A 56,118-nucleotide genomic window follows, 5' to 3' on the forward strand; every position below is an offset into this window, starting at 1 on the left:
GGAGCACAGGAGGCCCGGCATGGCGGATAGGATCGTGCTCACGGGCCTGCGCTGCTACGGCTACCACGGGGTGTTCCCCGAGGAAAGACGCGAGGGCCAGGAGTTCCTCGTGGACGTCACCTGCTGGGCGGACCTGCGCCCCGCGGCGCGCGGGGACGACCTCGCGCTCACCCTCAACTACGCGGAGCTGGCCGAGCTGGCGCACGAGGTGGTCACGGGGGAGCCGCGCGACCTCATCGAGACGGTGGCGGCGGAGATCGCGGAGCGCGCGATGGAGCGCTTCTGCCTGCTGCACGCGGTGGAGGTCACCGTGCACAAGCCGCAGGCCCCCATCCCCCTGGCCTTCGGGGACGTGGCGGTGGTGGCGCGCAGGTCGCGCGCGCACGCCCCGCGCGGGGGCGGGCGTGGCTAGCGCCGGCGCGGGGACCCGGGCCGTGCTCTCGCTCGGCTCCAACATGGACGACCGCTGGGCGCTGCTGCGCATGGCCGCCCGCGAGTTTAGCGGGGAGATCGCGGCGGCCTCCCGGGTGTATTCGACACCGCCGTGGGGGGTCACGGACCAGGAGGAGTTCCTCAACGCCGTCCTGGTGGTGGAGGTTCCAGAGGAACCCCTCGCGCTGCTGCGCCGCTGCCAGGACCTGGAGCGCGCCGCGCATCGGGTGCGGCGGCGGCGCTGGGGGCCGCGTACCCTCGACGTGGACGTGGTGCAGGCGCACCGGGGCGGGGCGGAGGTGCTCTCCGAGGACCCCGTGCTCACCCTCCCGCACCCGTGGGCGCACCGGCGGGCCTTCGTGCTGGTGCCCTGGGCGGAGGCAGAGCCGGGGGCGCTGCTGCGGGGGCGCGCCGTGGAGCGGTGGATCGCGGAGCTGCCGCGCAACGAGGTGGCGCAGGTCGTCCCGGTGGGCGCCCTGGCGGAAAGCGAGGAACGGTGAAGCAGACCTCCCTGAAAGCACTGATACTCACGGGGGCGTTCGTGGCCGCCCTGGCGGCCATCGCCACCTGGCGCTTCTACGGGGTGCTGGCCCCGATCCCGGTGACGGTCTCCGCCACGCTGTGGGTGCTGGCGGTGGTGTGCCTCTACCTGGCGGCCAAGGTCCGCGCCCGCCGCAAGGAGGGCAGGATCGGCCTGGACCGCAGCCAGCTCAACCCGGTGCTGGTGGCCCAGTTCATGGTGCTGGGCAAGGCCTCCGCGTGGACGGGGGCGCTGCTGGGCGGGGCCTACGCGGGCATGGCGCTGTACGTGGCGCCCAGGATAGGGCGCCTGGTCGCCGCCGGGGACGACCTCCCCGGCGTGGCGGCCTCCGCCTTGGGCGGGCTGGCCCTCGCGGCGGCCGGGGTGTTCCTGGAACGCAGTTGCCAGGTGTCGCCTCCCACCGGCCCGGAGGGCGTTAGGTAAGTTAGACGGCATGAGTACGCCGCAGTCGGACCGGAACCCGGAATCCACCCCGCGCCGTGCCGCCTCACATGGGGCGGGGCAGCGCCGCCACCACGGCAGGGGCGGGGACGCCGGGACCGACGGCGGCCAGATCCTCCTCGCGGCGCTCGTGGCCCTGGCGCTGGTGGCCAGCGTGGTCATGCAGCTCACGGACTCCAACGCGGCGCTGAAGTTTGCGCTCCTGGCGGCGCTGTGGGCCGCCATCATCGGCTTCTTCCTGGTCAACCGCTACCGCAGGCAGGCCCAGCGCTCCACGGAGCAGCTCGCCTACGAGCAGCGTCTGCACCGCTCCGAGCTGCGCGAGGCCCGGGCCCAGGCTGAGGCCCGGGAGGCGCGCGAGGCCCGGGAGCCGCACGCCGCCGCGGGGGGCCTGAGCGAGGAGGACGTGGCGATCCTCACGGAGATCCGCGCGGGCCTGGACGAGGTGCGCAGCAAGCTGGAGGACCTCCAGGGCCACGCCTTCGAGTACGAGCCCGCGGCCCTGCGCGCCCAGGCCTGGCGCGTGCAGGAGCTGGAGGAGCGCGCGGACGCCGTGAGCGAGCGCGCCCCGGAAAAGACGGGGCGCATCGCCGGGGCTCCCTCGGTGGACGCGGTGGCCGGGCGGCTGGGCCAGGCCGATCGCGGCGGGGACTACCCGCGCTCCATCTCCCCGGAGCTGGCCGACCTCCTGGACGGGGAGGGCGCCCACCGGGGCAGCCACCGCTCGGACGAGCAGCCGCAGGCCCCGGCCACCCCGATGGCGCGCCGCGCGACCCCGAGCGTGGAGGACACCTCGGAGATCGCCGCCGTGGTGCCCGAGCCGGAGCGGGAGCCCGAGGGCCGGAGGGGCCGCCGCCGCGCGGACGAGCACTCCGGCGGGCTCTCTGTGGCCGAGCTGATGGCCAACATGAAGAAGGACGCGCGGTGAGGCCACCCCGCATGCGGGTAGGGGTGCTGCGCGGGGAGGAATCTGCGCACTGCGCCGCCCGGACCGTGGCGCACGGCCTGGCGGAGGCGGGGCACGAGGTGCGGGACCTGGGCGCGGCGGGGGAGGTCGCCTCGGTGCAGATGGTGCTGCTGGAGGCGGCCGAGGAGGAGCTGGCGCGGCTCGCGCTGCGGGTGGCCCCGCACGCCCGGCCCGAGCACATCGTCCTCCACGCGGTGCCGGGCGCGGACCTGGAGCCCCTGGAGCCGCTGCGCCGGGCGGGCGCCGTGGTGGGCAGCCTGGTGCCCCTGTTTCCGTGGCTCTGGGCGGTGGAGTACCGCGACGAGGTGGCCCAGACGGTGCTCGAGCTGCTGGCGGAGGAGCTCGGCGGCGAGGCGGAGCTGGTCTCCGGTTCCCGGAGGAGGGCCCTGGCCACGGCCTTGAGCTGGATGCGCTTTGCCGACGACGTCGGCAGGGAGGCACACAGGGAGCTGAGCGTGGCCCTGGAGGGGTCCGCCCACGCCACCTTGTTTAGCCTGGAGGGGGAGCACCGAGACCCCCTCGCGGAGGTTCCCGCCCTGGCGCGGCAGCGCGCCGGGATGCGGGACCCCGGACGGGCCAGGTTTTTTACGCAGCTCGCCCGCCGGGCGGCGGAGCAGGACGGAAGAGAAGACGTGGAGTTGTGGGCCATGCAGGAGGAGAAGCCATGACGTTCCAAAGAGGAGAGGCCACCGAGGTGGATTCGGTGGAGCAGGTTGCCACCATCGCCCGGGCCTTCCGCAAGACGGGCAAGCCCGTGGTGCTGGTGCCCCTGGGCTCCGCGATCCACGCCGGGCACATCTCGCTGGTGCGCACCGCGCGCCGGGTGCCGGGCGCGGTGGTGATCGTGGCGGTCTCGGGCGAGGTGGACCGCTCGCGCCTGGCGGTCCTGGACACGGACGTGCTGTTCCGCTACAGCGAGAAGGACCTCTACCCCCAGGGCGTGCGCACCGTGGTCTTTCCCCGGGACTGGGGCCTGGAGTTCGTGGACGACCTCGCCATCGAGCTGACCCGGATCGTCATCCTCACCCAGATCACCCAGGCCACGGACGTGATGGTGGGGGAGAAGGACTACGAGCTGGCGGTGTGCGTGCAGACCGCCATGACGGACTTTCACACCGGGGTGCGGGTGCACGGCGTGCCCACCGTGCGCATGCCGGACGGCCTCGCGGTGTCCCTGCGCAACGCCCGCGTGCCGGAGAAGGATCGCGCCAAGGCGCTCGCGCTCTCGGCGGCCCTCACGGCCGGGGCGCACGCCGCCGAGGACGGCGCGGAGGCGGTGCTCGCCGCCGCGCGCGCCGTGCTGGACGCCGCCGGGGTGACCCCGGAGTACCTGGCGCTGCGCTCCCTGGGCATGGGCACGCCCCCGGAGAAGGGCGACGCCAGGCTGCTGGTGGCGGCCAAGTTTGGCCCCGTGCGGCTCATCGACAACGTGGGCGTGCCGGTGGGCATCGGCTTCCGCAACCTGGAGGCCCACGCCGCCGAGGAGCGGCCGGGGGAGTCGGAGGAGCCGGAGGAGGAGCAGCCCAGCGGGCGGCACGCGCGCCCTCGGGGCGTGCGCGGGTGGCTATCGGCTACCCTTGACAGGCGTGACCAACGCTAAGGACAACAAGGATCAGGCAGACCTTCCCGAGCAGCTACGCATCCGCCGCGAGAAGCGCGAGCGTCTGCTCTCCCAGGGGGTAGACCCCTACCCGGTGGAGGTGGATCGCACCACCTCCATCCGGGACCTCCGATCCCGGTACCTCGTGGCGCAGGACGCCGCGCAGGAGGCGCCCGAGGGCGTGACGGTGCTGACCCCCGGCCAGGAGACGGAGGCCGAGGTGGCCGTGGCGGGCCGCCTGATGTTCATGCGCAACACGGGCAAGCTCTGCTTTGCCACGCTCCAGGAGGGCGACGGCACCCAGATTCAGGCCATGCTCTCCCTCGCGGAGGTGGGGCAGGACTCCCTCGACGCCTGGAAGTCCGACGCGGACCTCGGGGACTTCGTCTCCGTGCGGGGCCGCGTGGTGGCCTCGCGGCGCGGCGAGCTGTCCGTCATGGCGACCTCCTGGGCGATGGCCGCCAAGGCGCTGCGCCCGCTGCCGGTCTCGTTCGCGGAGATGGCGGAGGATACCCGCGTGCGCCACCGCTACACGGATCTCATCATGCGGGAGCAGGCGCGCACGAACGCCCTGACCCGGATCAAGGTGATGCGCGCGCTGCGCCGCTTCCTGGAGGGGCAGGGCTTCCTCGAGGTGGAAACGCCCATGCTGCAGACCCTCCACGGGGGCGCGGCGGCGCGTCCCTTTATCACCCATTCCAACGCCCTGGACATCGACCTCTACCTGCGCATCGCCCCGGAGCTGTACCTCAAGCGCTGCGTGGTGGGCGGCATGGAGCGGGTGTTCGAGGTCAACCGCAACTTCCGCAACGAGGGAGTGGACTCCTCCCACAGCCCGGAGTTCGGGATGTTGGAGACCTACCAGGCCTACGGCACCTACGAGGACGGCGCCCGGCTGACCCGCGAGCTGATCCAGGCCGTGGCGATGGAGGTCTTTGGCTCCACCACCGTCACGCTGGCGGACGGCACCGAGTACGACCTCGGCGGGCAGTGGCGCGAGATGGAGATGTACCCCTCGCTCAACGAGGCCCTGGCGCGCAAGCACCCGGGGCAGCCCGAGGTGACCGTGGATTCCACGGTGGAGGAGCTGCGCGCGCTGGCCGACGCCATCGGCCTGGAGTGGCCGGAGAAGGGCGGCTGGGGCCACGGCAAGTTCGTGGAGGAGATCTGGGAGCACCTGTGCTCCGATCAGCTCCACGGCCCGGTGTTCGTGAAGAACTTCCCCGTGGAGACCTCCCCGCTGACCCGCGATCACCGCTCCCAGCCCCGGGTCACGGAGAAGTGGGACCTCTACGTGCGTGGCTTCGAGCTGGCCACCGGCTACTCCGAGCTGGTGGACCCGGTGATCCAGCGCGCCCGCTTCGAGGACCAGGCGCGCCTGGCCGCCGGGGGCGACGACGAGGCGATGGTGCTGGACGAGGACTTCCTCCGCGCGATGGAGCAGGGCATGCCGCCCACCTCCGGCACGGGCATGGGCATCGACCGCCTACTCATGGCGCTCACCGGGCTGGGCATCAGGGAGACGGTGCTCTTCCCGATGGTCAAGCCGGAGGCGTAGCAACCCCGGGCGGATCGACGCCCTCCCTCCCGCACGGCATCTGCGCACGTGCGGGAGGGAGGGCGTCGATCGTGCTCAGGGGCTAGCGCTGGCGCCTGCCCACGGCGAGGCACAGCAGGCCGAGGGCCGTCCAGGCGGTCAGTGTCCACCAGGCGTGGGCTGTGCCGGCCTCGGGGAAGTAGCTGAGGGTGCGCAGGAGTTCCTGGGTGGCGCCGGGGACGAGGCAGCGTCCGATCGCGTCGAAGTGCCAGGGCAGGAACTCCAGGGGCAGCGTGGCCCCGGAGAGGGGGTTGCCGAGGAACATGGTGATGACGGCGCCGAGGCCTATGCCGGGGAAGCCCAGGAGGCCGTGCAGGCCCGTGACCAGGGCGGCCGTGGCGCCGATGCCGAGCGCGAGGGCGCCCCAGAGCGGCGCGCTCGCCGTGGGGAGGAAGCCGAACCAGGCGTGCAGGATCGGCAGGAGGGCGCTGGCGGCCAGCGCCGAGTAGGCCAGGATCGCGGCGAGGCGGGGGCCGCGCCCGCGCACCTTGAGGGAGATGAGCACGCCGCCGATGATGCCGCCGAGCGTGAGGGGCAAGGCCGCCACGGCCAGCCCGCTGCCCTGGGGGTCGTCCTCGGGGAGCGGGGCGACCTCGGTCACGGTGGGGCCCTCGAGGCTCTGCTGAAGGAGGCGGCTCAGGGCCTGGGGCTCGGTCACGCTGCCGGAGGCGAGGGCGGCGCCGATGCGCTGCTTGTGCAGGGCGGTGCCCGCCGTGTCCATCATGGTGGCCACGGAGTTGTTCGCGGCGGGGGCGGTGAGCACTTCCACGGGGGCGGCGGGGTCCTGTGGGATGAGGAACGCGCCGTAGGCCTCGCGGCGGGCGATGAGGCCTTCTGCCTCCTCCCGCGAATCCGCGCGGGCGAGGTCAAAGGGTGCGTCCTGCTGCCGCATGGATTGGGCGAGGGCGTCGTAGGCGGGCTCGCTGGCGACCACGCTGACGCGGAGGTTCTTGGGGGTGGAGGTGAAGGAGGGCCAGGCGAAGGCCAGCAGGGCCAGGGTGATGGCGAGGGCGGCGGCCAGGGCGACGAGCAGCGCCCTGCTCCAGGCGGGCTTGTCCTCGGGGTGAGGGTTCTGGTGGGGCATGGTGCGCACCTTTCTAAAAAGAATGTTCATTCTTTTTGTGATGGTGCTCCGGCCTTGGGCGCTTGTCAAGCGGAACGTTCGCTTTTTATGGTTGAGGCATGCCGAAAATCAGCGAGGAGCGCCGCCAACTGCGCCGCCAGTGCGTGATCGACGCCGCCGTGAAGGTGCTGCAGGAGCGGGGCTTCGCGGGGGCCTCGATGGCGGAGATCATCGCGGCCTCCGGCATGTCCGCCGGGGCGATCTACGGCTACTTCCCCGGCAAGAAGGAGCTCTTCCAGGCCGCCGCGCACCAGGTGCTGGGGCAGCGGCTGAGCGTGCTCGAGCGCACCCCCACGGGCGAGGTGCCTCCCCCCGAGGAGGCGCTGGACGCTTTCTTCGCGGTGCTGCGGGAGGGGGAGGAGGGATCGAGGATGATCGTGCAGATGTGGGGGCAGGCCGTCCACGACGCGGACATGCGGGCGGTGGCGAGCGAGGTGATCGGCGGGGCCCGCGAGGCGGTGCAGGGCTACCTGGAGGCCTGGTACGCCCAGGAGGGTGCGCCCGACCCGGCGGATCGCGCGCGGGAGGGCACGGGCCTGGTGCTGGCCCTGGCCCAGGGATCATTGGTTCAGTCCGCCCTGCTGGGTGAACCCCTGTTCCATTTGGAGAACGGGCTGAGCAGAATGCTAAGGTAACGACTCTCTTTTGTGTTAAAAGTGGAAAGGCCTCTTTTTTTATGTCTGACAATGAGCCTTCCGCTCCTCTAGATTCCCCTTCTGAGGACGTGAAGATCCCAGGTTCCGTGATCGTCGTTCTGGTGGTGCTCGTCTTTGCCGCCATGATGATGTTCCTCAATGAAACGATCCTCTCCGTGGCGCTGCCCGCCATCATGGCGGACTTCGGCATCGAGACGGACAAGGCCCAGTGGCTCACCACGGGCTTCATGCTCACGATGGCGATCGTGATCCCCACCACCGGCTACCTGCTGCAGCGCCTGAGCACCCGCACCATATTCGTGCTGGCGTTGAGCTCCTTCCTCGCGGGCACGGTGGTGGCGGCCCTGGCGCCCGCCTTCGGCGTGCTGCTGGTGGGCCGCGTGCTGCAGGCCGTGGGCACCGCGCTCATTATGCCGCTGCTGATGACCGTGGCCATGACGGTGGTGCCGCCTCAGCGGCGCGGCACGGTGATGGGCACCATCTCCATCGTGATGGCGGTGGCCCCGGCGCTCGGCCCCACGGTGTCCGGGCTGATCCTCGATAAGCTCTCCTGGCACTGGCTCTTCTGGGTCATGGTGCCCCTGGTGGCGGTGGTCCTGGCCTGCGGCATGGCGTTCCTGCGCAACATCGGGGAGACCGCCCGCACCCCGCTGGACGCCCTCTCCGTGGGCCTGTCCGCCCTGGCCTTCGGCGCGCTGATCTACGCGCTTAGCGCCGTGGGCGAGCTGCTCGACCCGCAGAGTAACGAGCGCGCCCGCGTGCTCGTCATCGGCGCGGTGGGCCTGGCGGCCCTGGCGGTATTCGTGTGGCGCCAGCGCGCGCTGATCCCCTCCGGGCGCGCCCTGCTCGACATCCGGGTGTTCGCCCTGCGGGACTTCACCGTCCCGGTGCTCGTGTTGCTCATGGTCTTTGGCGCGCTGCTGGGCGCGGTGACCGTCCTGCCGATCTACCTGCAGACCTCCCTGGACTTCACGGAAAAGGTCACCGGCTTCATCCTGCTGCCGGGCGGCCTGCTCAACGGCCTGCTCGCGCCGTTCGTGGGCCGGGCTTTCGACCGGGTGGGGCCGCGCCCGCTGCTGATCCCCGGCGCAATGCTGCTGGTCGGGTCGCTGGCCGCGCTGTCCACGGTGGACGAGTCCACCACGCTGCTCACGGTGATGCTCATGCACATCTGCTTCTCGCTGTCGCTGGGCCTGTCCATCACCCCGCTGATGACCACCGCCCTGGGGGCGGTGCCCGCGCGGCTGTACGGGCACGGCTCGGCGGCGCTGAACACCCTCCAGCAGCTCGCCGGGGCCATGGGCACGGCGCTGCTCATGGCCATCCTGGGCCGGGGAACGCAGGTGGCGATCTCCCAGGGGAACGCCCTGGAGGCCGCCACGGCGCACGGTACCCACCGCGCCTTCCTGCTGGCCACGGGCTTTGCGGTGGCGGCGCTGGTGGTGTCCTTCTTCGTGCGCCGGGTGAGCACGGAGGGCGCGCCGCACTAGCGGGTGCCGGGCGATTCGCCGGGGGGCGTGGCGTTTTTTGGGGGTGCCAGGGGAGAGGGGCCGCGCGGGGTGCGCGGCCCCTTTTTCGTGCCCGCGCTTGTCGCGCGTGCTCTTTTCCCGCCCGCCTTGCGGCCCCGCGCGGTGCGGCTTTCCCTCCGCCGGGCCGGTGCCCCGGTTCCTGGTCCCCGTCGGGCCCGGCCGTGCCCTCGCCGCGCTGTGTCCTCGCCGTGGCGCGCCGGGTCTGGGCCGTATCACGGGGCTCCCAAGCGCGGGGATACGCGGCGATACATGCGCGGAAAAGCCCCTGTTCGCTACCGGCGTACAGGTCCCTGAGCTGGGAGGATGGCGCGTTTTGCGGGGCGGGCAGGAGGCGCGGGCGCACGGGCGCATTTTTTCCTCCCAGCCGGGCGTTAGAGTGGGTGCAACAAAAGCAACGATGAAGCAAGGGGTTTAGCAGGCAATGTTCGAGAGGTTTACCGATCGCGCGCGGCGCGTCATCGTCCTGGCTCAGGAAGAGGCGCGGATGCTCAATCACAATTACATCGGCACCGAGCACATTCTCCTCGGTCTTATCCACGAGGGCGAGGGCGTGGCCGCCAAGGCCCTGGAGTCCATGGGCATTTCCCTGGACGACGTCCGCCGCGAGGTGGAGGAGATTATCGGCCACGGGACGCAGCCGCACACCGGGCACATTCCCTTTACCCCCCGCGCCAAGAAGGTGCTCGAGCTTTCCCTGCGCGAGGGCCTGCAGATGGGTCACAAGTACATCGGCACGGAGTTCCTGCTCCTCGGCCTCATCCGCGAGGGCGAGGGCGTGGCCGCCCAGGTGCTGGTCAAGCTGGGGGCGGACCTGCCGCGCGTGCGCCAGCAGGTGATCCAGTTGCTCTCGGGCTACGAGGGCGGCCAGGGGACCAACCCGGAGAACAACCAGCCCAGCGGCGGCCCGGTGGGCGCGGGCGCGGCCGCGGGCCCCGGCGGGGGCAGTGGCGGGCGCGGCTCCTCCGGGGACCGCTCCAACTCCCTGGTGCTAGACCAGTTTGGCCGCAACCTCACCCAGGCCGCCAAGGACGGCAAGCTCGACCCGGTGGTGGGGCGCGAGAAGGAAATCGAGCGCGTGATGCAGGTGCTGTCCCGCCGCACCAAGAACAACCCGGTGCTCATCGGCGAGCCCGGCGTGGGCAAGACCGCCGTGGTGGAGGGCCTGGCCCTGGACATCGTCAACGGCAAGGTGCCGGAGACGCTCAAGGATAAGCAGCTCTACTCCCTGGACCTGGGTTCCCTGGTGGCGGGCTCGCGCTACCGAGGAGACTTCGAGGAGCGCCTGAAGAAGGTGCTCAAGGAGATCAACCAGCGCGGGGACATCATCCTGTTCATCGACGAGATCCACACCCTGGTGGGCGCGGGCGCGGCGGAGGGCGCCATCGACGCCGCCAGCCTGCTCAAGCCCAAGCTGGCCCGGGGCGAGCTGCAGACCATCGGCGCGACCACCCTGGACGAGTACCGCAAGCACATCGAGAAGGACGCCGCCCTGGAGCGCCGCTTCCAGCCCGTGCAGGTGCCGGAGCCCTCCGTGGAGCTGTCCGTGGAGATCCTCAAGGGCCTGCGGGACCGCTACGAGGCCCACCACCGCGTGTCCATCACGGACTCCGCCCTGGAGGCGGCGGTGCGCCTCTCCGACCGCTACATCAACGACCGCTACCTGCCGGACAAGGCCGTGGACCTCATCGACGAGGCCGGCGCCCGCATGCGCATCAAGCGCATGACCGCCCCGGAGGGCCTGCGCGAGGTGGACGAGCGGATCGCCGCCGTGCGCAAGGAGAAGGAGGCGGCCATCGACGCGCAGGACTTTGAGAAGGCCGCCGGGCTGCGCGATCAGGAGCGCAAGCTGGGCGAGGAGCGCGCGGAGAAGGAAAAGCAGTGGCGCGACGGCGACCTGGAGGACATCGCCGAGGTGGGCGAGGAGCAGATCGCGGAGGTGCTGGGCAACTGGACCGGCATCCCGGTGTTCAAGCTCACCGAGGAGGAGTCCACGCGCCTGCTCAACATGGAGGCGGAGCTGCACAAGCGGATCATCGGCCAGGACGACGCCGTGAAGTCCGTGGCGCGCGCCATCCGCCGCACGCGCGCGGGCCTGAAGGACCCCAAGCGCCCCTCCGGCTCCTTCATCTTCGCGGGGCCGTCGGGCGTGGGCAAGACGGAGCTGTCCAAGGCGCTCGCGGAGTTCCTCTTCGGCGAGGAGGACGCCCTGATCCAGATCGACATGGGCGAGTTCCACGACCGCTTCACCGCCTCGCGCCTCTTCGGCGCGCCCCCCGGATACGTGGGCTACGAGGAGGGCGGCCAGCTCACCGAGAAGGTGCGCCGCAAGCCGTTCTCCGTGGTGCTCTTCGACGAGATCGAGAAGGCCCACAAGGAGATCTACAACACCCTGCTCCAGGTGCTGGAGGAGGGCCGCCTGACCGACGGCCAGGGGCGCGTGGTGGACTTCAAGAACACCGTGCTCATCTTCACCTCCAACCTGGGCACCCAGGACATCTCCAAGGCCGTGGGCATGGGCTTCACGGGCTCCTCGGAGAACGACGAGGCCGCGCAGTACCAGCGGATGAAGAACAAGGTGCACGACGAGCTGAAGAAGCACTTCAAGCCCGAGTTCCTCAACCGCATCGATGACACGGTGGTGTTCCACCAGCTCACCCAGGACCAGATCGTGGAGATGGTGGAGCTGCTCATCGGGCGCGTGGAGAAGATGCTGCAGGCCAAGGACATGGGCATCGAGCTCACGGAGAAGGCCAAGGCCCTGCTGGCCAAGCGCGGCTTCGACCCGGTGCTCGGCGCCCGCCCGCTGCGCCGCACCATCCAGCGCGAGATCGAGGACGCCATGAGCGAGAAGATCCTCTTCGGCGAGCTGGGCGCCGGCGAGATCGTCACCGTGGACGTGGAGGGCTGGGACGGCGAGTCCAAGGAGACGCAGGACGCCGCGTTTACCTTCACCCCGCGCCCCAAGCCGTTGCCGGAGGAGGCCTTCGAGGAGCGCGAGGACGAGGTCCGCGAGGTCCCCTCGGAGTCCTAGCAGCCGCCCATCCCCTCCTGGTAAACAGGGAGGGGATGAAGAATCTGAGCGCCCTGCACCGTGACCTCACCGCCTTGGACGGCAAGCCCTACGGGGCCTACCGCGACCTGGCGGGCACGCCCTACGACCTCGGCGAGGGGGTCGTGTTCACCCTCGACCGCGCGCAGGTCGATCCCTACGCCCCGCCCTCGCTGGCGCACCTGAGCGTGCCGCTGGCCCTCCCGGAGTACCGGGAGCGCGGCCAGAAGGTGGCGGCGGCGGACTTTTTCACCCGGGCCTTCGACGCCGCCGTATCCGGCGACCGCGACCTCAGCATCGGGCGTATCGGCCAGCAGGTTCTCGAACGCACCACCGCCGAGGTGCGCGAGGATCACCTCCTGGTGCGCTTCACCGTGGCGCTGCCCGCCGCGGGCAGGCGCATCAAGGGGCGCCTGGCCTCCACCATCCTCACGCAGCGCCTGCCCGAGGCCGCGCGGCGGCTGCGGGGGGTAGACCGCGCCGCGCTGGACCGCCACGTCGCCCTCCACCAGGACCAGGAATGGCTGCGCGCCCGCCTGCCGGAGCTGGGGCTGGTGGCCTTCGTGGGCGAGGGGGCCATCCTGCCGCGCCGGGCGGGCGACAGCGACGAGCCGCTGCGCGGCGCGGTGCCCTTCGCCTCCCCCGAGAGCCTGCGCCGCGAGGTGACGCTGCCCAGTGGGCGCACGCTCGCCGGTATGGGCGTGCCCGAGGGCGTGACCGTGATCGTGGGCGGCGGCTACCACGGCAAGTCCACCCTGCTGCGCGCCCTGGAACGCGGCGTGTACCCGCACGTGGAGGGCGACGGCCGGGAATGGGTGATCACCCGACCCGACGCCGTCTCCGTGCGCGCCGAGGACGGGCGCGCCGTGAGCGGCGCGGACATCTCGGCCTTCATCAACAACCTGCCCTCCGGGGAGGACACCACCGCCTTTTCCACCACCAACGCCTCCGGCTCCACCTCGCAGGCGGCCAACCTCGTGGAGGCCATCGAGGCCGGGGCGGACGCGCTGCTCATCGACGAGGACACCTCCGCCACCAACTTCATGATCCGCGACGAGCGCATGCGGGCGCTGATCAGCGCCGACCGCGAGCCCATCACCCCCTTCGTGGACACGGTGCGCTCCCTCTACCGGGACGCCGGGGTCTCCACCATCCTCGTGGCGGGCGGCTCCGGGGCCTTCTTCTCCGTGGCGGACCACGTGATCGCCCTCGACGCCTACCGGGTATCCGACGTCACCGAACGGGCCCACGGCCTCGGCGGCGAGGCCCCCTCCACCTCAGCGGAGTTTCGCCCCGGAGCCCCGCGCGTGCCCGTGGAACTGAGCGCCCCCGGCAAGCGGAAGCCCGCCGCCGCCAAGGGCAGGACGCTCATCCGCTACGGCAAGGCGACCATCGACCTCGGGCCCGCCGAGCAACTGGTGGACCAGGCGCAGACCACCGGCATCGCCCACGCGATCGACCTGCTGGAACGGCGGCTGGGATCGGGGGAGTCCCTGCGCGCTGCGGTGGAGCAGGTCACCGAGCTTATCGACGCCCAGGGGCTTAGCGCCCTCTCCCCGCACCGGGGGCACCCCGGGCTCTACGCGCGACCCCGCGCCCACGAGATCATGGCGGCGGTGAATAGGTACCGGGGGTTGGAGGTCTCCTGAGCTGGGGATCAGTCCTTAGAGGAGCGTGCGGAGCTCGGGGTGGGGTTGGTTGTTTCTGGTGGTCGCTGGGTCCGTTCGCGCCGTTCCATGCCGCGCTGTGTCTGCTGGTAACCTCCGGGGCCACGCCGTGGGATGAAAGCGGTTGGGGTGGCCTCTTGTAGGATTGGTGGGGACGTAGGAGACTAAGAAAGTGGACGAACTTTTCTTATTTCGAGAGTTCGGGGAAGCGTAGTTCTAAAGCGGCGCTAAGTGCAGGATCGCTGACCAATTTTGCCAATTTTTCGGTGAGTGCAACTATTTCTTCTTCCGTTGCAAATTGGTCGATCAGTGTTGACATAAAATGCGAGTTAAAATCGTTTTGGCAGCGGCGAGCCTGTTCGAGTTTTTCTTTTCCTTCTTCTGTTAAGGCGTGGAGTGTAGCGCGTCGGTCTGTATCTGATTGCGATCGCGTGGATAACCCTTTTTCCGATAGTGCTGAAAGTATCCTGCTTGGGCTTCCTGATTCGCAGAGGAGGTATTCTCCTACGGCCCGAGTCGTCATGGGCCCATGTTCGGATAGAACTTCGAGGGCCTCTGCTTGCGAGGGGGTCAGGTTGATCCGTCGGAGGAGGTCTCCGAGACGGCGGTTTCCCTGTCTCTGTACCGCTAGAACTGTGTAGCGCAGGGCTTCGGCGGTCTTAGGATTGTCAGTATTCATCAACTGCATGTCGTATCATATCTTTGCTCCGGGCGAAAATCTGCGGACTTCTGGGGGAGTTGTGTGGGGTGGGTAGGGTACGATGGTGCCCCAAGTGAGAGTCGTTCTCTGCCGGGTGGACAATTTTGTATCTTTATATCTTGTTAGCGCTAGTGAATTATTTCGGCGAGACGATCTAGTCTTTTCAGGGGAACCTTTTCTGCTTCGTGCGCACCAATAAGAGAGGCTAGGGGGCCTTGTTGGCGAACCCTGTGTTCAATCAGTACAGGTGATGTCTTGTTTTCCCTTGATTGAATGAACCAATGGGAAAGTTCCCGGAGTCCCGGGATGGTGATGAGCATTGTTATACCAATGGGATTGTCTACATAGCGCAAGCGGCCATGAAGGACGCGGAGGGCGACGATCGAGTGGCTTCCGTCCATGCGGGGCGGAGAGACTGATGAGAGGGCGGGGTTCCAGAGGGGGAGTCGTGAAGCGTCGAGTAGAACCTCTGTGATTGCGGTGGCGGAAGCGGCAATGGTTCTACTTGCTGTGTAGTCGGTTGTCCATGGTCTGCTGTGCATATTGTGTCCATCGTTGGGTGGGGTTTGGGTGGTGCCGGTCCATGACTGGTGCTAGGCTGGCCAATACACATATACATGATACAACATGCATGTGACGACATACATGTTCTGGGGTATCAACCTGGGATGTAGTGATGAGAACGATTGGACTTGATATGCGGGAGAAACAGGGCGATAGCGCAATCCCCCATGATCGAAATCGGAGAAAAGGTCGATTGGCACCCATAGAAGATGTTGTGCGTGCAATACGTGATGGGGCCATGGTGGTGCTTGTTGATGATGAGGATCGGGAAAACGAGGGCGATCTTATTATCGCTGCAGAAAAGATAACCTCGGAATCTGTTAACTTCATGATCACGCATGGTAAGGGGCTTCTGTGCATGCCCATGAGTGCAGAGCGGGCAGCTGAGCTGCACTTACCACCAATGGTTGCTCGTAATGAGGATGATTTTGGCACAGCCTTTACCGTTTCGTGCGATGCGACTGCTTCTCATGGCGTTACTACGGGAATTTCTGCTAGTGATCGGGCTGTCACGATTAGTTTGGGAGCTAAGGGGGGTAATGCTGATGACTTCCATCGGCCTGGCCATGTGTTCCCTCTTATTGCCCGAGATGGTGGAACCTTGACTCGCGTTGGGCATACTGAAGCGGGAGTAGATCTTGCTCGCATGGCTGGTCTGGCACCTGTAGCAGCAATTATTGAGATTGTTGGTGAGGATGGCGAGATGCTCCGATTCCCGGATCTTATTGGGTGGTGCGCGGAACATGGACTCCTCATGACCACGATTGAATGTTTGAGAGAGTACCGCCGGAAACAGATCGACGCTGGCGTGAGTATTGATCGGAATTTGGATGGAGGATTTTTCTGATGAAAATACCTCACACGGCGGGTGAGCTGGTCCGGGATGTTTCGACGCCCATGATCCATAGATTTATGAGGCAGCGTCTTGGTACTGTGGTTGGTTTAAATAATATCCCACGCAGTGGACCTTTAGTGGTGGTGGCTAATCATTCTAGTTACCTTGATCACTTTGCTACTTTGACGTTCTTGCACGCAGTGCGACCGGGGGAGGTCTGGTACCCAACTAAGGCCGAGTCGTTCGAAAAATTCGCTTCGCGCACCTGGCATGAATCGATGAACTGCTATCCGGTTGATAGAACGGCTCCCGGTCAACAGGTGTTCGAGATAGCGCAGCGGATACTTGATGAGGGGAACATCCTTGTCCTTTATCCTGAAGGAACTCGTGGTCCTGGGAAAGAGCTGCTTCCATTCAAATCTGGCGCTTTCCGTATGGCCCTGAGTGCTGGAGCTACGGTAGTTCCAATCGGTATGGTGGGGCTGGAGGGTATTCTTCCTAAGGGAGTGCATATTCCTCGGGTGGGGACGTATTCCGCTTCTATTGGGGCTCCTCTGCCCGTTCCCCATGGAGATGATTTTCGGGAATGTGCGCGACGTATGCGGGATGAAGCTTTTCGAAGGGTGCAGAAACTAGGGCAACAGGCGTCTCTGAATAACGGGTGCGCCACTACGGCGCAGATTGATGCAATTGTTGATCTTGCGCAGGTAATTATTGCAGAGAATATGTCTGATTCTGGTTTACTTCCTGAAGAAGTAATCGGGCGGCTGGAACTTTTGCTGGGCCTCGCCAGTGAAATGTCTAAGCGCCATCCGGGTCTCGAATTGCAGAGAAATCGTGTTCGAGGATTTTCCGCCTTGAGTTCAGTTCCTCCTATTAGGATTTTAAAAGTTTTGCGGATCGGGCTTGAAGCCCGGCAGGCGAGCGCTAATTATAGGTCGAATGACTTTGCGGCGTATCTGGCGGGTAGAACAAGTTTGCTTCTCCCTAAGCACGTAGGGGGTGGGGCCCAGGAGGCTTCTCGATTTTTCCTAGAATCTGCCAAGCGTGGTGGTTTGATGACATCACAAGCCTATGTGGGCTTGGCGGAAAGTCGACTCGCTATGGGGGATCGCCAAGGAGCGATTGAGGCGTATCAGTGTGCAAGGGAGTCGATCAGGCCTGAGGATCAGCGTGGTCCCAGGAGGCGCGATCGAATTAATAAATGCCTCGCAGAGCTGGGAGTGGAGGGATGAAAATTTTAACGATTGTCCAACGCAACCCTAGGAAATTTCTTGCGGCATGGGTTTTGTTTTTTGTGGTAACTGGGGCATTGGCGACCCAATTGACTGGGGCGGTCAAAGCGGGGGGATTCACTGATTCGCGTGCGGATTCCGTAACCGCACAGGATATAGCCCAGGAAGTATTTGGTGATCCGGAAAACCAGCTCATCGTCGTTCTTTCTGGCGAGGATGCTGTGCCGCTTGACATCCTTGACCAAGCTGTTGCGGCCGCAGAGTCTATTGATCATGTTGGGGCTGTTATAGACAGCCGGTCGGCCCCTTCCCTTGCCTCTGAATCTGGGAACACGCAGGTGCTTCAGATTGGCTTTGATGCCGATAACACTACTACTCAAAATAGTGTCCCGGAATTGCGTGGCGCAATTGAAAAAGCGCTGGCAGGGACAGGGATTCGAAGTCATGTCACTGGTGCGGCAGCGCTTGACTATGATCTGAACATGCAGTCGCAAAGGGATGCTCTCCATGCCGAATTTATTGCATTTCCTTTGTTGATTTTCATTCTTCTTCTGGTGTTTCGAGCCGTTGGTCCTGTCCTTATTACTATGGCGACTGCCGCAGTTTGCCTGGCGGGTGCCCAGGGGATAGGAACGTTAGTTTCGTGGAATATAGATACATCTAACTTCTATATTACTGCCGGTTCATTGATAGGTCTGGCGGTTTCGGTGGATTACTGCCTATTCTTACTTTCCCGATATAAGGAAAGTCTTGCTCAAGGGAAGTCTGCTGATGAGGCGTTGCGGACGGCTAGTAGTACCGTTGGGCATGCGATCCGGTTTGGCGGGTTGTGTGTTGTTGCGGCGTTGTGTGCGCTTTTCTGGGCGCGAAACATGGTGTTTAGTTCAATCGCGGCCGCCGGTGTTGTTGTTACGATAGTAGCTATTGCTGCTGTTTCCACTTTTGTTCCCGCGCTTATTGCGGTGCTTGGGGATAAGGTATTTTTTGGGAAACTTCCCGGGTTTATCCCGGCGGTGCGCCCATCTGGTGATGGTGATGTTAAAGATTCCAGTACCTACTTAAATGATCGCACTCCTGTACCTTTGCGCCGTGGTGGTTTTGTGTCTATCGCTGTGATGATACCGCTGTTGATGGCTGCGGCTCCGCTGGCCTCATTGGCGCTACGGGTGCCCGTGGCCTCCGCTTCGATCCTTCCAGAGGGGACTGATTCGAGGGTCGGTATTGAGGTGGTTAATGGTGAGCTTGATGCGCGTGAGTTATTTCCGACCAGTGTTATTGTTAGGGATTCTGAGAACGTACATGGTTTTATTGATCGGTTGGCGGAGATCCCTGAGGTTCTTGATGTCATTGGTCCTGACGATCCGGCTGCCCAATTTGTGGGTATGGCGTTGACTGGAGCAAGGGAAGATCATTCTTATTCACGAATCCTGTTGACCGCGACTGGTGCGCCGGATAGCGAAGTAGCTCACGATATGGTGTCCGCAGTCAAGGAAACCGCCCAGCGGTGGGAGGGGGATACGGGGGAAAGCGTCTTTGTAATGGGGGCTACTGTCGGAGGGGTAGAGTTTGATATTCTTGTGGAGAACTCTATACCATGGGTAGTTTCTATCGTCGCCATTTTGAGCTTAGTGCTTTTGGGGTGGGCGTTCCGGTCCTGGTTTTTGCCGTTCCTTGCGGTTTTGTTGAATGTATTGGTCGTTGCAGCGGCGATTGGTTTACTCTCATTTTTGTGGAGAATTTTTACGGGGTCTCCTATTAACAGTGTTACGCCGCTGGTGATATTTGCGATCGTGTTTGGGCTGAGTATGGATTATATGGTTCTTATGGCGGCCCGCATGAAGGAAGAATGGGTGCACGGGCGGGATCATGCCATGGCTATAGCTATTGGTGTGCAAAAAACATCGCGATTAGTTATATCGGCCGCCATTATTATGATCGGTGTGTTTTTGTCCTTTATGGTGGCGAAAATTAGCATCATCCAAGAGCTTGGGCTTGGTCTCGCGATGGCGGTCGCTTTGGATGCGCTGGTAGTGCGGCCTCTTCTTTTTCCTGCAATCCTTGGAATTGTGGGGGAAAGGGTCTGGGGTAGGCGTGTGGTGTAGTTGATTTCCTGTGTGATACTTAGCTTAGATGTGTGAAATTTTATTCTGTAAGGTCAATCCTCTCGGTTTCATGGGATCGGCCTTGCAGTGGTTTCTGGGCTGGTTTTCCCGGTGTGAGGTGAGGCTGAAGTGCGGGCTGTGTAGGGGCATAAGGTTGGGCGAGTCTTTGCGAGTTGGAGCACCAGTCTCGTTCGCCCCGTTCCATGCCGCGCTGTGTCTGCCGGGAATCTCCGGGGCCGCGCCGTGGGATGAAGGCCGCTGGGGTGGCCTCTCGTAGGATTGGTGGGAGCGTAAGAAACTGAGGAAGGGTACACATCATGGGCTTGCAGTATCGGCAGAAGAAAAAGACCGGCAAGAATAGCTGGATCAACATCTCCGGCTCGGGGGCCTCGGCCTCCACCAAGATCGGTCCGGTGACGGTGAATAGCCGCGGTGGGCTGTGGGTGAACCTCCCCGGCGGGTTGAACTTCCGGGGTCGCTGGAAGTAGCGGGGCGGGTGAGGCTACTTGAAAATTTTTCAAGTAGTTTCAAGTAGCCGGAACACGCCCTGCTCAGCGCCCTTTTCTACTGGAAAGCCCGCTTTCAAGTAGCTTTCCAGTAGGCCCGTCAGCGCGGCAGTCGGAAGGTGCCGTCGGCCAGTTGCTCCGCGAGGCCGTCGTCGATCAACCCGAACAGCGCGCGGGAGCGCTGCGCGGCGTCAGGCCAGGCGACGTCGATCTGCGCCTGGGTGATGGGGGCGTCGGAGCCGCGCAGCAGCGCCATGATGGTGCCCCGGGCGTGGCGGTCGGTACCGGTGTACTTTTGCACGCGGCGTCGCTTCTTTTCCTCCTCGGTGGGCTGTGGGCTGCCCGCCGCCACCCACGCGCAGCGGGTGCGCAGGGGGCAGGCGGGGCAGTCGGGGGAGGCTGCGGTGCACACGAGCGCGCCCAGCTCCATGAGCCCCACGGAGAAGGTGGGGCCGTCGTGTTCCGGCAGGAGGGCGCCCACCTGGGCGAGTTCTCTCTTGGAGGCGGTCCCGGGCAGGTACGTGCCCTCGACGGCGCGGCGGTACACCCGCCGCACGTTGGTGTCCACCACCGGCACGTTGCGGCCGAAGTGGAAGCAGGCCACCGCCCGGGCGGTGTACTCCCCGATGCCGGGCAGGCTCAGCAGGTCCTCCACCTCGGCGGGCACCTCGCCGTCGAAGCGGCGCACGATCTCGGCGGCGCACTCGTGCAGGCGCAGCGCGCGGCGGGGGTAGCCCAGGCGGCCCCAGGCGCGCAGCACCTCGTCGCGCCCGGCCTGGGCGAAGTGCGCGGGGGTGGGCCAGCGCTCGCGCCACTGTTCCCAGATGGGGGCCACGCGGGCCACGGGTGTTTGCTGGCTCATCACCTCGGAGAGCAACACCTCCCACGCGGTGGTGCCGGGGGAGCGCCAGGGCAGCGCGCGGGCGTGGGCGCGGTACCAGGTGATCACGGCGTGCTGAAGGGAGGTCATTTACCGCAGTATAGAGGCTATAATTCTGTATGATTCTTATTCACTATGACTTTGTATCCCGATGCCTCGCCCCAGGACGTGTGGGAAGCCCTGCGGGCGGGGAATAAGCGCTTTTGCGCGGCTCAGGAAAAGAATCCCAACCGCGACGATCACCGCCGCGAGACCCTGCGCGGGGGGCAGAATCCCGCGGCCGTGGTGCTGGCCTGCTCGGACTCCCGCGTCCCGGTGGAGCTGATCTTCGACGTCGGCTTCGGCGATCTCTTTGTGATCCGCACGGCCGGGGAGATCACGGACCCGGCGGTGCTGGCCTCCCTGGAGTACGCGGTGGACGGCCTGGGCGTGCCGCTGATCGTGGTGATGGGCCACGAGAGCTGCGGCGCGGTGGCGGCGGCGGCCAAGGCGCTCGACGAGGGCGCGATCCCCGAGGGGTGGCAGCGCATCCTGGTGGAGCGGGTGACGCCCTCGGTGCTGGCCGCGCGCCGGGAGGGGAGAAACGAGCGGGGCGACTACGAGCGGATTCACGTCACCGAGACCATCGGCCAGCTCATGCACCGGCTCCCGCACCTCCCGGAGGAGATCGCCGCGGGCCGCATCGGTGTGGTGGGGCTGCGCTACGTGCTGGGCGACGGCCACGTGGAGACCGTGGCCACGCACGGGGTGAGGTGATGCGATGAATCGACGAGAAGCCTGGCGAGAGGTCATGGACCGCCCCTATGACTATCTGGCCCCGTACTACAGCTTCCGCGAGTTCTTCCTGGGCGTGATGCTCGCCAGCCTGGCGGGCGCCACGGGCGCGGCGGCCTGGCTGTACTCCTCGGGCTGGTACGTCACCTTCATGACGGGCAACACCGAGCGCATGGTGCTCGAGCCCATCAAGGGCAGCGTGGGCGCGGGGCTGGCGGCCTTGAGTGCCGTGGTGGTCTTTGTGATCGGCGCCTTCACCGCCACCCTGGCCCGGATCTACGTGTGGTTGCACGCCCGGCACGGCGCCATGGTGGTCACCACCGTGGCCATCATCCTGTCCTTCGCCTCCGACCTCTGGCTGGGTGCCCAGGACGACGCCCTGACCCCCATCCCGATCCTGTTCCTGGCCTTCGGCCTGGGCGCGCTGAACACCTCCATCAGCAGGCGCGGCCAGGTGGTCATGCCGCTGTCCTACGTCACGGGCACGCTGGTGAAGATCGGCCAGGGCGCGGCCCTGCATGTGGCGGGCAAGCAGCGGTGGATGTGGATGCCCCAGCTCGCCACCTACGCGGGCTTCGTGGCCGGGGCGGCGTGCGGAGGCGCGGTCTTTTACTCGCAGGGCGTGGACGACGCCCTCTTCCTGCTCAGCCTGGCGGCCATGGCCATGACCGGCGTGACCTGGTGGGTGGACGACCGCTCGTTTTTACGAAAAGACGAGCATTAATTGCGGCGTGGTACACATTGCCCGCGCGGGAAACGCATAGAGTGGTAAGGCGTGAGCCCGCAACAACATGATCGTCTCCCAGAAGAGATCTACGTGCGACGTCGCGTAGCCGCCGCCGTGGTGGTTATTGTGGCGGTGGCTGCCCTTATTTGGGCCGCCGTGGCCCTGGGCGGCGGCAGCGAGGAAGAACAGCAACCCGCTTCTACCTCTGCCGCAGTGCAGGAGTCCACGGCGCACACCCCCTCCAGCGCGGAGGCGTCCACCTCCGCCTCGGAGGAGGACGAAAGCTCGGAGAGCACGGAGGGGCCGGAAAGCTCGGAGAGCGAAGAACCCAGCGAGGAGCCGAGCGAGGCCGCCACGAGCACCGTGGCCGCCGCGGCCAAGCGCACCTGCGAGCTGGGCGACCTGGAGATCACCGCCAAGACCTCGCAGGCCACCTACCGCGAGGGCGATAAGCCCACCTTCTACATGACGGTCAAGAACCCCACGGCGGCGGACTGTCAGATCAACCTGGACGAGGAGACGCTGCGCTTCGAGGTGTACGCCATGGCGGACAACTCCCGGGTGTGGTCCGACGTGGACTGCAACCCCTCCGAGGGCTCCGGCAAGAGGACCTTCCCCAAGGGCGAGGAGCGGCACTTCGAGTCCGTGTGGTCGCGCACCACCTCCGCTCCCCGGCAGTGCGAGGCGCGCAAGCCCGTGGAGCCCGGCGCCTACTACCTGCACGCCGTGATCGGCACGCACGCCTCCCCGGCGCAGCCCTTCAACCTGGCCTAATTCTTTTTCTCCCCCAGCCCCGCCGCGGCTATGGCTTCCGCCAGCGTCGCGGCGGGGCTCACGCGCATCCCGGGGACGGAGGGCGCCTCCCCGGCGGGCACCACGGCCCGGCGGTACCCCAGGCGCGCGGCCTCCCGGAGTCGGCGCTCCAGCGAGGGCACGCGGCGCAGCTCCCCGGCCAGCCCCACCTCGCCGATGAACACGGTGCGCTCCGGGAGGGGTTTTTCGAGGATCGTGGACACCGTGGCCATCGCCACCGCCAGGTCCGTGGCCGGTTCCCCGATCTTCATGCCGCCCACGGTGGCCACGTACACGTCCTTGGTGTGGGTGCTCATGTGGGCGCGCGCGGTGAGCACCGCGAGCACCATCGGCACGCGGGCGGAGTCCAGCCCGGTGACCACGCGGCGGGGGTTCTTGGCGGGGGAGTCCACGGCGAGGGACTGCACCTCCGCGAGGATGGGGCGCACGCCGTCCATTGCCACGGTCACGGCGGAGCCGTCGGGGGTGCGGTCCCGGTGGGAGAGGAACAGCCCGGAGGGGTCCGCGACCTCGCGGATGCCCTCGGCGGTCTGCTCGAAGCAGCCGACCTCGTCGGTGGCGCCGAAGCGGTTCTTGATGCCGCGCAGCATGCGGAGGCTGGAGTGGCGGTCGCCCTCGAAGTTGAGCACCACGTCCACCAGGTGCTCCAGCACGCGGGGCCCGGCCACGTTGCCGTCCTTGGTCACGTGGCCCACCAGCAGGATCGGGATGCCGGTGGTCTTGGCTAGGGTGGTCAGGGCGGCGGTGACCGCCCGGGACTGGGCCACGCCCCCGGCCACGCCCTCCACGCCCTCGGCCTGCATGGTCTGCACCGAGTCCACGATGAGCAGGGAGGGCTTGACCTGGTGCACGTGCCCAAAGACCACGTCCAGGTTGGGCTCGGCGGCCAGGTAGAGGGTGTCGCGCACCGCCCCGGTGCGCTCGGCGCGCAGGCGCACCTGCCCCACGGACTCCTCGGCGGTGACGTAGAGGGCCGTGCGGGTGGCGGGGGAGGAGCCCTCGGCGGGCTCAGTGGGCTGCGCCGCCCAGCGGGCCGCCGCCTCGAGCAGCAGGGTGGACTTGCCCACCCCCGGCTCCCCGGCCATGAGCACCACGGAGCCGGGGACGATGCCGCTGCCCAGGACGCGGTCCAGTTCCCCGATGCCGGTGGGGATGGTGCGCGTGGAGTTCGCGCGGATGGTGGTCATGGGGGCCGCCGGGGAGGTGGGCGTGAGCCCTATGGGGGCGGCGCCCCCGACGCCCGCCGATCGCCCCCCGGAGGTCGCGCCACCCTGCGTCGCGGCGGAGACCTGCATGGAGCCCCAGGCCCCGCACTCGGGGCAGCGGCCCAGCCACTTGGGGGAGGAGTATCCGCACTCGGAGCAGGTGTGGATGCTGCGCGCTTTCTTTGCCATGCCCTAGAACTCTAGAGTATGGGCGAGGCGGCGCGGCGGCCGCCTCGAAAATGCTTTCTAGTGCTCCGCGTGTTCCGCGTGCTCCGCCGGGGCGTGCTTGCCGTAGCGGTCAAAGTCGCGGGTCACCGTGCCGGAGTCCAGGTTGGGGGCGGAGATCGTGGCCGTCACGGGGATGGTGCCCGCGTCGAAGAGGAACTCCACCTCGGCGTTGCCGCCGGGGGCGAAGTTGCTGTTCTCCACGGAGGTGACGGTGTAGTCGATGCAGCCGGCGTCCTTGTCGGTGTTCAGGTCGGCGATGCCCGCCGCGGAGTCCGCCACCAGGCTGCACCCGGGCTTGATCTCCGTGGTCTGCTCCACGCGCACCGGCTTGCCGTTCACGCTCACGGACTGTAAGCGGTGCGGGGTGGGGGTGGTGTCCTGGTTGATGGCCGTGAACTTCAGCGCGGCCTCGCCGGAGTCCTCCACGATGACGGTGACGTCGCGCAGCGCCACGGTGTCGTCCTCGCTGTGGGCGGAGGCGCCATCAACGGCGGCCACCTGGCTGGAGGTCTGGGTGACCTGGCCTGCGGAGCAGGAGGCCAGCGCCAGCGCGGAGAGGGCCACGGCGGAGATAACGCCGCCGCGCCGAGCGGCGGACTTCAGGGACTTCACGGGATTGTCCTCCATGCGATCTTGCGGAAAAACACACTTAATACTGACCACCCTAGCCGTTTTCACAGGGGCGTCCTAGTTGGGTGATGTAGCCAGGGGTATCCATAATGCGGAGGATGGCGGCGGCGAATGCGTGATACCATGGTGACTCTGCTATGCCCCGCTGGCGCCGCTCGTGCGCGGGCGCCCGCGCGGGGCCGTTAGCCGCTCGCGTTTACCTGAAGATACCTCAAGGAGTGGGGAATGGATTTCAAGGTCGGGGACGTCGTTGTCTACCCGCACCACGGTGCCGCCGTCATCGAGAACATGGAGCAGCGCGAGATCGGTGGGGAGACGCTGGAATACCTCGTCTTGAAGATCAACCAGTCCGACCTCGTGGTGCGCGTTCCGGTGAAGAACGCGGAGCTGGTGGGCGTGCGCGACGTCGTGGGGGACGAGGGGCTGCGCACCGTTTTTGGGATGCTGCGCGAGACGGACGTGGAGGAGGCCGGAAACTGGTCCCGCCGTTACAAGGCCAACCAGGAGCGCCTGGCCTCGGGCGACGTCAATAAGGTGGCCGAGGTGGTGCGCGACCTGTGGCGCCGCGATCAGGATCGCGGCCTGTCCGCGGGCGAGAAGCGGATGCTGGCCAAGGCCCGGCAGATCCTGGTGGGGGAGATCGCCCTGGCGGACACCGAGGATAAGGAGAAGGCGGACGCCTTCCTCACGGAGGTGGACGAGGCCATCAAGCGCCACAAGGAGGCCGCGGGCATCTCCACCACCGACGCCGAGGTGAAGTCCGAGGACATCGACGTCAACCTGGACGACCTCAACTTTGACGATGAGGACGAGGACTAGCTCGCCCCGGGGGGAGCGCCGGGTCACCGCCCTGATCGCGGCGGCTGGGAAGGGGTCGAGGCTGGGCGCCTCGGTGCCCAAGGCCTTTGTGACGCTGCGGGAGCGCTCCCTGGTGGAGCGCTCCGTCGTGACGATGATGACCTCGGGGGTGGTGGACGAGATCGTCGTGCTGATAAGCCCGGACATGGAGGACTACACCGCGCGGCTGCTGCGGCGGCGCGGCCTGCTGGACGGCGAGGTGCCCGTGCGGCTGGTGCACGGCGGCGGGGAGCGCGCCGATTCCGTGTGGCAGGGCCTGCGCGCCATCGAGGCGGAGGAGGGCGTGGTGCTCATCCACGATTCCGCCCGGGCGCTCACCCCTCCCGGCCTGGTGGCGCGCGTGGCGCGGGCCGTGCTGGCGGGGCACCCCGGGGTGATTCCCGTGCTGCCGGTGGCGGACACGATCAAGCGGATCGACGCCCCCGGGGGCACGGCGGTGGTGGACACCCCCGCGCGGGACCTGCTGCGCGCGGTGCAAACGCCGCAGGGTTTTGACCTCGCGGCGCTGCGGGAGGCCAATCGCGCCTACTTTGCGCAGGAGGAGCGCTCCTTCGTGGCCACGGATGACGCCTCCCTCATGGAGTGGCACGGGCAGCCGGTGGTGTGCGTGCCGGGCGACCCGATGGCGCTGAAGATCACCACGCCCATCGACATGATGCTGGCCCGCACCATCGTGGACGAGGCCGAACCCACGGTCTTTGAGGTGCCCGGGTGCGGGGCGAGGGAAGGAGAAGAGCGATGATACCCAGGGTTGGGATCGGTACGGATGCCCACCAGATCGAGCCGGGCAAGCCCTGCTACATCGCCGGGCTGCTGTTCCCCGAGGCCGATGGCTGCGAGGGGCACTCCGACGGCGACGTGGTGAGCCACGCCCTGGTGGACGCCCTGCTCTCCGCCGCTGGGCTGGGGGACATCGGCACCCTGGTGGGGGTGGGCCGGCCGGAGTACGCGGGGGCCTCCGGTGAGTGCCTGCTGCGGGAGGCCGCGGCCGCGCTCGCGGACGCGGGTTATGCGGTGGGCAACGCGGCGGTGCAGATGATCGGGCAGAGCCCGAAGATGGGGCCGCGCCGCGAGGAGGCGCAGCGGGTGCTCTCCGAGGCGGTGGGCGCCCCGGTGTCCGTCTCGGCTACCACCACCGATCACATGGGCTTTACCGGGCGGGGCGAGGGGCGCGCGGCGGTGGCCACGGCGGTGGTGTGGCTGCGCGAGGCCTAGCTGCGGCGCGGGCGCCGGACCCCGGGGTGAGGGGAGGGTGTGCGGCGCGGGCGGGTAAGGCGTTTAGCTGCCTAAATAGTTAATGTTTTGTCTAGCAGAAAAACATAATTGGGAGACATTGCGCCGGGCCGCAAAAGTGTGCTTTTGGGGCCTGTGGGTCGCCGCGCGACCCCGTTTTTTGGAGGCATGACTTTGCCGGGTGGGTGCGGTGTGCAGGGATTTTGCTCCCGAGCCGGGGAGGGGAACCCGCCCGCGCGGCGGTCCGGGGCGGGCCCGTGCGGCGCGTGATAACGTCTCTGACGTGCGGTTATGCACTGCTGTATCTTGTGGAGAGATTTACCTGTATGCAGTAATTCCCCTCGGGCATTGCTCCGAAATCAGGGGGGGGGGGGGGATTCTTGGCAAAGGTGGTGCTAATTAGTTTCTTGCGTTATGCTTAACGTATAGCGTCAGACATCTGATTAGGTGGATGCTGCGGCTCGCCACCCATGAGCCCGGCACCGTAAGTAAGTGAAAGAGTGTTGAGCATATGCCCCTGACCCTGCATGCCAGGACCCCTTCCGCCGCGCTGACGGCGATGGAGGGGATCAAGGAATATATTCGTTCCAATCAGCTCGCGCCCGGTGACATGCTGCCCTCCGAGGCAACGTTGTGTGAGCAGCTCGGCTACTCTCGCTCTTCCGTCCGTGAGGCCATGCGCATCCTCTCCACGCTGGACATCGTGGAGGTGCGCCACGGATACGGCACCTACGTCTCCCAAATGTCGCTGGAGCCGCTGGTGAATGGGCTGATCTTCCGCACCGTGCTGGAGGCCGAGCGCTCGTTCGACGGGCTGATCGCGCTGGTGGACGCCCGGGAGGCGCTGGACATCTCCCTGGGCCACCAGCTCATCGACGCCCTGGATGAGGACACCGAGGAAAAGCTGCGCGACCTCGCGGAGAAGATGCGTGCCCAGCGCGAGCAGGGCGAGCCCTTTTCCGAGCAGGACCAGGAGTTCCACAACGAGCTGATGTCCAAGGTCTCCAACCCGCTGATCCAAGAGCTGACCGAGGCGTTCCGCCGCGTGCACACGGCGGTGGCCCCCGACCTGGGGCTCAACGCCACCGAGCACGTCCACCACACCGTCGAGTCCCACCTGCAGATCCTCGACGCCCTGCACGCCGGGGACGTGATGGCCTACGAGGAGGCGGTGCGCCGCCACTATCAGCCGCTGCGCCTGACGATCCTCGAGCAGGCCAAGGCGCGCGGCTTTTCTGCATGACGATCCCGCGCAGGGGGAAGAACGCGCGGTATCCCACACCCGGTCGGGTGCGCTAAGGTGCCACCATGACCCCCCGAAACGAGCGAGTCGGCCGCGTTGTCACCCCCCGGCGGGAATACCCGCACGCCCGGCTGCGATGGGAGGGCGGGCGGATCGCGGGCGTCGAGGAGCTGCCAGGCCCGGCCCCGGAGGGCTCGCCCACGCTGGTCCCCGGCTTCGTGGACCTGCACAACCACGGCGGCGCGTGCGGGGCCTTTCCCACCGGTGGTGCGCAGGAGTGCCTGCGGGCGGTGCGCTTTCACCGCTCCCGGGGCACCACCACCCTGCTCGCCAGCCTGGTCTCCGGCACGGAGGAGGAGCTGCGCCGCCAGGTGCGCCTGCTCCGTGGGCTGGCGGAGGCCGGGGAGATCCACGGCATCCACTTAGAGGGGCCCTTTATCAACTCCGCGCGGTGCGGGGCGCAGGCCCCCACTCGGATTCAGCCCGGTGACCCGGCGATGCTGCGCCGCCTCATCGCGGAGTCGGGGGGCACCATCCGCCAGGTCACCTTCGCTCCCGAGACGCCGCGCGCCCGCGAGCTGGTGGAGGCGTGCGCGGAGCACGGGGTGATCGCCTCGCTGGGGCACACGGACGCGGACTACCGCACCACCAGGGAGATCCTGGACTACGCCATAGGCCTGGGCGTGACGGTGACCGCCACGCACCTGTTCAACGCCATGCCGCCGCTGCACCACCGCGACCCGGGGGCCGCCGCCGCGCTGCTGGAGGCCGCCGCGCGCGGGGCCGCCTGGGTGGAGCTGATCGCGGACGGGGTGCACCTGGCGGACGCCACGGTGGACACGGTCGCGGCCGCGGCACCCGAGCGCGCCGTGGCGGTCACCGACGCGATGGAGGCCGCCGGAATGCCGGACGGGGCCTACCGCCTGGGGCCGCTGCGAGTGAGGGTGCGCGAGGGGGTGGCCCGCCTGGGCGCCGAGGGGCCAGAGGAGGGGGCCATCGCCGGGGGCACGAGCACGCTGCTGGATCAGTGGCGGCGGTACCGGGAGCGTCACGGCGCGGTGGCCGCCGTGCGGCTGACCTCCACCCACGCCGCCCGGGCGCTGGGCCTGGAGGGGGAGGCGGGCGACCTGCTTCCTGGTATGCCCGCCACCTTCGTGGCCATCGACGCCGCCGGGCGGGCCGCCGAGGTGTGGCGCGCGGGCGCGCGCGCCGAGGGCTAAACAGCGGTAAGAATAAAGGCAGACCACGCACCGAGGAAAGGGAGATCATGGAAATCCTCATCCGGGACACCCCGCAGGACGTGGCCCAGCAGGCGGCCACCATCATCAGCGGCTACGTGCGCGAGGGCGCCACCCTGGGGCTGTCCACGGGCTCCACGCCGCTGGCCACGTACCGGGAGCTGATCCGGCGCCACCGGGAGGAGGGGCTGAGCTTTGCCCAGACCCGGATGTTCCTCCTCGACGAGTACATCGGGCTGCCCTACGACCACCCGCAGAGCTACCACGCCACCATCCGCAGGGAGTTCACCGAGCACATCGACGTCCACGGGGACCACGTGCACGCCCCCGCGGGCATGGCGGAGGACCTCATCCAGGCCACGGCCGACTACGAGCGGGACATCGAGGCCGCCGGGGGCGTGGACCTCCAGCTCCTCGGCGTGGGCAGCAACGGGCACATCGGCTTCAACGAGCCCGGCAGCTCGCTGAACTCCCTGACGCGGATCAAGACGCTCCACCCGCAGACGGTGGCGGATAACTCCCGCTTCTTCGACTCCCCCGAGCAGGTGCCCCACCAGGTCATCACGCAGGGGCTCGGCACCATCCAGCGGGCGCGGCACCTGCTGCTCCTGGCCACCGGGCCGCGCAAGGCCGAGGCTGTGCACCGGCTGGTGGAGGGCGCGCTCACGGCCTCCTGCCCGGCGTCGATACTGCAGTGGCACCGGCACGCCACGGTGCTGGTGGATGCCGAGGCCGCCGCGCTGCTGGGCGACGCCGAGTACTACCGCTACGTGGAGGAGCACAAGCCCTCCTGGCAGCGCTATTAGCCCCGGCGACGGGCTACACTAAGGGGCGTGACTCTACGCCTCTATGACACCGGGACCCGCACGCTCCGAGACTTCACCCCGCTGAGGGAGGGCAAGGCCAGCGTGTACCTGTGTGGGGCCACCCCCCAGGCGCAGCCGCACATCGGGCACGTGCGCTCCGGGGTGGCCTTTGACGTCCTGCGGCGCTGGCTGGTGGCCCAGGGGTACGACGTGGCCTTTGTCCGCAACGTCACGGACATCGACGACAAGATCCTGGCCAAGGCCGAGGAGCACGGCCGCCCCTGGTGGGAGTGGGTGAGCACCCACGAGCGCGAGTTCACCTGGGCCTATAACACCCTGGGCGTGCTGCCGCCGTCCGTGGAGCCGCGCGCCACCGGGCACGTGACCCAGATGGTGGGCTACATGCAGAGGCTCATCGACGCCGGCTACGCCTACGCCGCCGAGGGCTCCGTGTACTTTGACGTGGCGGCCTGGTCCGCCGCCGAGGGGGCGGACTACGGGGCGCTCTCCGGCAACCGCGTGGAGGACATGGAGCAGGGGGAGACGGAAGGACGCGGCAAGCGCGGCCCCCGGGACTTTGCCCTGTGGAAGGCCGCCAAGCCCGGCGAGCCCTCCTGGCCCACCCCCTGGGGGGCGGGCCGCCCCGGTTGGCACCTGGAGTGCTCCGCGATGGCCACCTACTACCTGGGCGGGGAGTTTGACATCCACTGCGGCGGGCTGGACCTGCAGTTCCCCCACCACGAGAACGAGGCCGCGCAGTCCCACGCGGCGGGCGATCCCTTTGCCCGCTACTGGCTGCACAACCACTGGGTGACCATGTCCGGGGAGAAGATGTCCAAGTCCCTGGGCAACGTGCTCTCCGTGCCGCACATCCTCACCCAGGTGCGGCCGGTGGAGCTGCGCTACTACCTGGGCAGCGCCCACTACCGCAGCGTGCTGGAGTACTCCGAGGGGGCGCTCCAGGAGGCCGCCGCCGGGTACCGGCGCATTGAGGACTTCCTGCGCCGCCTGGGGGAGGTGGAGGTGGGCGAGCGCCCCGAGGCCTTCGACGCCGCCATGAACGACGACCTCTCCGTGCCGCGCGCTCTGGCCGAGATCCACACCGCCGTGCGCGCCGGGAACTCCGCGCTGGCGGCGGGCGAGGAGGAGCGCGCCCGGAGGATCGGCGCCCAGGTGCGCGCCATGACCGCCGTGCTGGGCATCGACCCGTGCGAGTGGGCGGAGGAATCGGACGCGGGTGCGTCCGCGCGCTCGGCGTTGGATATTCTTGTGCAGGCAGAACTGGCGCGGCGGGCCCAGGCCCGCGCGGAGAAGAACTGGGCCGTGGCCGACGAGGTGCGCGATCGCCTCGCCGCCGCCGGCATCGAGGTCACCGACACCCCGGAGGGGGCCCGGTGGGCGCTGCGCGAGTGATCGCGCCGCGCAACCACCCGGAGAGACCGCGCCCACAACAACACGGAGGAACACATGGCTGGAAACGATAAGCGGCGCGGCGCCCTGCGCAAGAGCAACAAGAAGGGGGCCACCAAGGGTTCCGGCGGGCAGCGCCGCCGCGGCCTGCGCGGCAAGGGGCCCACCCCGAAGGCCGAGGACCGCGTCTACCACGCCGCGCACCAGCGCAAGATCGAGCGCGAGCGCCGCAACTCCGGGCGGCACAATCGGGAGAAGAACACCGCCGAGCTGGTGGTGGGCCGCAACCCCGTGGTGGAGTGCCTGCGCGCCAAGGTGCCCGCCACGCAGCTCGTGGTGGCACTGGGCACCGGGCACGACGACCGCCTCTCCGAGGCCGTGACCATCGCCAACGCGCGCGGCATCTCCGTGGTGGAGGTGCCCCGCCAGGAGCTGGACACGCTCACCGGCAACACCCTGCACCAGGGCATCGGGCTGCACATCCCGCCGTATGACTACGCGGAGGTCCACGACCTCATCGCCGGGATCAAGGAGTCCGGCGAGCCCGGCATGGTGGTGATCCTGGATAACATCACCGACCCCCGCAACCTCGGCGCGGTGATCCGCTCCACGGCGGCCTTCGGCGGCCACGGGGTGATCATCCCGGAGCGCCGCTCCGCCTCGGTGACGGCGGTGACCTGGCGGACCTCCGCGGGCACGGCGGCCCGCCTGCCGGTGGCCCGCGCCACCAACCTCAACCGCACGATCGAGGAGTTCAAGCGCTCCGGATACCAGGTGGTGGGGCTGGAGGCCGGGGGCCAGCACACCCTGGACACCTACGACGGCGGCACGGAGCCCGTGGTCATCGTGATCGGCTCGGAGGGCAAGGGGCTCTCCCGCCTGGTTCGGGAGAACTGCGACGTGCTCATGTCCATCCCCATGGAATCCTGGGTGGAGTCGCTCAACGCCTCCGTGGCGGCCGGGGCGGTGCTCTCCGAGTTCGCCCGGCAGCGCCGGGTGGCGGGATAATTATTGTGTGATTCTCCGGCCCTAAGGGGGTAGGCCGGGCTATGCTTTGATGTTGCCGGGGGCGGGGGTTGTTGTCCTTTTCCCTGGTTCCTCCTGGTGGTGCGTGTCTCCACCGCCTGGCGGGGGTGCGCATCGCCGTGCCTTCGACCTTGCTGGGAGGAGGTGAGATGAATGGCCCGCCATCGCCGTGTGCACGGGGATAAAGGAAACCGCCGCGGGAGTAGCAGCTCCGTGCGGCGGTTCCTGGGGCGGCTGGCAGAGAACGTCATCGCGCGATTTATCGCAGACGCGATGACCAACCTGCTCAGCTAGTCTCACAAAGACCCTCACGTGCTTTTACCGGTATGTGGGGGTCTCCGCATGTGACAGTCCTGGGGTGGCTGCCACCACCCACACTAGCACGCCGCCCGCCATGTATGTGGACCCTTGGAGTCATAGAGGGGTTTGGACTCTCTCAATGTCTCCCTCGTTGCCTCCCTCGATCCCAAAGAACCGCGCGGTCACCTCGGCCCCCACCACGGCGTCCGTGCCCGGGCCCAGCGCCTCGGGGAACTTCCTCCGCGAGGGCACCACGTGGCCCACCCCGTGCAGCGTCCAGAGCTGCACGGGCGGGTGGTCCCCGTCGTCCCAGGTGTCCACGTCCACGCCGGGGAGGGGATGGGCGGTGTGCGGCATGGCGGTGCAGCCGTTGAGCCCGGCCCAGTAGGCCGCCCCGGCGAAGGCGGGCATCATCTCCCCGCGCGCGGCGCCGTGCAGCTCCACGGTCCCGCCCTCGTAGGGGGTGATGGGGTCCGCCGTGCCGTGCATGAAGAGCACGGGGGTGGGCCGGTAGGCGGTGGTGGGCACCAGGAGGTTGCCGGGCGCGGGAGGGGCGGCGGCGAAGATCGCGGCGGCGTGGAGCAGGCCCGGGGCCTCCAGCAGCAGGCGCATGACCATGTGCCCGCCGTTGGAGTAGCCGCAGGCGAAGGTCCGGGCGGGGGCGAACTCCCGGACGAGGGCGCTCAGGAAGGCCACGTCGTCCACCTCCTCCCGGCGGCACTGCTCGTTAAGGGCGCGGCGGGCGTCGTTAAAGTGGTGCCCCACCCCGTCCGGGTACACCAGGATGGCCCCGGTGCGCTCGGCCAGGGCGTCGAAGGTGTGATCCGTGAAGTAGGGGGAAACGCGCCCCGATTGCCGCGATCCGTGCAGGTAGAGGAGGAGATCAGGCCGCTGCGGGAGGCGGCTTGGCAGGACCACGTGGTAGCGGCGGCGTCGGCCCTGAACGTCGAGGGTGCGGGTTTCCATGAGAGCAGATCTTAGGCGGTGGACAGGGGTGTTTCTAGCGGAGCGAGTCCGGGCGCACGGCCCGCCCGCGCCACCAGCCGACGCCCCGGCATACTAGGTAGAGCGCGAAGCTGAGGGATGTGACGAACACCGAGACGGGCAGGCCCGGGGCGAGCGAGAGCACGAAGCCGCCCACGGCGGCGATCTCCGCGAAGAGAACGGAGAGCGCCACGGCGCGCAGCGGCGAGGAGGTCACCTGGACGGCGGAGGCGCCGGGGGTAATCAGCAGCGCCATGACCAGGAGCGCGCCCACGATCTGCACGGACTGCGCGGCGGCGAGCCCCACCAGCACCGCGAATCCCATGGAGACGAGGCGCACCGGCACCCCGGAGGCGGCGGCCATGAGGGGGTCGGCGCTGGCAAAGAGCAGGGGCCGCCACCACAGGGCCACCGCGCCCAGCACCACGGCGGTGATCCCCGCCAGCCACCACAGCGAGGCGGAGGACACCCCCACGATCTGCCCGGTGAGCAGGGCCAGGGCGGTGGAGGAATTACCGGGGTAGAGGTGGATGAACAGCACGGACAGGCCCAGGCCGAAGCTCATGACCACGCCGATGGCGCTGTCCTGCTGGCCCCGGAACCCCAGGACGGCCAGCACCACCGCCGCCGCGATGGAGCCCACCACGGCGCCCAGGCCGATGTTGATCCCGGCCAGCAGCGCGGCGGAGGCCCCCATGAGGGCGAGCTCGCTGGTGGCGTGCACGGAGAAGGACATCCGGCGCATCACGATGAGCGGGGCGATCACCCCGGAGAGCAGGCCCAGCAGCGCGGCGGCGAGCAGGGCCTGCTGCACGAAGTCCACGCCGAGCAGGTAGAGGGTATCGTCCACGAACACGCTAGACCACCACCAGGCGGCCGTTGACGCGGGCCACGTCCACCCGCGCGCCGTAGAGGGCGCTCAGGGCGTCCGAGCGCATGACCTCGTCCACGGTCCCCACCAGGTGCCCGTGGGGGGCCAGGTAGAGCACGCGGTCCGTGACGCCGAGCACCGGGTTGATGCCGTGGGTGATGAACACGATGGCGGCCTCGTTCTCGCGCCGGTAGGCGTCCAGGCGCGCCACGGTGGCGGCCTGGGCGGCGGGGTCGAGGCTGAGCAGGGGTTCGTCGGCAAGCACCAGCCGGGGCCGGCCGGCCAGGGCCTGGGCCTGGCGCACGAGCTGCTGCTGCCCCCCGGAGAGCCTCCCCGCCGGGTGATCCGCCAGGCCGGAGGCCCCCACGGCGGCCAGGGCGGCGTCCACCCGGGCGCGCGAGGGGGCGCGGCGGCGCGCGGAGCCGTGGGCCAGGGCGAGGGAGACGAGGTCGCGCACGCGCAGCGGAAGATCGGCGGGGAACATCCGCTGCTGCGGTATGTAGCCGGGGCGCCCCAGGTCCGGGTGCCTCCTGATCTCCCCCGCGCTGAGCGCCCGGGTGCCCATGATGGCGGCCAGCAGCGTGGACTTGCCCACGCCGTTGGGGCCGAGCACGGTGAGGAACTCGCCGGGGCGCACCCCGAGGTCGAGGCCGCTCCACAGCGGGGCCACGGCGGCGCGGGAGAGGGTAAGGAGGTCAGACAACGAGCATCACCGGGATAATCACGATCTTGTAGACGAGGGCTATGGCAAAGGTAGCAGTGTAGCCGGACATAATGCGGGTGTCCGAGGCGTTCTGTAGAGCGTACTGCAACACCGCGGGCTGCCCGAGCAATCCGGACATCGCCCCGTTGGAGCGGGTGGAGGACTGGCCCATGCCCCAGGCCATGAGCAGGAAGCTACCCGCGCCGATCAGGCACACGGCGGCCGCCAGGGCGATGGAGCGCAGGCCGTCCATGCTAAAGGCGGTCTCCGCGAAGGCGGGCCCGGAGGCGGTGCCCACCGCCGCGAGGAAGAGCATGAGGCCGAACTGGCGCAGCGTGTAGTTGGCGGTGCGCGGCAGCTTCCAGGCGGTGCGGCCGGTGCGCCCCAGCGAGCCCAGGATGATCCCGGCGAGCAGGGGCCCGGCGGCGGCGCCGAGGGCGAAGGAGGAGCCGCCGGGCAGCGGCACCTCGATCAGGGCGAGGAGGAAGCCCACCACCAGGCCGCCGGCGGCGGCGATCCAGTCCAGCTCGGAGAAGTCCTGGATGGAATCGCCCAGGTAGTTGCGCACGTCCTCCACTCGGGAGGTGGGCATGACCATCTCCACGATGTCCCCGGCCTCGAGTGAGGTCTCGTCGGTGGGCAGGATCGTCTCATCGCCCCGGCGGATGCGCACCACCTGGGCCCGGTGCTTGTCGTAGAGCGGCAGGTTGGCGATGGTGTTACCGGCGATGTCCTTGTTGGACACCCGGTAGTGCTGCACGGTGAGGTTGCCACCCTGCTGGGCGGACACGGGCCCCAGCCGACGCCCGAGGGCGCGGATGAGGTGCGGCAGCGCGGCCTTGGTGGTGAGCATGACCGCCGTATCGCCGCGCCGGATGGCGGTGGGGTCCGTGGCCACCCGGGTGCGGCCCTCGCGCCGGACGGTGCACAGGCGGAACTGATCGGCCCACTGCTCGTCCAGGGAGCCCCAGTCCGGCTCCTTGGTCACGGAGATGCGTACCAGGCGCAGGATCTTCTCGTCCGGGTTCTCCTGGTCGCGGGAGGCGCGCCAGTTGCTGCCGATGGTGAAGGCCACCAGCAGGATGGCCAGGATCACCCCGGTGGGGTAGCCCAGGGAGTAGCCCACCGCTGGGCTGTCCGAGCCCGTCTGCTCCTGGGCGAGGGAGAGCGAGGGGGTGGAGGTCAGCGCGCCGGAGAACACGCCGAGCGCGACCTCGCGGGCGATGCCGAGCAGCCCCGCGCCCACCACGGCGGTGACGGCGGCCAGCGTGACCGCCAGCAGGGCCGCCACCATCAGCCCCAACTGCTCCCTGACGTCGCGGAAGAATGTCTCGCCCGCCTCCAGGCCGAGCATGTACACGAAGAGCCCCAGCCCCAGCTCCTGGAAGATCGAGAGGGCCTCCGGGGGGAGGTTCACGAAGGGGCCCACGGCCAGCCCCACGAAGAGCGTCCCGGCCGTGCCGAAGCGCAGCGGGCCGAAGGGAATGGCGCCGAAGGCGGTGCCCGCGGTAATAACAAGAAATACGGTAAGGAGCACGTGTCCGTCCAAGAAACTTAGCACGGCTTAATACTAAATCAGCTCGAAATTGTGGATGACCCGGGTGAGGTATTCGATCACATCCTGCCCCTCAGCGGGGGTTTCGCCCACCTCCACCACCGTTATGCCGTTATCCCGGGCGGCCCGTTCCAGGCGCCTGGTGGTGTCCGTGGCGGTTTGTGGGTTATAGATTAAAACGTCAATTCCTCCGGAATTAATAAGATCAAGAAATGCGGCGAGGTCGGCCGCCGAGGGCTCCCCTTCGGAGAGGGTCGCGCGCCGATACCCCTCGGGGGTGACCTCGCTCAGCGAGGAATCCTCCACGAGGTAGTCCGCCACCGGCTCGGTCTGGGCCACGCGGGCCGGGGGGAGTGCCCCGAGCCGCTCCTTGAGGGCCGCCAGCTCGCCGCGCACCGCCGCCGCGCTGGCCCCCGGCACCCGCTCCTCGATCTCCCCGGCCACCGCGGCCAGGGCGTCCACGTCGAACCAGACGTGCTCGTTGAGGGGGGCGTCCGCGCCGTGGTCATGCTCGTGGCCGTGCTCGTGATCGTGGGAGTGTGCTGTGAGGGGGAGGGCGTGGACGATCTGGGAATCCTCCAGCCCCTCGTAGAGCCAGGCGTCGTAGCCGCCCCCGCCGACCACCACGAAGGACGCGCGGTGGGCTCGCGCCATGTCCGCCGCGCTCGGGCTGAAGTGGTGCGGGTCCGTGACGTCGCCGGTGATGATCGAGGTGACCTCGGCGTCCGTGCCCTCGGTGACGTGCCGGGCGAGGTCGCCCCACACGGAGGTGGAGGCCACGATGGCGGTGCGGTCCCCGGGGTGAGGGGCGGCGGAGCAGGCGGCGAGGGGGGTGAGCGCCGCGACGGCGAGGGTGCCCAGGAGGGCGGGGCGGGGGCGAATCATGGTGTCCACCTAACTCTTATTGCGAATAGTTGTCAATATGGGAACGTGGTGGGAATCCGTGGGGTGGGATACGGGCCACCCGATCCGTGCTAACCTGCGCTTATGCCCCGTCGGACCGCCCACAAGGCCACCCTGGCCTCCCTCGCCGCCGAGCTGGGCGTCTCCCGCACCACGGTGTCCAACGCCTATAACCACCCCGAGCAGCTCTCCCCCGCGCTGCGCGCCCGCATCCTCGCGGCGGCGCGGGCGCGGGGCTACACCGGCCCCGACCCCACCGCCCGCAGCCTGCGCAGCGGCCGCGCCGGGGCCATCGGGGTGGTGCTCACCGAGGACCTCACCTACGCCTTCGACGATCAGCCCTCCGTGGACTTCCTCGCCGGGGTGGCGGAGGCCTGCGCGGACTCGGAGGTCTCGCTGACCCTCATCCCGGTGGGGGCCCACGAGCACCGCCGCACCAGCCTGGTGGCGGGCGCCTCCGTGGACGGCTTCGTGGTGTATTCCGTGGCGGAGGACGATCCGGACCTGCGCGCCGTGCTGGCGCGTAGGCTGCCCACCGTGATCTGCGGCCAGCCCACCACCATCGAGGGCGTGCCCTTCGTGGGCATCGACGACCGCCGGGCCATCGAGCCCGCCGCCCGCGCCCTCGTGGAGGCGGGCCACCGGCGCATCGGAATCCTCGCCATTCGCCTGCACCGGGACCCGGTGGACGGCTTCATCGACCACCGCGACCTGCCCCGCGCCGGGCTGCACATCCAGCGCGATCGCGTGTGCGGGGCGCTGGAGGTGTTCGCGGAGGCGGGCATCGACCCCGCCGGGGTGCCGGTGGTGACCAGGCACATTAACGACGCCCCCCGCGCCCGCTCCGCCGCCGAGCAGCTCCTGGGCGCGCACCCGGACCTCACCGCCGTGCTGTGTACCACGGACTCGATGGCCGGCGGGGTGCTGGCCTACGCCCGGGAGCGCGGCCTCAGCGTGCCGGGGGATCTCTCCGTCACCGGCTTTGACGGCGTGCCCGCCGCCCTGCGCGCGGGCCTGACCACCGTGATCCAGCCCAACCGGATGAAGGGCGTGGCCGCCGGAACCACGCTGCTCGAAAGCGTGCGCCAGGGCGGGGAGGAGGCCCGGCGGACCATCCTGGGCACCGAGTTCTTCCCCGGGGCCACGGTGGCCCCGCCCCGGGTGGCCCGCTAGGCCTGCCCGCCCAGGTAGGTGCGCGCGCCCCACTGCGCGGCCAGGTCGCGGGCGCGCGCCTCGATCTCGGGCACCAGGTCGCGGGCGATCACGCGGGCCACCGCGCTCTCCGCGCCCGCCACGTCCAGCGCGGCGGCGGTGGCGCGGGTGAACTCCGCCCACGCGGCCGCCGGGCGCGGGGCCTGGGCGATGAGGGAGGAAAGGGTGCGGTGCGCGCGGGCGTCCCACTGCTCGGGTGCGGCCTGCGCGAGCACGGCGGCCATGTTCGCGCAGGCCAGCGCGAGGCGATCCGCAACGCACAGCGCGGCGGGGTTGAGGCGCTCGGCGCGGGCGCGCGCCAGGGCGTCGAGAAGCTCCCCGACCTCGTGGATGCTCTCCACGCGGGTGGTGGCGGCGGTCTCGCCCCGGCCCACCTTGACGGAGAGGTCCGTGGGGGCCATGACCTTGAAGGCGTGCTCGTCGGTGGTGTCGTCGCCCGCAAAGACGGTGACGTCCGGGCGCCAGCGCTCCTGCTCCTCGCTCATCCAGGTGCCCTTGGTGGCAGTGGAGACGGAGAACTCCACCACCCGCTTGCCCCAGGTGACGTGGGTACCCCGGGGGTCGAGCGCCTCCACCTCCGCGAGCAGGCGGCGCATGACCGCCTCGTCGCGCACCCGGATGTAGTGGAACACCCGCTGGTAGGGCTTGTATTCCACGAAGGCCCCCTCCACGCCCTCGCACAGGGCCTCGAGTTCCTCGGCCAGGGCGTTCAGCGCGGCGCGCTGCTCGGGGTCGAGCTGTGCCGCGTGGCCCTCCGGCTCCGCGCCGTGGGAACCCACCCGCGCGATCGGGGGCTGGGTGGGGCACACCACGTCCAACTGGGCGAGGTTGCGCCCGCTGAGGATGACCACCCGGGTATCGGGCATGCCCGCCAGCGCGGAGAGCGCGGCGATGGAGGCGGACTCCACGGGGACGTTCATGGGGTCCTCGCTGATCCCGGCGAGGGTGCCGTCGAAGTCGCTGACCACCAGCAGGCGGGGGGCGAGGGCGGCGGGGGAGACGGTGTTGAGGAGAGACATGGCCCCCACGGTACCGGAGGGGGTGGGGCAGCCCGAGGCCCGACGCTGCGGGGGCAGACGCCACGAGGCCCGACGCGCGCGGCGGCGAGCCGGGCCCTTTTTACGAGGCGTTGGTGGTCAGCCGGATCGCCGGGGCGTCCACCGCCTCCGAGCGCTGGGTGAGCACCAGCTCCGCCTCCGAGGGGCGGGAGAGGGCGTACTCGCCGCTCAGCAGCTCCCGCAGGGTGGCGTCCACGTGGGCCGCGCCGCCCACGCAGGGAGTCCCGGAGGCGTCCCCTGTGTTCTCTGCGCTCTCGATGTCCACGCGGTCGAAGGTCAGCGCGTCCGCGTCCTGCGCGGCGGCGGGGGAGCCCCCCGCGCTAAAGCGCACGATGCCCTGGATGCGGGAGCAGCCCGTGGAGCCGGTCACCGTCCCCTCACCGAAGGAGAGGGCGGCCCGGCCCGCCGCGTCGGCGGGCAGATCGCCGCTCTCGCCGGGATCGGTGTACAGGCCCGTGACCTGCCACGTGGGCCCCACCACCGCGCTGTGTCCGGGGGAGCAGGCGGCGAGCGCAACCGCAGCGGCCCCGCCGCCGATCAGCGCGGTGGCGCGTGCACACCGGGCGCGCCTCATCGCTCCTCCGGCGCGGGGGCGTCGGGCTGGGCGGGAGCGGTCCGCGCGGCGTCCCTGGCTTGAGCCAGGCTGCTGAGGAAGGAGCGGGCCCACAGGTTGACGTCGTGGCTGTGCACCTGGCGGTGCATGGCCGTCATGCGCGCGCGGGTCTCCTCCGGGTTGGCGCGCAGGTCGGTTGCGGCGCGGTGGATGCTGCGCTTGATGGCCTCCAGGTCAAAGGGGTTGCACAGGTAGGCCTGGGGGAACTCCTCGGCCGCGCCCGCGAACTCGCTGAGCACCAGCGCCCCGCTGCCGTCCGGGTGGGCGGCGGCGTACTCCTTGGCCACCAGGTTCATGCCGTCCTTGAAGGGGGTGACCAGCATGATGTCCGCCGCCGCGTAGTACGTGGCCAGCGTGGACTTGGGCACAGAGCGGTGCAGGTACTCCACCGCCGGGCGGCCCGGCGTGCCGTATTGGCCGTTGATGCGCCCCACGGCCTCCTCCACGCGGGAGCGGGTGCGCCGGTAGTGCTCGATCCGCTCGCGCGAGGGCGTGGCGATCTGGAGGAACACCGTCTTGGGGGGCAGCGCCCCGGCGGCCAGCAGCTCCTCGTAGGCGCGCAGGCGCTGCAGGATGCCCTTGGTGTAGTCCAGGCGATCCACGCCGAGCAGGATGAGGTCGGGATCGCCCAGGTCGCGGCGCAGCCCGGCCACCTTCTCCTCCTTGGGCAGCGGCACCGCCTCGACGTCGATGGAGATGGGGAAGGCGCCCACGCCCACCCGGCGGCCGTCGGGGGCCGTGACGTGCGCCGTCAGCGCGCGGGTGGAGACCTCCCCGGTGGTGCGCAGCGTGTCCGGCAGCCCCGTGTGGGAGCCCGCCGACCCGGAGACCTGCGCGGCCAGGGTGAGGAAGTTGCGCGCGTTATCCTCCAGGTGGAAGCCGATCACGTCCGCGCCGAGCAGGCCGCGCACCACCTCCTCGCGCCAGGGAAGCTGGCGGAACAGGTCCGGGCTGGGGAAGGGGATGTGCAGGAAGAAGCCGATGGTGAGGTCCGGGCGCATCTGGCGCAGGATGCCCGGCACGAGCTGAAGCTGATAGTCCTGCACCCACACCGTGGCGCCCTCGGCCGCCACGTGCGCCACGGCCTCCGCGAACTTCAGGTTCACCTCCCGGTAGGCCGCCCACCACTCGCGGTGAAACTCCGGGGTGACGATGAGATCGTGGTACAGCGGCCACAGCGTGGCGTTGGAAAAGCCCTCGTAGAAGTCCCGGTAATCCTCCGCCGAGAGCGTCACCGGGTAAAGCAGCACCCCGCCCTCGGTGCGGAACGGCTCCGGGGATTCGTCGATCACGCCGGGCCAGCCGACCCAGCACCCCTGCTGGCTCTCCAGGACCGGGGACAGCGCGGCCACCAGGCCGCCGGGGCTGGGCACCCACTGCGGGGAGCCGTCCTCGCCGCGCTGCATGTCCACCGGCAGGCGGTTGGCCACCACCACAAAGTTGTTCTTGCTTTCACCCATGCTTTTCAGGCTAGTCCCTTCGGGCCGCCCTTGCGCGCCGGGCGGCGCGCCCGTTACGCCCGCCACTAGGCCTTTTTGGTGGTCTTCTTGGCCGTGGTCTTTTTCGCCGTGGACTTCTTGGCGGTGGTCTTCTTGGAGGTCTTTTTGGTCGTCTTCTTGGTGGTTTTCTTCGTGCTCTTTTTCGCGGTGGTCTTCTTGGCCGCGGTCTTCTTCGTGGACTTGCGGGTGCGCTTGGCGGCCTTCTTCGGCTCCGGCTCCTTGTATTCCTCTTCGAACTTGCGATACACCAGCCCCGCCGGTTCCACGCCGAGCATGGACATCAGCGTCACGCCGTCCAGCATGTTCTCGGCGTAGCTCGCCACGATCCGGCGCGCGGCGGCGGCGGTCTCCTCCTCGACCCGGTGCAGGGTCTCGGCGCTCGGGCGGGTGTCAGTAACCTTGGGCGGCACGAATCCTCCTGGTGCGTGGGGCAATACTCAGGCCCACCATCCTACGCTATGCCGCCCCCGCGCGCGTATCCGTGCCGCCCGCCTGGCGGGGCTCCGGGAGGGGGACTACCGACGCCTCGGGGCGCGGCGTCGCAACTGCTGCCGCGCCTGCTGCGCCTGCTGCAGCGTGGCGCGCCCCGCCACCCGGAAGCCCCGATACGGGTTGAACCGCTGCGGCCTGCGCACGCGCCGGGCGATCCACTCGCCCAGCACCACGCCCGCCGCCAGGCCGCAGGAGATGGCCAGCGCGGTGGCGATGTTGGTGAAGCCCACCAGCATCTGCTCGTTGAGCGCGGCGTACATCCCGCGATACACCGCCAGGCCCGGCAGCAGGGGGGTAATGCCCGCGATGGCGATGATCAGCGGCGGCACCTGGAAGCGGCGGGCCAGCAGGCCACCGGCGAAGCCGATAATCACGGCGGCGGTGGAACCGGCCATCACGGTGGACATCCCCAGCGGGGAGAAGATGAAGTAATAGAACACGGAACCCGTCATGGCCGTGATGCCGGAGATCGCCACCGCCGACCACTCCGCGTAGCAGGCGATGGCAAACCCCACGGAGGCCAGCGTGCCCGCCAGCACCCGCGTGCCGGGCGAGGCCGGATTGGGCGAGGCCACCGACTCCATCGGGGGCAGGGCGATGCCTGCGTAGGAGGAGAGCTGAAGGCCGATGGCCACGCCCGCCACGATGGCCCCGGTGTAGAGCAGGGTCTCGAAGAAGTGCGCGCTGGCGGTCACCGGGGCCCCGGTGATGCCGTCCTGAAGCGACTGCACCAGGGTGAGGCCGGCGAGCATCACGATGATCCCGGAGGCCACGATCTGGCTCGGCCGCAGCTCCACCCCGTACTCCGCGGCGGCGGCGTAGGACAGCGCCGCCGGGATGGTGGCGATCACGCCGCCGATGACGTTCTGGAAGAACACCGGCAGGTGATGCTTGGCCAGAAAGAGGCTCATGCACATGATGAGGATGGAGGCCACGAAGGAGATGGCGCCCACCAGCATCGTGCCGCCCAGCAGCATGGACACCGCGCCGCCCATGAGCCCCCAGCCGAAGATCGAGGTCACCGGGCCGTAGGCGGTGGGCTGGGCCTCGATCTCGTCCAAAATCCGCTCCGCCACGTCCGGCGGGGTGGCCCCGGCCTGAATGGAACGGATCAGGCGGTCCACCGCGGAGAGCTTGGAAAAGTCCGTGGTGAGCGTGCGCACCACCCGGAACACCGTCACCGGGGACTTCCGCGTGGTGCCGATCTGCGTGGACACCGTGATGTTGTTCATCGTGATGTCCACGTGGCACCACCACAGGCCGTACGCGGAGGTCACCGCGTGCATCTGGGCCTTGGTATCGCTATTCGACGTCCCGGAGGAAAGCAGAATATCCCCGATCCGCGCCGCCAGGTCCATCACGCCCGCCACCTGGTTGTAATCGGTGAGATCCACCGGGGCCAGGGGGGAGGGCGGTGGGGCGGCCTTGGCGGTATCGATCGTGGCCGCGTGGGGTGACTGGTTGCGCCAGGCGCTCAGCCGTTCAAGGAAGGTGGGCACTCGCACGGCCTTTCTTCGGGGTGTGTGCAGGGGCGTCGGCGGCGGTGCCGGACGCGGGGCGCCCCGGGGCGGGGACCGCGTGGCGAGCCCCGCGCGGGCACCGAGTGGGCACCGTGGTGCAAGAAACTTTAGTTGCGCGCCGTGGCCGGTGCATACGGGCAGGTGACGGCGGGCAAAGGGCGTGGATGAGAGGGAAGGGGCGGCGATCCTGTACCATCTTTGGCGACGCCGCCGCGGGGAATCGCGGTGGGGGTCGGTGCTGGAGTGGCGCAATTGGTAGCGCAACGGTCTTGTAAACCGTAGGTTGTGGGTTCGAGTCCCATCTTCAGCTCTCTGAGCAGGGGGACAGCGCAGGGGGTAAAGGGCTTTATGGCCGTGTACGGGGGAAGTAACATGGGCGGTGCGCCGCGCCGTCCCCGGCACCCGAGGAAAGAGCCGGAGGAGCTGCTGCGGAATGCCGAGCGGCGCGGGTGGAAAGTCTCAAAGGGGAGAAAGTATTTCAAGATGAAGTGCCCGTGCGGTATCCATATCAAGACTGTTCACCTTACTCCGTCGGACCCGCGCTATCTGAGAAATACGCTGAGCCTGCTCGCCAGGGAAACCTGCTGGGAAAGGGAATGAGAATGCACACGTTTGAGTTTTCGCAGGCCTTTACCCGCGTGGGGAGAACGGCGGGGCCGTTCGATGACTTTCTGGACCGGGTTATCGACGGGTTGGATGAGGCCGGGCTGGAGGCCGACTATGTGGCAAACCTCCACGAGCTGCGCGCGATCTGGCAGATTTCCGTGCCGGAGAAGAGCCGATTGGGCGCGTTGAGCGCCGCGAGCGCCGGGTTGCGCGCCGCGCTGAGCTCCGCCCTTCGCGCGGATCGGGGATGGGAGGTCCGGGACGACCTCGAATCCGTGGTGCCGGTGAGAGGAAACGAACTGACCGTCGCGTGACCGCGAGTTTCCTTAGTGGGGAGGGCGTCGGGATCGCGCTCACACCACAAACCGGTACCCCATCCCGGCCTCGGTGAGAAAGTGCCGGGGGTGGGTGGGATCCTCCTCCAGCTTCTGCCGCACCTGGGAAAGGTACACGCGCAGGTAGTTCGTCTCCTTCCCGTAGGACTCCCCCCACACGGCCTTGAGCAGGTCCGCCTTACGCACCAACTGCCCCGGCCGTCCGGCGAGGTGCGCCACGATCCCCCACTCGTGCGGGGTCAGGTGCACCGGCTGCCCGTGGCGCAGCACCAGGCAGCGGGCGAGGTCGATGCTCAGCGCGCCGTCGCCGGTGGTCACCACGGGAGCGGGAGCCTCCCCGGTGGGGCAGCGGCGCAGCGCGGCGCGCAGCCGGGCGAGGAGTTCCCCGATGGAGAAGGGCTTGGTCACGTAGTCGTCCGCGCCCTCGTCCAGGGCGTTGATCTTGCCCTCGTGGTCGTGGCGGGCGGAGATCACCAGCACGGGGGCGTCGCTCCACGCGCGCAGGGAGCGCAGCACGGTCAGGCCGCTGGCGTCGGGTAGGCCGAGGTCCAGCATCACTGCGTGGGGACGCCACCGCCGCGCCAGGTCGAGGGCCTGGGCGGCGGTGGGCGCCACCGTGACCTCGTAGCCCCGGGCGCGCACGTGGATGAGCACCACGCGGGCCAGGGAGGCGTCGTCTTCTACCAGGAGAATGCGGGGGTTATCGCTCATCATGGGGCTCCGGGGCAAGCGGGAGGGAAAGGATCATGGTGGTGCCGCCGCCGGGGGTGTCGGCGAGGCGGACGCTGCCGCGCATGGCCTCCACGAGGCCGCGCACCACGGACAGCCCCAGGCCCAGCCCGGCCCCGGCGTTGTTGCGGTGCGCAAAGGGGGTAAAGAGGGTGGGGCGATGGGACTCGGGGATGCCGGGGCCGTGGTCGATCACGCGGAGTTCGAGGCGCTCCCCGGCGACCTCGCCGCGCAGGAGCACGGGTGCGCCGCCGTGGGTCAGGGCGTTGCGCACCAGGTTGGCCAGGCAGCGCTGCAGCAGGCCGAAGTCCCCCAGGATCGGCGGCAGGTTACCCGGTACCTCCACGGCGATCTCTCCGCGCAGCTCCGGCTGCTCGCGCAGCAGGGCGTCCACGACCTCGGCGGCCCGCAGCGCGCGCCGGTGGGGCTCGAGGCCCCCGGAGTTGAGCCTGCTCATGTCCAGGAGGTTGCCGATCACCGTCTCCAACCTATCGGCGGACTCCTCGATGCTTTCGATCAGCTCCGCGCGCGCCTGCTCGGGGAGGGGGACGTCGCCCAGCGCCAGGCCCGAGACGGCGGCCTTGATGCTGGCCAGCGGGGTGCGCAGGTCGTGGGAGACGGCGGCGAGGAGGGCCGAGCCCGCGCGGTTTCCGGCCTCTAAGGCCGCGGCGGCGCGGCGCACGGCGTCGAGCTCCTGGCGGTCCAGGATCGCGGCGATGCGGGCGCCGTGCGCCTCCAGCATGGAGAGGTGGGCGGGGGTGAGGTGGCGCCCGCTCACCACGAGCCGCACGTGTGCGCCCAGCTCCACCCGGTGCCCGTGGCGGGGCTCCCAGGTCTCCCGCAGCCCGCCGTGTTCGGTGGACTCCAGGGTGGTCCAGCGGTGGCCCTCCGGGGAGTGGCGCTGCAGGTCCACCCGGTCCAGGGAGAAGGTCTGCCGGATGTGGCGCAGCAGCGAGGGGAGGTCATCCCCTTCGTGGATGGCCCCGCGTGCGAGGTCCGCCAGGATGATCGCCTGGGCCTGGCGGCGCCGGGCCTGCTGGGCCCGGTGCGCGGCCACGTCCACCACCCAGGCCACGCACACCGCGACCACCAGGAAGAACACGAGGCTGATGAGGGACTCCGGCTCCGTGATGGTCAGCGTGTGCTCCGGGGTGGTGAGAAACCAGTTCACCAGCAGGGAGCCGGAGGCCACGGCGAGCAGCGCCGGGCGCAGCCCGCCGGCCAGGGCCGCAAAGACCACGATGGTGAGGTAGCCCAGCAGCACCGCGCCCACGTAGTCCGGGCCCGGGTTGAGCGCCGTCAGCCCCACCGTGGCCAGCGGCGGGGCCAGCGCCGCCACGGCCCAGCCCAGGGCCCGGCGCGGCCCGCTGAGCCGGGCCCTGGGCGGGCGAGGCGCGGGGTCTGGCCCGCCGGGGGATTCAGTGGCCACGATGTGCACGTCCGTGTGCCCCGCCTGATCGATGATCTGCCTGCTTATCTGCGCGCGCCACGGGCGCAGGCGGCGCTTTCCCAGGCCGATGACGAGCTGCGAGGCCCCCTGGGTGCGCGCGAAGCCGAGCAGGGTGGCGGCCACCTCGTCGCCTGCGATCACCCGCCACCTGCCGCCCAGGTCCTCCGCGAGGTCCTGGAGGCGGCGCAGGGAGGCGGGCGGGCGCGCGGGGGCGGTGTCGTCCTCCACCGTGACGTGCACCACCACCAGCTCGCGGTCGGCCACGCGCCCGGCGATGCGCGCGCCGCGCCGGATCAGCGCCTCGGAGCCGGGCGCGCCGGAGACCCCCACCACCACGCGCTCCCGGGTGGGCCAGGCGGACTGCTCGGGGTTGGTGGGGCGGTACTGGGCCATGCCCTCCTCCACCTTGTCCGCGAGCCAGAGCAGGGCCAGCTCCCGCAGCGCGGCGAGGTTGCCCAGGCGGAAGTAGTGGTCCAGGGCGCGCTGGGCTGCCTCGCCGCGATAGACCAGCCCGCGCGCCAGGCGCACCCGGAGGGCGTCGGGGGAGAGGTCCACCAGCTCGATCTGGTCGGCCTCGCGCAGCACTCGGTCCGGCAGCGTCTCGCGCTGGCGCACCCCGGTGATGGCAAAGACCACGTCGTTGAGGGACTCCACGTGCTGGATGTTGAGGGTGCTCAGCACGTCGATCCCGGCGTCGAGGATGTGGTGCACGTCCTGCCAGCGCTTGGCCGACGGCGCCCCGGGGCCGCCCATCACCGTGTGCGCCAGCTCGTCCACCAGCACGGTATCTGGCCGGGCGTCCAGCACGGCCTGCACGTCCAGCTCCCCGTAGCGCCCGCCCTGATGGCCCGCCTGCGGTATCCGGGGCAGCACGTCCAGGCCCTCCACCAGGGCGGCGGTGCGGGGGCGGCCGTGATCCTCCACCACCCCCACCAGCACCCGGCGGCCCTGGGCGCTCAGCTCGTGGGCCTCGTTGAGCATGGCGCAGGTCTTGCCCACGCCGGGCGCGAAGCCCAGGTAGATCTTCAGGCGCCCGCGCGGGGAGGGCTCGGGGGAATCGCCGTGGTTCACCGGGGTGGTCCTTAGCCGATCGTCGGGTGGTTCTGCTGGTTCTCGCGGCACCGCGCCACGGCCGCGTTGAGCGTGGTGACGTTCACCGGGTCCGAGTTAGGCGAGCCGAGCGAGCCGCGCAGCGCCGAGGGCTGCGCGTTCTGCGCCACGAGGCGGCGCACCGTCTCCTCGGGCAGGCCCGCGTGCCGGGCCACCCGGGGCGCCTGCACCTCAGCATAGGCCCGCGAGATGTGCGGGTCGAGCCCCGATCCGCTGGCGGCCAGCGCCTCGGCGGGCACGCGCTCCGGGGCGATGCCCTCGCGCTCGGAGACCTCCCGGCGGCGCTGTTCCACCAGGGAGAGGTAGGCGGGGTCCGCGGGGGAGGCGTTGGAGGCCTGCCCCTCGCCCGCGCTGGGGCGGGGATAGAACCAGGAGTCCGCCTCCCTACCGGAAACGGGCTGCTGGGCGAGCAGGGCGGAGCCGACCGGGCGGCCCGAAGCGTCCTCGATCAGGGAGCCCGCCGCCTGGCGGGGAAAGAACGCGGAGCCCACGCCGGCCAGGGCCAGCGGGTAGCACAGCCCCAGCAGCACGGTGAACAGCGCGAGGGCCACGGCCCCGGCGCGCAGGGTGTGCAGCACGCGAGAAAACGGAATCACAGCAGGCCTCCCAGGAAAGCGGTGAGGAGAAGGTCGATGAGCTTGATGCCCACGAAGGGAACGAGGACGCCGCCGAGGCCAAAGACCGCGAGGTTGCGCCGCAGCAGGGCCGCCGCGCTGCGGGGGCGATAGGCCACCCCGCGCAGCGCTAGGGGGATCAGGCCCAGGATGACCAGGGCGTTGAAGATCACGGCGGAGGCGATGGCGGTGTGCGGGCTGTGCAGGCCCATGACGTTGAGCGCGCCCAGGCCGGGGAAGGCGGCGGAGAACATCGCCGGGATGATGGCAAAGTACTTGGCCACGTCGTTGGCGATGGAGAAGGTGGTGAGCGCGCCCCGGGTGATGAGGAGCTGCTTGCCGATGTGCACGATGTCGATGAGCTTGGTCGGGTCGCTATCCAGGTCGATCATGTTCCCGGCCTCCTTGGCGGCGGAGGTGCCGGTGTTCATCGCCACGCCCACGTCCGCCTGGGCCAGCGCCGGGGCGTCGTTGGTGCCGTCGCCGGTCATGGCCACCAGGTGTCCGGCGGCCTGCTCTCTGCGGATCAGCGCCAGCTTGTCCTCCGGGGTGGCCTCCGCCAGCACGTCGTCCACCCCCGCCTCGGCGGCGATGGCCCTGGCGGTCAGCGCGTTATCGCCGGTGATCATCACCGTGCGGATGCCCATGGCGCGAAGCTGCTCGAAGCGCTCGGTCATGCCGGGCTTGACCACGTCCTTGAGGTGGATCACCCCCAGCACCTCGCCGCCGCAGGGTTTATCCGAGGCGTCGCAGAACAGGCGGGCCACCACCAGGGCGGTGCCGCCGGAGGAGCTGATCTCGCGGGCGATGCCGCGCGCCTGCTCCACCGGGTGCGCGGGGTGCGTGGGGTTGGCCCCGGCGGCGCCGGGGCCGTTCTTATCGTCCTTGCCGTCCTGGCGACCCTGGTCGCCCCGGTTGTCCGGGTCGAGGCGCTCCACCAGGGCGCAGACCTCGCTCGCGGCGCCCTTGACGATGCGCTCCCGCGCGCTCAGCCGAACCCCGCTCATGCGGGTCTGCGCGGTGAACGGGATGAAGGTCAGGCCCCGGCGCTTCTCCTGCGGCAGCGGGCAGGTGCGCTCGTCCGCGAGCGCCACCACCGAGCGGCCCTCCGGGGTCTCGTCGGCCAGCGAGGAGAGCTGGCAGGCCAGCGTGAACTCGGCGGCCGGGGTGGCGCCCACCGGGACGAGGTCCACGGCGCGGCGATCGCCCACGGTGATGGTGCCCGTCTTGTCCAGCAGCAGCGTGGAGACGTCCCCGGCGGCCTCCACGGCGCGGCCGGACATTGCCAGCACGTTGCGCCCCACCAGGCGGTCCATCCCGGCGATGCCGATGGCGGAGAGCAGGGCCCCGATGGTGGTGGGGATGAGGCACACCAGCAGCGCCACCAGCACCACCGGGGACTGCGGAGCCCCGGCGAAGGCCGCTATGGGGGCCAGGGTGAGCACCACCAGCACGAAGATCATGGTGAGCACCGTGAGCACGGTGCCCAGCGCCAGCTCGTTGGGGGTCTTGCGCCGCTGCGAGCCCTCCACCAGGCCGATCATGCGGTCCATGAAGCTCTGCCCCGGCTCGCTGGTGATCTCCACCACGATCCCGTCGGAGAGCACCGTGGTGCCGCCGGTGACCGCGCAGCGATCCCCGCCGGACTCCCGGATCACCGGGGCGGACTCCCCGGTGATGGCGGACTCGTCCACCGTGGCGGCCCCGGCGACCACGTCGCCGTCGGCGGGGATGGACTCGCCCGCGAGCACTAGCACGCGGTCGCCCCGGCGCAGGGCGTCGGAGCCCACCACCTCGCCGGGCGGGGTGGTGCCCGGAGGCGTGCTCAAAGCCGTGGCTAACGCTGCCAGAGCGGCGTCGTGAGTCTCCTCGGGGCGGAGGCGCCGCGCGGTGGTGGTGGAGCGCGAGGAGCGCAGCGACGCCGCCTGGGCCTTGCCGCGCCCCTCCGCGAGGCTCTCCGCGAACACCCCGAAGAACACGGTGGCCCACAGCCAGGCGGAGAGGAAGAAGGTGAAAAAGCTCGGGCGGGCCACCCCGAGGACCAGGAGGAACGCGGCCCCCACCTCCGCGAGGAACATCACGGGCACCCGGACGAGGCTGCGGGGGTCCATCTTGCGCGCCGCGACGGGCAGCGCGGTGAGAAGAGCGTGCTTATTCATAGCGTGAGAGCCTCCGCGAGTGGGCCGAGAACAAACAGGGGAAGGAAGGTCAGCGCCCCCACGACGAGCGCCACCCCCACCACGAGCCCCACGAACAGCGGGCGGTGCGTGGGCATGGTGCCCGAGGAGGCGGGTGCGGGGGCCTGCGCGGCGAACGAGCCCGCCAGCGCCAGCACCATCAGCATGGGCAGGAAGCGGCCCAGCAGCATGACCACCCCCAGGGCGGTGTTGAACCACGGGGTGTTGGCGTCCAACCCGGCGAAGGCGGAGCCGTTGTTGTTGGCCGCGCTGGCGAAGGCGTACACCAGCTCCGTGAGGGCGTGCGGGGAATCCGTGGCGGTGGACAGGCTGGCGCGGGTGCCGGGCAGCACCACGCTCAGCGCCACCCCGCCCACCACGGCGGCGGGCATGACCAGGGTGTACAGGCACACCCTGATGATCTGCGCCACCCCGATCCGCTTGCCCAGGTACTCCGGGGTGCGCCCCACCATGAGCCCGGAGAGGAACACCGTGAGCAGGGCCACGACGAGGATGCCGTAGAGCCCGGAGCCCACGCCGCCCGGGGCGATCTCCCCCAGTAGCATGTTCAGCAGCAGCACGCCGCCGCCCAGCGGCGTGTAGCTGGAGTGGAAGGAGTCTACGGCCCCCGTGGAGGTTAGGGTGGTGGACACTGCGAAGAAGGCCGAGGGAAGCACTCCGAAGCGCAGCTCGCGGCCCTCCAGGGCGTGCGCGGAGGAGGCCTCCAGAGCGAGGACGGCCCCGAGGGAGGCCAGGAACAGCGCCCCCATCGCGCCCAGGAGCGCCCAGCCCTGGCGGCGATCGCCCACCATGATCCCGAAGGTGCGGGTGAGGCTCACCGGGATGAGCAGGATCAGGAACACCTCCACCAGGTTGGAGGCCGCCGTGGGGTTCTCCAAGGGGTGCGCGGAGTTGGCGCCAAAGTAGCCGCCGCCGTTGGTGCCCAGCTCCTTGATCGCCTCCTGCGAGGCCACCGGCCCGCCCGGGATCACCTGTGTGCCGCCCGGCACGGTGTGCACCACCGAGGCGGGGGCGAGGTTCTGGATGACCCCCTGGCTCAGCAGCACCACCGCCGCGAGGGCGGCCAGCGGCAGCAGCACCCGCAGCACGCAGCGGGTGAGGTCCACCCAGAAGTTCCCGATGCGCCCCTGGGCGTCCCGGCAGGACAGGCCGCGCACGAGGGCTATGGCCACGCTGATGCCCACCGCGGCGGAGAGGAAGTTCTGCACCGCCAGGCCGGTCATCTGCACCAGGGGGCTCATGGTGGTCTCCCCGGAGTAGGACTGCCAGTTGGTGTTGGTGACGAACGAGGCGGCGGTGTTCCACGCCTGATCGGGGGCCACCGCCTCGATCCCTCGGGCAAGCGGCAGCAGGCCCTGCGCCCGCTGCAGGAGGTACAGCGCTACCAGGCTCAGCGCGGAGAACACCAGCACCCCCGCCGCGTAGCGGGTCCACTGCTGGGAGGAGTCCGGCCGCACCCCGAGCAGGCGGTAGACGGCGCGCTCCGCGAGGGTGTGGCGCGGGCTGCTAAACACGCGCGCCATGTAGGCCCCCAGCGGCAGGTACGCCCCCGCGAGTGCCACGAGGACGAGGAGGACGGGGGCGGCGCAGCGCAGGGCGTCGAGCACGGCGGGGATCATGAGAAATCCTCCGGGCGCGCGAGGGCCACCATGAGGTACCCCAGGGAGGCCAGGCCTAGGACGAGGCCTAGCAGGCTATCCCACGTCATAGCGAGTCCACCCCCTTGACCGCCAGGAGCGGGCAGAAAAAGATCCCGCCGGTGAGGGCGAGGTAGAAAAGATCACTAACCATGCGCAACAAACTAAACCTGCGGCGCGGCCGTGCCCGGTGATCTTGACGCAATCTTGACGCCGCGCGATACCCAGGGGGGAGAGGGCTCGCGGAGGGCGGGAACGACGAAGCGCCCGGAACCGAGGCGGAACCGGGCGCGGGGCCTTGTGGGGCGGCGGGGTGACCGGCCCCGGGCGAGCCCCGGGGTATCAGGACAGCGGCGGCACGGGGGCGAACCCGTGCAGCAGGCTGTTGATGCTGGCGAGGTAGTAGGAAACGAGATCGCCGGCGACGTCGAAGAGGCCGAAGCTTGAGCTCAGCATGGGGGCTCCTTGCGTAGAGGGAAAGATTTTGGTCTATCCTAGCGCATCGCGCGGACCTTTTAGAAGGCGGCGAGCAGCAGGAACACCGTGGCCAGCAGCGGGAAGGCGCCCTGCTTGATCGCGGCGGCGCGGTGCGGGGCGGAGGAAACAAAGAGCACCGTGGCGGCGGCCAGCATGGGGGTCACCCCGGCCAGCGCGAGGGTCAGCCCCACGGTGCGGCTCCACGGCAGCGCCACCAGGCCCGCGAACACGAGGGCGGCCAGGAAGAAGTTATAAAAGCCCTGGTTGTAGGCGTTGAACTTGGTCAGCCGCGCGGACTCCGGGGTGGTGCCAAAGAGGGCGCGGGCCCTCTCCCCCTCCCAGGCGAAGGACTCCAGATAGAAGATAAAGACGTGAACGAGCGCCGCGAGGAGGGCGAGGGCGAATCCGGCGATGAGCATGGGGTCCTTTCGGGGTAGGGCAGGAAGCATACCCCGGGGCGGCGAGGCCACGGCGGGGTGCGTGTTAGTCCTTACCACCCAACGGGCGCGGGGCGGGGTTTATTCCGCTACTGGTCCCTGGCTTGGCCGCCACGCCCGGCGCCTTCCGACGGCGCGGCGTGGGATTCGCCCGGCGCGGCGTGGGCTTCTCCCGGCGTGGGCAGGCTGCTCAGGAAGTCCCGGGAGGCCTGCGTGCCCAGCCGGTACCACGTGCGCGCCTGGGAATGGGGGTCGCCGCCCCCGGCGGGAACGGGGGCAGCGTCCTGCTCTAACCGGGCGGTGGGGGCCTCCCCGGGCCCCGGTGCCGCCGCGGCCAGGAGGAACAGGACGCTGACGAGGAACGCCGCCAGCAGCCCGCCCCAGGGCAGCTCCATGCCGTCGTCCTCGAAGCTCGTGGTGGAGGCCAGCGGCCAGAAGAGCAGCAGCGCCACGAGGGCGAGCGGCGTCCACAGCGCGTCCTGGTAGCGCCGCGCGCGCACCATCGCGAGCACCCCCACGATGGGAAGCACGAGCACCAGGAGGGAGGAGACCCACAGCAGAGGCGACGCCAGGCAGGCGGCGCACAGCCAGCCCACGAGCAGGATCTCCTGGGCGTACGCCCGCCGCAGCCCCGCCAGCCAGCAGGCCGCCGCCGCGAGGAGCAGGGCGGTCAGCAGGGCGATGAGGTGCACCCAGCCGGGGGAGTCCGCGAGCACGCGGGTGCTCACGCCGCGCGGAAGGGACTCGCGCGCGCCCATGATGATGGCGCTGAACGCCTGGTTCTCCTTGCTGAGCACGGCCCCGCCGCCGACGTCGCCCAGCAGCCCCACCCACGACCGCACGCTGTTCAACCCGGCGAAGAGCGCGGAGAGCACCACCGCGGCCCCCGCGCCGACCGCCGCCCAGGCCCCCGCGAGGCGGGTCCGGGGCCACAGCAGCAGCGGAACCACGAGCACCAGGGGAACCAGGGCAAGGGCGGAGGCCACGCCCAGGGCCACCCCGGCGCGCGCGGGGCGGGTGGGGGCCACGGCGAGCGCCCAGGCGGTGGCCGCCAGCACGAGGGGCATGAGGCTGCCGTTGGCGCTGCCGATCTGGAACGCGGCGCTGAACCACGCCAGGGTGGCGGCCGGGGCCAGCCAGGCCAGCGACGCGGGGCGCTTGGCCCAGAAGTAGTAGGCCGAGGCGAGGAACAGCACGAGGCAGAATCCCTGGGCCGCGGCCAGCAGGAACTGCGCCGCCCCGAGGGGTACCACGGCGGTGAGCGGAGCCGCGATCACGGCGAGGAGGGGCAGCGCGAAGAAGGGCCTGCCCCGGTAGGCCGAGGCGTCGTAGAGGTCGTAGGTGCGGTCCGTGCGCACCAGCTCGCCCGCGTTCCACAGGGCGTGCAGGTCCGCGTCCGCCCCCTGGGTGCTCCACAGCAGGGCGTTGATGAGCGCGGCGAAGGCCGCCAGGGCGAGGATCGCCGGAGAGCATACCGTGAAAGAGCGCATGGTTTAGGAGGCGATCCTTTCTGCCCGAGCGCGGCGCCGCAGGAGGCCCGCCGCGCCGCGAAGGTCGCGGGGGCGGTGATGCCGGTGCGGGGAACGGCACCGCGTGCGCGGCGCCCCGGCCACCAGCAGGAACAGGGTCAGGTGCAGGGACAGGGAGACCAGGCCCAGCCAGGGGACATAGAAGGGCGACTCCTGGGCCAGGGGCGGCAGGAGCAGCGCGGTAAACAGCGCGAGCGCGGTGTACACTGCGGGCGCGCGGTGCCGGGGCGTGTGGGCGAGGGTGCCCATGATGGGCAGCGCCACGATGATGAGGTAGTGCGTCCACATGATGCTCGCCGTGAGGGTGGCCAGGGTGAACCCGCCCACAGACAGGATCTCGAAGGCGCGCTCCCGGTTGCGCAGCGCCGCCCAGCACACGCCCGCCAGCCCCACCACGGTGACCATCCGGGGAATCCAGGGTATCCAGGCGGGAATGTCCTCCACGATGGGCACGAACAGCTCCTCCGTGCGCTTGCCCATCTGCAGCGTGCGGTCCACGCTGGGCTCCAGGAACACGGAGACAAAGCTCTGATTGACCTTGTCCACGATGCCGCTGCCGTTGAGCCAGGTCAGGGTGTGCACCCACTCACCGAACACGGCCCGCCCGCCGAGGAAGAAGGACAGCGCCACGATCGACGCCGCGGTGAGCGCCGTGACCACCCCCGCGCGCC

General features: G+C 69.2%; 52 protein-coding genes, 1 tRNA gene and 1 pseudogene (2 of these 54 only partly in view). 30 read left to right on the forward strand and 24 right to left on the reverse strand.

What is annotated here, in order from left to right:
• From folP to lysS, 8 genes and pseudogenes are all read left to right on the forward strand, one after another.
• A protein-coding gene (gene folP / locus B140_RS0103405) for a dihydropteroate synthase (protein WP_018117951.1) crosses the window boundary here: on the forward strand, positions 1-30 show its 3' portion. It extends 849 nt beyond the left edge of the window; only the last 30 of its 879 coding nucleotides appear in the window; the start codon falls outside the window, past its left edge; it ends in the stop codon at positions 28-30.
• Entirely contained in the window at positions 20-412 is a 393-nt protein-coding gene (folB, locus tag B140_RS0103410) for a dihydroneopterin aldolase (protein ID WP_018117952.1), read from the forward strand. Before folP ends, folB begins: the two co-directional genes overlap by 11 nt.
• A gap of 43 nt (positions 413-455) precedes the next feature.
• Positions 456-932 carry a 2-amino-4-hydroxy-6-hydroxymethyldihydropteridine diphosphokinase gene (gene folK / locus B140_RS0103415; protein WP_040425961.1) on the forward strand — a complete coding sequence of 159 codons (477 nt, stop codon included), beginning with the start codon at positions 456-458 and terminating at the stop codon, positions 930-932.
• The gene (locus B140_RS0103420) at positions 929-1,396 is read left to right on the forward strand and encodes a DUF3180 domain-containing protein (protein ID WP_018117954.1); all 468 of its coding nucleotides are present in this window, start codon (positions 929-931) and stop codon (positions 1,394-1,396) included. The genes folK and B140_RS0103420 overlap by 4 nt, the downstream gene beginning before the upstream one ends.
• Positions 1,397-1,406: 10 nt before the next feature.
• Positions 1,407-2,342: a DUF6779 domain-containing protein gene (locus tag B140_RS12920; RefSeq protein ID WP_018117955.1), complete on the forward strand. Its 936-nt coding sequence runs from the start codon at positions 1,407-1,409 to the stop codon at positions 2,340-2,342.
• An 11-nt stretch (positions 2,343-2,353) separates the two neighbouring features.
• Positions 2,354-3,049, forward strand: a complete 696-nt coding sequence (locus B140_RS0103430; RefSeq protein ID WP_018117956.1) for a 6PGD fold domain-containing protein — start codon at positions 2,354-2,356, stop codon at positions 3,047-3,049.
• Positions 3,046-3,849: pseudogene (locus B140_RS11810) on the forward strand (pantoate--beta-alanine ligase); the annotation flags it as partial. The gene B140_RS0103430 and the pseudogene B140_RS11810, both read left to right, overlap by 4 nt.
• A 118-nt stretch (positions 3,850-3,967) precedes the next feature.
• Positions 3,968-5,539: a lysine--tRNA ligase gene (lysS, locus tag B140_RS0103440; RefSeq protein ID WP_018117958.1), complete on the forward strand. Its 1,572-nt coding sequence runs from the start codon at positions 3,968-3,970 to the stop codon at positions 5,537-5,539.
• An 82-nt stretch (positions 5,540-5,621) separates the two neighbouring features.
• Here the strand turns inward: lysS and B140_RS11815 are convergent, their stop codons facing one another.
• Positions 5,622-6,662: an ABC transporter permease gene (locus B140_RS11815; RefSeq protein WP_156801638.1), complete on the reverse strand. Its 1,041-nt coding sequence runs from the start codon at positions 6,660-6,662 to the stop codon at positions 5,622-5,624.
• A 98-nt stretch (positions 6,663-6,760) separates the two neighbouring features.
• Here B140_RS11815 and B140_RS0103450 point away from each other — a divergent pair, with 98 nt between their 5' ends.
• The 4 genes from B140_RS0103450 to B140_RS0103470 all read left to right on the forward strand — a co-directional run bounded on the left by B140_RS0103450 (position 6,761) and on the right by B140_RS0103470 (position 13,584).
• Positions 6,761-7,336, forward strand: coding sequence for a TetR/AcrR family transcriptional regulator (locus B140_RS0103450; protein ID WP_018117960.1), 576 nt, complete (start codon positions 6,761-6,763; stop codon positions 7,334-7,336).
• A 41-nt stretch (positions 7,337-7,377) separates the two neighbouring features.
• Positions 7,378-8,847 (forward strand): MDR family MFS transporter, encoded by a 1,470-nt coding sequence (locus B140_RS0103455; protein ID WP_026165949.1) that lies wholly within the window; start codon positions 7,378-7,380, stop codon positions 8,845-8,847.
• A gap of 460 nt (positions 8,848-9,307) precedes the next feature.
• On the forward strand, positions 9,308-11,917 hold the full coding sequence (locus B140_RS11820) for an ATP-dependent Clp protease ATP-binding subunit (protein WP_018117962.1): 2,610 nt from the start codon (positions 9,308-9,310) through the stop codon (positions 11,915-11,917).
• Between the two features lie 35 nt (positions 11,918-11,952).
• Positions 11,953-13,584 (forward strand): ABC-ATPase domain-containing protein, encoded by a 1,632-nt coding sequence (locus B140_RS0103470; protein ID WP_018117963.1) that lies wholly within the window; start codon positions 11,953-11,955, stop codon positions 13,582-13,584.
• A 205-nt stretch (positions 13,585-13,789) separates the two neighbouring features.
• Here the strand turns inward: B140_RS0103470 and B140_RS13240 are convergent, their stop codons facing one another.
• Positions 13,790-14,281, reverse strand: coding sequence for a MarR family winged helix-turn-helix transcriptional regulator (locus B140_RS13240; protein WP_083912226.1), 492 nt, complete (start codon positions 14,279-14,281; stop codon positions 13,790-13,792).
• Between the two features lie 697 nt (positions 14,282-14,978).
• On the opposite strand from B140_RS13240, the gene ribB reads away from it, so the two are divergent.
• The 4 genes from ribB (at position 14,979) to B140_RS13255 (ending at position 19,526) form a co-directional block, all read left to right on the forward strand.
• The gene (gene ribB, locus B140_RS13245) at positions 14,979-15,713 is read left to right on the forward strand and encodes a 3,4-dihydroxy-2-butanone-4-phosphate synthase (RefSeq protein WP_244874379.1); all 735 of its coding nucleotides are present in this window, start codon (positions 14,979-14,981) and stop codon (positions 15,711-15,713) included.
• Positions 15,713-16,936, forward strand: coding sequence for a lysophospholipid acyltransferase family protein (locus B140_RS13250; protein ID WP_083912220.1), 1,224 nt, complete (start codon positions 15,713-15,715; stop codon positions 16,934-16,936). The genes ribB and B140_RS13250 overlap by 1 nt, the downstream gene beginning before the upstream one ends.
• A complete protein-coding gene (locus tag B140_RS11830; protein ID WP_040425895.1) occupies positions 16,933-19,038 on the forward strand; it encodes an MMPL family transporter in 2,106 nt (701 codons plus the stop codon). Before B140_RS13250 ends, B140_RS11830 begins: the two co-directional genes overlap by 4 nt.
• 317 nt (positions 19,039-19,355) lie before the next feature.
• A complete protein-coding gene (locus tag B140_RS13255) occupies positions 19,356-19,526 on the forward strand; it encodes a DUF4236 domain-containing protein (protein WP_018117967.1) in 171 nt (56 codons plus the stop codon).
• A 118-nt stretch (positions 19,527-19,644) separates the two neighbouring features.
• On the opposite strand, the gene B140_RS0103495 is transcribed toward B140_RS13255, so the two are convergent.
• Complete coding sequence (locus B140_RS0103495) at positions 19,645-20,514, reverse strand: HhH-GPD family protein (RefSeq protein ID WP_018117968.1); 870 nt, start codon at positions 20,512-20,514, stop codon at positions 19,645-19,647.
• A 45-nt stretch (positions 20,515-20,559) separates the two neighbouring features.
• Here B140_RS0103495 and B140_RS0103500 point away from each other — a divergent pair, with 45 nt between their 5' ends.
• From B140_RS0103500 to B140_RS0103510, 3 genes are read left to right on the forward strand one after another with little or no spacing between them, the layout of a single operon-like run.
• Positions 20,560-21,180, forward strand: coding sequence for a carbonic anhydrase (locus B140_RS0103500; protein ID WP_026165950.1), 621 nt, complete (start codon positions 20,560-20,562; stop codon positions 21,178-21,180).
• A gap of 4 nt (positions 21,181-21,184) precedes the next feature.
• Entirely contained in the window at positions 21,185-21,922 is a 738-nt protein-coding gene (locus B140_RS0103505; RefSeq protein WP_244874375.1) for a YoaK family protein, read from the forward strand.
• Between the two features lie 51 nt (positions 21,923-21,973).
• Positions 21,974-22,699 (forward strand): DUF7974 family protein, encoded by a 726-nt coding sequence (locus tag B140_RS0103510; protein WP_026165951.1) that lies wholly within the window; start codon positions 21,974-21,976, stop codon positions 22,697-22,699.
• Here B140_RS0103510 and radA read toward each other — a convergent pair.
• Both radA and B140_RS0103520 read right to left on the reverse strand, forming a co-directional pair.
• Positions 22,696-24,132, reverse strand: a complete 1,437-nt coding sequence (gene radA, locus B140_RS0103515; protein WP_026165952.1) for a DNA repair protein RadA — start codon at positions 24,130-24,132, stop codon at positions 22,696-22,698. The two genes, B140_RS0103510 and radA, sit on opposite strands and share 4 nt — an antisense overlap.
• Before the next feature lie 57 nt (positions 24,133-24,189).
• Positions 24,190-24,798, reverse strand: coding sequence for a hypothetical protein (locus B140_RS0103520; RefSeq protein ID WP_018117974.1), 609 nt, complete (start codon positions 24,796-24,798; stop codon positions 24,190-24,192).
• A gap of 228 nt (positions 24,799-25,026) precedes the next feature.
• Here B140_RS0103520 and B140_RS0103525 point away from each other — a divergent pair, with 228 nt between their 5' ends.
• The 8 genes from B140_RS0103525 (at position 25,027) to rlmB (ending at position 32,597) form a co-directional block, all read left to right on the forward strand.
• Positions 25,027-25,620, forward strand: a complete 594-nt coding sequence (locus tag B140_RS0103525; RefSeq protein ID WP_018117975.1) for a CarD family transcriptional regulator — start codon at positions 25,027-25,029, stop codon at positions 25,618-25,620.
• Positions 25,604-26,401 carry a 2-C-methyl-D-erythritol 4-phosphate cytidylyltransferase gene (gene ispD, locus B140_RS0103530; RefSeq protein ID WP_051069228.1) on the forward strand — a complete coding sequence of 266 codons (798 nt, stop codon included), beginning with the start codon at positions 25,604-25,606 and terminating at the stop codon, positions 26,399-26,401. Before B140_RS0103525 ends, ispD begins: the two co-directional genes overlap by 17 nt.
• Entirely contained in the window at positions 26,398-26,874 is a 477-nt protein-coding gene (gene ispF / locus B140_RS0103535) for a 2-C-methyl-D-erythritol 2,4-cyclodiphosphate synthase (protein ID WP_018117977.1), read from the forward strand. Before ispD ends, ispF begins: the two co-directional genes overlap by 4 nt.
• 529 nt (positions 26,875-27,403) lie before the next feature.
• Entirely contained in the window at positions 27,404-28,135 is a 732-nt protein-coding gene (locus B140_RS11835) for a FadR/GntR family transcriptional regulator (RefSeq protein WP_051069229.1), read from the forward strand.
• Positions 28,136-28,200: 65 nt separating this feature from the next.
• Positions 28,201-29,355, forward strand: a complete 1,155-nt coding sequence (locus tag B140_RS0103545) for an N-acetylglucosamine-6-phosphate deacetylase (RefSeq protein WP_018117979.1) — start codon at positions 28,201-28,203, stop codon at positions 29,353-29,355.
• Positions 29,356-29,402: 47 nt separating this feature from the next.
• Complete coding sequence (gene nagB / locus B140_RS0103550) at positions 29,403-30,179, forward strand: glucosamine-6-phosphate deaminase (RefSeq protein WP_018117980.1); 777 nt, start codon at positions 29,403-29,405, stop codon at positions 30,177-30,179.
• A gap of 27 nt (positions 30,180-30,206) precedes the next feature.
• Complete coding sequence (cysS, locus tag B140_RS0103555) at positions 30,207-31,592, forward strand: cysteine--tRNA ligase (protein ID WP_026165954.1); 1,386 nt, start codon at positions 30,207-30,209, stop codon at positions 31,590-31,592.
• Positions 31,593-31,646: 54 nt separating this feature from the next.
• Positions 31,647-32,597 carry a 23S rRNA (guanosine(2251)-2'-O)-methyltransferase RlmB gene (gene rlmB / locus B140_RS0103560; protein WP_018117982.1) on the forward strand — a complete coding sequence of 317 codons (951 nt, stop codon included), beginning with the start codon at positions 31,647-31,649 and terminating at the stop codon, positions 32,595-32,597.
• Positions 32,598-33,029: 432 nt separating this feature from the next.
• Here rlmB and B140_RS11840 read toward each other — a convergent pair whose 3' ends face one another.
• From B140_RS11840 to B140_RS0103590, 5 genes are read right to left on the reverse strand one after another with little or no spacing between them, the layout of a single operon-like run.
• On the reverse strand, positions 33,030-33,881 hold the full coding sequence (locus tag B140_RS11840) for a CE1 family esterase (RefSeq protein WP_018117983.1): 852 nt from the start codon (positions 33,879-33,881) through the stop codon (positions 33,030-33,032).
• Between the two features lie 34 nt (positions 33,882-33,915).
• A complete protein-coding gene (locus B140_RS11845) occupies positions 33,916-34,755 on the reverse strand; it encodes a metal ABC transporter permease (RefSeq protein WP_018117984.1) in 840 nt (279 codons plus the stop codon).
• Position 34,756: 1 nt separating this feature from the next.
• Positions 34,757-35,473: a metal ABC transporter ATP-binding protein gene (locus B140_RS0103580; protein WP_018117985.1), complete on the reverse strand. Its 717-nt coding sequence runs from the start codon at positions 35,471-35,473 to the stop codon at positions 34,757-34,759.
• Positions 35,466-37,010, reverse strand: a complete 1,545-nt coding sequence (locus B140_RS0103585) for an aspartate-alanine antiporter-like transporter (protein ID WP_018117986.1) — start codon at positions 37,008-37,010, stop codon at positions 35,466-35,468. Before B140_RS0103585 ends, B140_RS0103580 begins: the two co-directional genes overlap by 8 nt.
• 33 nt (positions 37,011-37,043) lie before the next feature.
• Positions 37,044-37,913 carry a metal ABC transporter solute-binding protein, Zn/Mn family gene (locus tag B140_RS0103590; protein ID WP_040425978.1) on the reverse strand — a complete coding sequence of 290 codons (870 nt, stop codon included), beginning with the start codon at positions 37,911-37,913 and terminating at the stop codon, positions 37,044-37,046.
• Between the two features lie 102 nt (positions 37,914-38,015).
• Here B140_RS0103590 and B140_RS0103595 point away from each other — a divergent pair, with 102 nt between their 5' ends.
• The gene (locus B140_RS0103595; protein WP_018117988.1) at positions 38,016-39,104 is read left to right on the forward strand and encodes a LacI family DNA-binding transcriptional regulator; all 1,089 of its coding nucleotides are present in this window, start codon (positions 38,016-38,018) and stop codon (positions 39,102-39,104) included.
• On the opposite strand, the gene otsB is transcribed toward B140_RS0103595, so the two are convergent.
• The 5 genes from otsB to thrE all read right to left on the reverse strand — a co-directional run bounded on the left by otsB (position 39,101) and on the right by thrE (position 44,304).
• The gene (otsB, locus tag B140_RS11850; protein WP_018117989.1) at positions 39,101-40,162 is read right to left on the reverse strand and encodes a trehalose-phosphatase; all 1,062 of its coding nucleotides are present in this window, start codon (positions 40,160-40,162) and stop codon (positions 39,101-39,103) included. The genes B140_RS0103595 and otsB overlap by 4 nt on opposite strands.
• 100 nt (positions 40,163-40,262) lie before the next feature.
• Entirely contained in the window at positions 40,263-40,775 is a 513-nt protein-coding gene (locus tag B140_RS12925) for a hypothetical protein (protein ID WP_018117990.1), read from the reverse strand.
• On the reverse strand, positions 40,772-42,274 hold the full coding sequence (locus tag B140_RS0103610; protein WP_018117991.1) for an alpha,alpha-trehalose-phosphate synthase (UDP-forming): 1,503 nt from the start codon (positions 42,272-42,274) through the stop codon (positions 40,772-40,774). The genes B140_RS12925 and B140_RS0103610 overlap by 4 nt, the downstream gene beginning before the upstream one ends.
• A 65-nt stretch (positions 42,275-42,339) precedes the next feature.
• On the reverse strand, positions 42,340-42,723 hold the full coding sequence (locus B140_RS0103615) for a hypothetical protein (protein WP_018117992.1): 384 nt from the start codon (positions 42,721-42,723) through the stop codon (positions 42,340-42,342).
• 105 nt (positions 42,724-42,828) lie between these two features.
• Complete coding sequence (gene thrE / locus B140_RS0103620) at positions 42,829-44,304, reverse strand: threonine/serine exporter ThrE (RefSeq protein WP_018117993.1); 1,476 nt, start codon at positions 44,302-44,304, stop codon at positions 42,829-42,831.
• Positions 44,305-44,562: 258 nt separating this feature from the next.
• Here thrE and B140_RS0103625 point away from each other — a divergent pair.
• A tRNA-Thr gene (locus B140_RS0103625) sits at positions 44,563-44,635 on the forward strand.
• Positions 44,636-44,927: 292 nt separating this feature from the next.
• Positions 44,928-45,245 carry a hypothetical protein gene (locus B140_RS0103630; protein ID WP_018117994.1) on the forward strand — a complete coding sequence of 106 codons (318 nt, stop codon included), beginning with the start codon at positions 44,928-44,930 and terminating at the stop codon, positions 45,243-45,245.
• A gap of 39 nt (positions 45,246-45,284) precedes the next feature.
• On the opposite strand, the gene B140_RS0103635 is transcribed toward B140_RS0103630, so the two are convergent.
• The 9 genes from B140_RS0103635 to B140_RS12930 form a co-directional block, all read right to left on the reverse strand.
• On the reverse strand, positions 45,285-45,977 hold the full coding sequence (locus B140_RS0103635) for a response regulator (RefSeq protein WP_018117995.1): 693 nt from the start codon (positions 45,975-45,977) through the stop codon (positions 45,285-45,287).
• A complete protein-coding gene (locus B140_RS0103640; protein WP_018117996.1) occupies positions 45,967-48,516 on the reverse strand; it encodes a DUF4118 domain-containing protein in 2,550 nt (849 codons plus the stop codon). Before B140_RS0103640 ends, B140_RS0103635 begins: the two co-directional genes overlap by 11 nt.
• An 11-nt stretch (positions 48,517-48,527) precedes the next feature.
• On the reverse strand, positions 48,528-49,151 hold the full coding sequence (locus B140_RS0103645) for a potassium-transporting ATPase subunit C (protein WP_018117997.1): 624 nt from the start codon (positions 49,149-49,151) through the stop codon (positions 48,528-48,530).
• The gene (gene kdpB, locus B140_RS0103650) at positions 49,148-51,328 is read right to left on the reverse strand and encodes a potassium-transporting ATPase subunit KdpB (RefSeq protein WP_018117998.1); all 2,181 of its coding nucleotides are present in this window, start codon (positions 51,326-51,328) and stop codon (positions 49,148-49,150) included. The genes B140_RS0103645 and kdpB overlap by 4 nt, the downstream gene beginning before the upstream one ends.
• Positions 51,325-52,986 (reverse strand): potassium-transporting ATPase subunit KdpA, encoded by a 1,662-nt coding sequence (gene kdpA, locus B140_RS0103655; RefSeq protein ID WP_018117999.1) that lies wholly within the window; start codon positions 52,984-52,986, stop codon positions 51,325-51,327. Before kdpA ends, kdpB begins: the two co-directional genes overlap by 4 nt.
• Positions 52,983-53,075, reverse strand: a complete 93-nt coding sequence (locus B140_RS0103660) for a potassium-transporting ATPase subunit F (protein ID WP_018118000.1) — start codon at positions 53,073-53,075, stop codon at positions 52,983-52,985. The genes kdpA and B140_RS0103660 overlap by 4 nt, the downstream gene beginning before the upstream one ends.
• Before the next feature lie 444 nt (positions 53,076-53,519).
• Positions 53,520-53,900, reverse strand: a complete 381-nt coding sequence (locus B140_RS0103675; RefSeq protein ID WP_018118002.1) for a DUF1304 domain-containing protein — start codon at positions 53,898-53,900, stop codon at positions 53,520-53,522.
• A 107-nt stretch (positions 53,901-54,007) separates the two neighbouring features.
• Positions 54,008-55,408 carry a glycosyltransferase 87 family protein gene (locus tag B140_RS0103680; protein ID WP_018118003.1) on the reverse strand — a complete coding sequence of 467 codons (1,401 nt, stop codon included), beginning with the start codon at positions 55,406-55,408 and terminating at the stop codon, positions 54,008-54,010.
• Positions 55,409-55,411: 3 nt separating this feature from the next.
• A protein-coding gene (locus B140_RS12930; RefSeq protein ID WP_018118004.1) for a glycosyltransferase family 87 protein crosses the window boundary here: on the reverse strand, positions 55,412-56,118 show its 3' portion. It continues 598 nt past the right edge of the window; only the last 707 of its 1,305 coding nucleotides appear in the window; its start codon lies beyond the right edge, outside the window; the stop codon is at positions 55,412-55,414.

The sequence above is a fragment of the Corynebacterium mastitidis DSM 44356 genome (assembly GCF_000375365.1).
In the GTDB taxonomy this organism is placed as follows: Bacteria; Actinomycetota; Actinomycetes; order Mycobacteriales; family Mycobacteriaceae; genus Corynebacterium; species Corynebacterium mastitidis.

Excerpts from the sequence above, each read along its gene's own strand:
- B140_RS12925 (WP_018117990.1), bottom strand. The coding sequence starts at position 40,775 with ATGAGGCGCGCCCGGTGTGCACGCGCCACCGCGCTGATCGGCGGCGGG.
- B140_RS0103450 (WP_018117960.1), top strand. The coding sequence starts at position 6,761 with ATGCCGAAAATCAGCGAGGAGCGCCGCCAACTGCGCCGCCAGTGCGTG.
- otsB (WP_018117989.1), bottom strand. The coding sequence starts at position 40,162 with ATGTCTCTCCTCAACACCGTCTCCCCCGCCGCCCTCGCCCCCCGCCTG.
- B140_RS0103675 (WP_018118002.1), bottom strand. The coding sequence starts at position 53,900 with ATGCTCATCGCCGGATTCGCCCTCGCCCTCCTCGCGGCGCTCGTTCAC.
- B140_RS0103610 (WP_018117991.1), bottom strand. The coding sequence starts at position 42,274 with ATGGGTGAAAGCAAGAACAACTTTGTGGTGGTGGCCAACCGCCTGCCG.
- B140_RS0103505 (WP_244874375.1), top strand. The coding sequence starts at position 21,185 with ATGAATCGACGAGAAGCCTGGCGAGAGGTCATGGACCGCCCCTATGAC.
- rlmB (WP_018117982.1), top strand. The coding sequence starts at position 31,647 with ATGGCTGGAAACGATAAGCGGCGCGGCGCCCTGCGCAAGAGCAACAAG.
- B140_RS12920 (WP_018117955.1), top strand. The coding sequence starts at position 1,407 with ATGAGTACGCCGCAGTCGGACCGGAACCCGGAATCCACCCCGCGCCGT.
- folK (WP_040425961.1), top strand. The coding sequence starts at position 456 with ATGGACGACCGCTGGGCGCTGCTGCGCATGGCCGCCCGCGAGTTTAGC.
- B140_RS0103660 (WP_018118000.1), bottom strand. The coding sequence starts at position 53,075 with ATGACGTGGGATAGCCTGCTAGGCCTCGTCCTAGGCCTGGCCTCCCTG.
- ispF (WP_018117977.1), top strand. The coding sequence starts at position 26,398 with ATGATACCCAGGGTTGGGATCGGTACGGATGCCCACCAGATCGAGCCG.
- B140_RS13255 (WP_018117967.1), top strand. The coding sequence starts at position 19,356 with ATGGGCTTGCAGTATCGGCAGAAGAAAAAGACCGGCAAGAATAGCTGG.
- B140_RS0103500 (WP_026165950.1), top strand. The coding sequence starts at position 20,560 with ATGACTTTGTATCCCGATGCCTCGCCCCAGGACGTGTGGGAAGCCCTG.
- ribB (WP_244874379.1), top strand. The coding sequence starts at position 14,979 with ATGAGAACGATTGGACTTGATATGCGGGAGAAACAGGGCGATAGCGCA.
- B140_RS11820 (WP_018117962.1), top strand. The coding sequence starts at position 9,308 with ATGTTCGAGAGGTTTACCGATCGCGCGCGGCGCGTCATCGTCCTGGCT.
- kdpB (WP_018117998.1), bottom strand. The coding sequence starts at position 51,328 with ATGAATAAGCACGCTCTTCTCACCGCGCTGCCCGTCGCGGCGCGCAAG.
- ispD (WP_051069228.1), top strand. The coding sequence starts at position 25,604 with ATGAGGACGAGGACTAGCTCGCCCCGGGGGGAGCGCCGGGTCACCGCC.
- B140_RS11830 (WP_040425895.1), top strand. The coding sequence starts at position 16,933 with ATGAAAATTTTAACGATTGTCCAACGCAACCCTAGGAAATTTCTTGCG.
- B140_RS13240 (WP_083912226.1), bottom strand. The coding sequence starts at position 14,281 with ATGAATACTGACAATCCTAAGACCGCCGAAGCCCTGCGCTACACAGTT.
- B140_RS0103545 (WP_018117979.1), top strand. The coding sequence starts at position 28,201 with ATGACCCCCCGAAACGAGCGAGTCGGCCGCGTTGTCACCCCCCGGCGG.
- B140_RS0103595 (WP_018117988.1), top strand. The coding sequence starts at position 38,016 with ATGCCCCGTCGGACCGCCCACAAGGCCACCCTGGCCTCCCTCGCCGCC.
- nagB (WP_018117980.1), top strand. The coding sequence starts at position 29,403 with ATGGAAATCCTCATCCGGGACACCCCGCAGGACGTGGCCCAGCAGGCG.
- B140_RS0103525 (WP_018117975.1), top strand. The coding sequence starts at position 25,027 with ATGGATTTCAAGGTCGGGGACGTCGTTGTCTACCCGCACCACGGTGCC.
- B140_RS11835 (WP_051069229.1), top strand. The coding sequence starts at position 27,404 with ATGCCCCTGACCCTGCATGCCAGGACCCCTTCCGCCGCGCTGACGGCG.
- folB (WP_018117952.1), top strand. The coding sequence starts at position 20 with ATGGCGGATAGGATCGTGCTCACGGGCCTGCGCTGCTACGGCTACCAC.
- B140_RS0103455 (WP_026165949.1), top strand. The coding sequence starts at position 7,378 with ATGTCTGACAATGAGCCTTCCGCTCCTCTAGATTCCCCTTCTGAGGAC.
- B140_RS0103630 (WP_018117994.1), top strand. The coding sequence starts at position 44,928 with ATGCACACGTTTGAGTTTTCGCAGGCCTTTACCCGCGTGGGGAGAACG.
- B140_RS0103520 (WP_018117974.1), bottom strand. The coding sequence starts at position 24,798 with ATGGAGGACAATCCCGTGAAGTCCCTGAAGTCCGCCGCTCGGCGCGGC.
- B140_RS11815 (WP_156801638.1), bottom strand. The coding sequence starts at position 6,662 with ATGCCCCACCAGAACCCTCACCCCGAGGACAAGCCCGCCTGGAGCAGG.
- B140_RS0103680 (WP_018118003.1), bottom strand. The coding sequence starts at position 55,408 with ATGCGCTCTTTCACGGTATGCTCTCCGGCGATCCTCGCCCTGGCGGCC.
- B140_RS0103495 (WP_018117968.1), bottom strand. The coding sequence starts at position 20,514 with ATGACCTCCCTTCAGCACGCCGTGATCACCTGGTACCGCGCCCACGCC.
- B140_RS0103470 (WP_018117963.1), top strand. The coding sequence starts at position 11,953 with ATGAAGAATCTGAGCGCCCTGCACCGTGACCTCACCGCCTTGGACGGC.
- B140_RS0103590 (WP_040425978.1), bottom strand. The coding sequence starts at position 37,913 with ATGATTCGCCCCCGCCCCGCCCTCCTGGGCACCCTCGCCGTCGCGGCG.
- B140_RS11840 (WP_018117983.1), bottom strand. The coding sequence starts at position 33,881 with ATGGAAACCCGCACCCTCGACGTTCAGGGCCGACGCCGCCGCTACCAC.
- B140_RS0103635 (WP_018117995.1), bottom strand. The coding sequence starts at position 45,977 with ATGAGCGATAACCCCCGCATTCTCCTGGTAGAAGACGACGCCTCCCTG.
- B140_RS13250 (WP_083912220.1), top strand. The coding sequence starts at position 15,713 with ATGAAAATACCTCACACGGCGGGTGAGCTGGTCCGGGATGTTTCGACG.
- radA (WP_026165952.1), bottom strand. The coding sequence starts at position 24,132 with ATGGCAAAGAAAGCGCGCAGCATCCACACCTGCTCCGAGTGCGGATAC.
- B140_RS0103430 (WP_018117956.1), top strand. The coding sequence starts at position 2,354 with ATGCGGGTAGGGGTGCTGCGCGGGGAGGAATCTGCGCACTGCGCCGCC.
- kdpA (WP_018117999.1), bottom strand. The coding sequence starts at position 52,986 with ATGATCCCCGCCGTGCTCGACGCCCTGCGCTGCGCCGCCCCCGTCCTC.